Raw genomic sequence first — 56,748 nt, forward strand, 5'->3', positions numbered from 1 at the left:
CAGCGCAAACGCTGGATGTGGCCGTGTTCGGCGCGGGACGCATCGGCCGCATTCATGCGGCGAATCTCGCGCGCCAGCCGGGCGTGCGCCTCAAGTACGTGATCGACGTGAACCGCGAGGCCGCCGCCGCGCTCGCCGCGCAGCACGGCGCCCAGGTGGCCGATGGGGACGCCGCGTTCGGCGACGCATCGATCGGCGCGACGGTGATCTGTTCGAGCACCGATACGCACTCCGAACTGATCCTGAAGTCGGCCGCTGCGGGCAAGCATATCTTTTGCGAGAAGCCCGTCGATCTCACGATCGAGCGCGCACGCGCGTGCGCCGAGGCGGTCGAGCGCGCCGGCGTGGTGTGCATGATCGGCTTCCAGCGCCGCTACGATCCGACGTTTGCCGCGCTCAAGGCGCGCCTCGACGCGGGCGAGATCGGCACGCCGGAGATGCTGATCGTCACGAGCCGCGACCCTGGCGCACCGCCTGTGGAGTACCTCCTGCACTCGGGCGGCATCTTCAAGGACATGCTGATCCACGACTTCGACATCTTCCGCTGGATTCTCGACGACGAAGCGCTGAGCGTGCACGCCACGGGCAGCTGCCTTTCCGATCCGGCGATTGCCGACGCGGGCGACATCGACTCGACGGCGGTGACGATCCGCACGAAGCGCGGGCGCCTCTGCCAGATCAACACGGCGCGGCGCGCGGCCTATGGCTACGACCAGCGCTTCGAGGTGCTCGGTAGCGAGGGCATGCTCCAGGCGGGCAACATGAAGCCGACCGAAGTGGTGGCGTGGTCGAAGACGGCTGTGGCGCAGGACGTGCCCGAGGCGTTCTTCCTCGAACGCTATCGCGCGGCCTATGCGCGCGAGATGGCGCACTTCCACGAGGCCGTCACGCAGGGCGTGCCGGTGCGCACGTCGGTAGCCGACGGCCTGAAGGCGCTCGAACTGGCCGAAGCCGCTTCGCTGTCGTGGCGCGAAGGCCGGGTGGTGACGGTGGGTGGTTGATCCGCAGAGGGCGAGTGAGGATCAAGCGCAGTTCAAGCGTGGCTCAAGCGAGGAGAGCAAGGATGCAGGCGATCGATGTTGCCCGGCCGTTGCGCGTGGGCGTGGCGGGACTCGGGAGGTTGGGGCGGCGGCATGCGCTGAACCTGGCGCATCGCGTGCCGGCGGCGACGCTCGCGGCGGCGTGCAGTCCGCTCGAAGCGGATCTCGCGTGGGCGCGCGAGGCGTTGCCCGCCGCACGACTGTATGCCGACTACGCCGATCTGCTCGCCGATAGCTCGGTCGATGCGGTGTGGCTCGTCACCCCTTCGGCGCTGCACGCCGGGCAGATCGTGCAGGCGCTCGAAGCAGGCAAGCACGTGTTCTGCGAAAAGCCGCTTTCGCTCGACGTGGCCGAATGCGAACGCGTGGTGAGCGTGGCGCGCCGCCATGCCGACCGGCAGGTGACGATCGGCTTCATGCGCCGCTTCGACCCAAGTTATCAGGATGCCTACACAAAAGTGCAGACGGGCGCGATCGGCCGGCCGTTTCTCGTGCGCTCGCAGACCTGTGACCTCAACGATCCCGAAGGTTTCTTCGTGCGCTTCGCGCCGACTTCGGGCGGCATCTTCCTCGACTGCACGGTGCACGACATCGACGTCGCGCGCTGGCTGCTCGGCAAGCCGCGCGCCACGCGCGTCTACGCGGCGGGTGCCATCGCGCTGCACGAAGGCCTGCGCGAATCCGGCGACGTGGACAACGGCGTGGCCATCTGCGAATTCGAAGGCGGGCGTCTCGCGATGTTCTATGCCTCGCGCACGATGGCGCACGGCAACGACACATCGAGCGAGGTGATCGGCACGGCGGGGGCGCTCGCGATCGGGCGCCTGCCGCGTGCCAATCGCGTGGAGATCTATGACGCGAGCGGCGTGCGCAGCGCTTGCACGCCCACGTTCTTCGACCGGTTCGAAGAGGCGTTCCTGATCGAGGCGCAGGCGTTCGTTACGGACGTGGCGGCGCGAAAGCGCGGTGACGTGCAGAACGCGAGCCAGGGCGCGACGCTCGAAGACGCCCTGGAAGCGACGCGCATCGGCCAGGCGCTGCGCGAATCGCTGCACACGGGGGCGGCGGTGACGCTGTGAGCGGGGCGCGGCAATCGGGAGGCAAGCGGCGGTCCCCGTGGCTGCGGTAAAATCGACGCTATTGCCAGCGCCGTCTCACGCCGCGACGGTGCGCCACCGAAGGATCCAACCCCGATGCAGATTCAGGTTCACAAGGAAGTGGATGCGCGCGGGCTGAACTGCCCGCTGCCGATCCTGCGCGCCAAGAAGGCGCTCGCCGACATGGAAAGCGGTCAGATTCTCAAGGTCCTCGCGACCGATCCCGGCTCGCAGCGCGATTTCGCCGCGTTCGCGAAGCAAACGGGCAACGAGATCGTGGAAAGCTCGAAGCAGGAAGAGACGTTCGTGTTTCTGATGCGCCGTCGCTGATCACCTCGGCAGACGATAAAAAAACGGCCCGCGTGAGAACGCGGGCCATTTTCATTGATGCAGTCCGGCACGACTCAGCCGGGGGCGCCTGCCGGGGGCGCCTGCCGGGGGCGCCTGCCGGGGGCGCCTAGCCTTCGAGCACCGGCTTGCGCGTACGCAGATATTCCTCGAAATCGGCGCCGACTTCCGGGTGGCGCAGCGCGAACTCCACCGTCGCCTTCAGATAGCCGAGCTTGCTGCCGCAGTCGAAGCGCGTGCCGTGGTACTTGTACGCGAGCACCTGCTCGTCGGCGAGCAGCGACTGGATCGCGTCGGTGAGCTGCAGCTCGCCGCCCGCGCCCGGCTTGATCGACTTCAGATGCTCGAAAATGCGCGGCTTGAGCACATAGCGGCCGACCACGCCGAGATTCGACGGCGCCACTTCGGGCGCCGGCTTCTCGACGATACCGGAGAGCTTGACGATCGAGTCTTCCCATTCCTTGCCGTCGACGATGCCGTAGGAGCGCGTTTCCGAGGGCGGGATCTCTTCCACGCCGAGCACCGAGCTATGGTAGTGGTCGAACACCTCGACCATCTGCTGCATGACCGGCGGCGTGCCGTAGAGCAGGTCGTCCGCGAGAATCACGGCGAACGGGTTGTCGCCCACGAGCTTTTCCGCGCACAGCACGGCGTGGCCGAGACCGAGCGCTTCGGGCTGGCGAACGTAAAAGCAATCGACGTTGTTCGGCTTGATGTTGCGCACCAGCTCGAGCAGCTTGGCTTTCCCGCGCGCTTCGAGTTCGGCCTCGATCTCATACGACTTGTCGAAATGGTCCTCGATCGCGCGCTTGCTGCGCCCGGTCACGAAGATCATTTCGGTGATACCCGCAGCCACGGCTTCTTCGACCGCGTACTGAATGAGCGGCTTGTCGACCACGGGCAGCATTTCCTTCGGGCTCGCTTTCGTGGCCGGAAGGAAGCGCGTGCCGAGGCCCGCAACCGGGAATACCGCTTTTGTCACTTTCAGCATGTCTTTCGTCCCTGTCCTGGTGCTCGCAGGACGCCGCAGGAGCGGCGCCGTGCGTTACAGCCTTGCTTGCCGATATGGCTCTCAGGCCGGCAACCGCGTGAGTTGCGCGGTCAGCTTGTCCAGCGTTGCCTGGTATTCTGCCAGTCTTTTCTGCTCCTGCTCAACGACTGCTGCGGGTGCTTTTGCTACAAAACTGTCATTTCCTAGCTTTGCCTTGCACTTTGTCACCTCATTGCCGAGGCGGGCGATTTCCTTCGACAGGCGTTCGCGTTCCGCGGCGACGTCGATCTCCACTTTCAGCACCAGTTTGTTCGTACCCACGATAGCAACTGGCGCGCCTGCCGAAGCTGCATCGAGCGCCGCTTCGTCGGCGATGATCTGGACCTCCGAAAGCTTCGCGAGCGCCTGCGCATAGGGCGCGAACGTCGCGAGGCGCCCGGCATTGCCCGTGGCCAGCAGCGGCACCTTCGTGGCGGGCGAGAGGCCCATCTCGCCACGCAGGTTGCGGCATGCGTCGATCACGGCCTTCAGGTCGGCGGCCCATTGCTCCGCGTTTTCGTCGATCTTCTTCGCTTCCGCCACCGGGTAGCGCTGCACCATGATCGATGCTTCGCCTTCCAGCGCATTTTTGCCATTCGCTTGCGGGTACGCGTCGGTGAGCGGCGCCACCTTCTGCCAGAGCGCCTCGGTGATGAACGGAATCACCGGGTGCGCGAGGCGCAGCACCGTCTCCAGCACGCGCAGCAGCGTGCGGCGCGTGGCGCGCTGCTGCTCGGGCGTACCCGTCTGGATCTGCACCTTCGCCAGTTCCAGATACCAGTCACAGTATTCGTCCCAGACGAACTTGTATATGGCGTTGGCCACGTTGTCGAAGCGATAGTCCGCGAAGCCCTTCGCGACTTCGGCTTCCACGCGCTGCAGGAGCGAGACGATCCAGCGGTCGGCCTGCGAGAAGTCCGTGTAGCCGCCGGGGCCGCAATCGCCCGGCTGGCAAGCACCCGGCTTGCTGAACCCGCAGTCGTGGCCTTCGCAGTTCATCAGCACGAAGCGCGTGGCGTTCCAGAGCTTGTTGCAGAAGTTGCGATAGCCCTCGCAGCGCGCGAGGTCGAAGTTCACGTTGCGGCCGAGCGTGGCCATCGAGGCCATCGTGAAGCGCAGCGCGTCGGTGCCGAACGCGGGAATGCCTTGCGGGAATTCCTTGCGCGTCTTCTTTTCGATGGTCGCGGCCTGCCTGGGATTCATGAGGCCCGTGGTGCGCTTGGCGACGAGCGTCTCGAGATCGATGCCATCGACGATATCGATCGGGTCGAGCGTGTTGCCCTTGCTCTTCGACATCTTCTGGCCCTCGGCGTCGCGCACGAGGCCGTGCACATACACGGTGTCGAACGGCACCTTGCCGGTGAAGTGCGTGGTCATCATGACCATGCGCGCCACCCAGAAGAAGATGATGTCGAAGCCCGTGACCAGCACCGACGAGGGCAGGAAGGCCTTCAGTTCCGGCGTATCCGCAGGCCAGCCGAGCGAAGAGAACGGCACGAGCGCCGACGAGAACCATGTATCGAGCACGTCTTCGTCGCGCTTGAGTGCGCCCTTGTAGCCCCTGGCTTCGGCCTGCGCGCGCGCTTCTTCCTCGCTCTTCGCGACGAAGATCTCGCCGTTCTCGCCGTACCACGCCGGGATCTGGTGGCCCCACCAGAGCTGGCGCGAAATGCACCAGTCCTGGATGTTTTCGAGCCACTGGTAGTAGGTGGTCGTCCAGTTCTCCGGCACGAACTTGATCTGGCCGTTGCGCACGACGTCGAGCGCGGTCTCGGCGATCGACTTGCCGGGGTTGAACGTGCCTTCGGGCGCGGGCTTGCTCATCGCCACGAACCATTGGTCCGTGAGCATCGGCTCGATCACCACGCCCGTGCGGTCGCCGCGCGGCACCATCAGCTTGTGCGGCTGCACCGAGTCGAGCAGTCCCAGCGCCTCGAAATCGGCGACCACCTGCTTGCGCGCCTCGAAGCGGTCGAGGCCGCGGTATTTGGCCGGCGCGTTGTCGTTGATCTTCGCGTCGAGCGTGAGGATCTCGATCATCGGCAGGCCGTGGCGCAGGCCCACCTGGTAGTCGTTGAAATCGTGCGCGGGCGTGACCTTCACGACGCCCGTGCCGAACTCGCGGTCCACGTACTCGTCGGCGATCACCGGAATTTCGCGGTCGGTGAGCGGCAGCTTCACCATCTTGCCGATCAGGTGCGCATAGCGTTCGTCTTCCGGGTGCACCATCACGGCCGTGTCGCCGAGCATGGTCTCGGGACGCGTCGTGGCGACGGTCAGCGTGGCCGAGCCGTCCGCGAGCGGGTAGCGCAGGTGCCAGAGGTTGCCGTTTTCCTCCTCGCTCGCCACTTCGAGATCCGAGACGGCGGTGAGCAGCACCGGGTCCCAGTTCACGAGGCGCTTGCCGCGGTAGATCAGGCCCTGTTCATAGAGGCGCACGAACACGTCGCGCACGGCGGCCGACATCTTGTCGTCCATCGTGAAGTACTCGCGCGACCAGTCGATCGAGGCGCCCAGACGGCGCACCTGACCGGTGATGGTCGAGCCCGACTGCTGCTTCCATTCCCACACGCGCTCGACGAACTTCTCGCGGCCCAGGTCGTGGCGCGAAATCTTTTGCGCGTCGAGCTGGCGCTCGACGACGATCTGCGTGGCGATGCCCGCGTGGTCCGTGCCCGGCACCCACAGCGTGTTGTCGCCGAGCATGCGGTGGTAGCGCGCGAGCCCGTCCATGATCGTCTGGTTGAACGCGTGCCCCATGTGCAGCGTGCCGGTGACGTTGGGCGGCGGCAACTGGATCGAGAAGTTGTTGCGGCCGGGCTCGAAGGTCGCGGCGGCGTAGCCGCGACGCTCCCATTCGGGGCCCCAGTGGGCCTCGATCGTCTGGGGCTCGAAGCTTTTCGCTAGCGTGCTGTCGCTCATGGGTGGAATCTGCCGAAAAAAGGGATGCGGAAACGTTCGATTATAAGGGGAAGTCCTCTCGCAGCCGACGCGCCAGCCGGGGCGGCACGATGTGCGGCCCGTGCGCGGGTCCATGCGCAGGTCCATGCAGCGGGCAGGCCGCGCGCCCGGCGCGCCGTGTCCGGGACGCGCGAGCCGCCGTGCGTGTGCGCACTTATAATGGCGGTCTGCCATTCAACGGTGCGCCTGTGAAGTGCGCCACGCCCCTGGGTCATCCGGGGCACGTTTCTTTTCTGCCCATGCCCGATCTGCTCGCGAACCTGAACCCCGAACAACTCGCCGCCGTCACGTTGCCCAACGAGCCGGCGCTCATCCTGGCCGGGGCCGGCAGCGGCAAGACGCGCGTGCTCATCACGCGCATTGCGTGGCTGATCCAGCAGGGCATGGCCTCGCCGTCCACCATCCTCGCCGTGACCTTCACGAACAAGGCCGCGCGCGAAATGATGGGGCGCCTTCAGGCGCTCCTGCCCATCGACACGCGCGGCATGTGGATCGGCACCTTCCACGGCCTGTGCAACCGCATGCTGCGCGCGCATTATCGCGACGCCGGCCTGCCGCAGACCTTCCAGATCCTCGACACGGCGGACCAGCTCTCGGCCATCAAGCGTCTGATGAAGGGCCTGAACATCGACGACGAGAAGTACCCGCCCAAGAACCTGCAGTACTTCATCAACAACGCGAAGGAGCAGGGCCTGCGTCCGAAGGACGTGGACGTGAGCGACGACTTCAACCGGAAGTTCGTCGAGCTCTACGAAGCCTACGACCAGCAGTGCCAGCGCGAAGGCGTGGTCGATTTCGCCGAGCTGCTGCTGCGCTGCTACGAGCTGCTCGCGTACAACCCGCCGCTGCGCGCGCATTATCAGGCGCGCTTTCGCGACATCCTCGTCGACGAGTTCCAGGACACCAACAAGCTCCAGTACGCGTGGCTCAAGCTGCTCGCGGGCCCGGGCAACGCGATCTTCGCGGTGGGCGACGACGACCAGTCGATCTACGCGTTCCGCGGTGCGAACGTGGGCAACATGCGCGACTTCGAAAACGAGTTCCGCGTGAAGCACATGATCAAGCTGGAGCAGAACTACCGCTCGCACGGCCACATTCTCGATGCGGCGAACCACCTGATCGCGCACAACTCGCGGCGCCTGGGCAAGAATCTGCGCACGGATGCGGGCCACGGCGAGCCGGTGCGCGTGTACGAGGCGGCGACCGATTCGCAGGAGGCGGGCTGGATCGTCGAGGAGATTCGCGCGCTCATCAACCAGGGGCTCGCGCGCAACGAGATCGCCATTCTTTACCGCAGCAACGCGCAGTCGCGCACGATCGAGCACACGCTCGTGAACGCGGGCGTGCCGTACAAGGTGTATGGCGGGCTGCGCTTTTTCGAGCGCCAGGAAGTGAAGCATGCGCTCGCCTATCTGCGATTGATCGACAACCCGAACGACGATACGGCCTTTGCCCGCGTGGTGAACTTCCCCGCGCGCGGCATCGGCGCACGCTCGATCGAACAGCTCGCCGACGCGGCGCGCCTCTACAACTGCTCGATGGCCGCGGCCATTCCGTACGTCACGGGCAAGGCGGGCACGAGCCTTGGCGGCTTCGCGAACCTGATCGCGAAGATGCGCGCCGAGACGGCGCAGATGAGCCTGCCGGAAACCGTCGAATACACGGTGCGCCTGAGCGGCCTCGCCGAGTTCTATCAGACCGAGCGCGAAGGCCAGGACCGTCTGGAGAACTTGCAGGAACTCGTGAATGCGGCCACGGCGTTCGTGAGCGAGGCGGGCTACGGACTCGATACACCCGCGCGCTCGATTCCGCTGCGACCGGGCGCGAGCGCGGTGCCGGAGATCGTCTCGCAGGACGGCGAAATCGAAGTGCTCGACGCGCCCGCGATCACGGACCCCGCGCAGAACCCCGACCTCATGACGCCGCTCGCGGGCTTCCTCTCGCACGCGTCGCTCGAAGCCGGCGACAACCAGGCGCAGGCGGGCCAGGACGCCGTGCAGCTGATGACGGTTCATGCGGCGAAGGGCCTCGAATTCACGGCGGTGTTCATCACCGGTCTCGAAGAGGGGCTCTTCCCGCACGAGAACAGCGCGATGGAGGCCGACGGCCTCGAAGAAGAGCGCCGCCTCATGTACGTGGCGATCACGCGCGCGAAGGAGCGGCTCTATATCTCGTTCGCGCAGAGCCGTCTGCTGCATGGCCAGACGCGCTACAACGTGCGCTCGCGCTTTTTCGACGAACTGCCGGAGGCATCGCTCAAGTGGCTCACGCCCAAGGTCGAAGCGGGCGCGCGCTGGGGCGGCCGCTCCGACAACGCAGGCTGGGGGCGCGACTGGTTCGCGCGACCCGGTGGCGGCGATGGCAGCGGCGGCGGCCGTCGCGAGCGCGACGCCTATATCGCCGACAAGAGCCCGGCCCCCGCCTTCGCCAATGAGCAGCGCGCGGCCGAGACGGGCTTTCGCGTAGGCCAGGGCGTGTTCCACACGAAGTTCGGCGAAGGCACGATCACGGCGCTCGAAGGCAGCGGCACCGACGCGAAGGCGCAGGTGCGCTTCAAGCGCCACGGCGAGAAGTGGCTCGCGCTGGCGGTGGCCAAGCTGCAGGCAGTGGAGTAACGCCCAAGCCTTTTGACGAACCAGACGGAAATCTCTCGACAATGAATCTCTCGACCCAGGCGAGCGGCGCGACCGCCCGCCCGCTCGGCGTGCTCGCCGCGCTGCCCCAGGAACTCGGCGATCTGATCGCGGCGATGCAGGCCGAATCGGGCGTGCGCACGCACACGTTCGGCCGGCGCGACTATCACATCGGCACGGTGCACGGGGCGCCGTGTGTGGTGACGCTCGCGCGCGTCGGCAAGGTGGCGGCGGCGGCCACGGCGAGCGCGTTGATCCATGCGTTCGACGTGGAGGCGATCGTCTTCACGGGTGTCGCGGGCGGCGTGGGCGCGGGCGTCCACGTGGGCGACGTGGTGGTCGGCGAAACGCTGCTCCAGCACGACATGAACGCCGAGCCGCTGTTCCCGCGTCACGAGATTCCGCTGCTCGCGCGCTCGCGCTTCGACGCCGAACATGCGCTGGTCGAGGCGCTTGCCGTTGCGTGCGAGCGGTTCATCGCGGAAGAGGGCGCACAGTTGAAGGCGCGCTACAAGGCCGCGCTGCCGCGCTTCGAAACCGCGTTGCCGCAGGTGCATCGCGGGCTCGTGATCAGCGGCGACCAGTTCGTGGCGAGCGCCGCCGCCGTGGACGCCCTGCGCGCGCTGTTGCCCGATGCGCTCGCGGTCGAGATGGAAGGCGCGGCGCTCGCCCAGGTCTGCCACGAGTACGACGTGGCCTGCGCAGTGGTGCGCACGATCTCCGATACCGCCGACGAGCACGCGAGCACGTCGTTCTCGAGCTTCCTCACCGATATCGCGGGCACTTACTCGACGGGCATCCTGAAGCGCTTTCTTGCTTCATACCGGCCCCTCGCGCGCTGACTGCCCGATAGCACCAATCAGCGCCAATCAAAAACCGCGCGCGCCGCTCAGCCGTTGCCCGCGCTGTCATCCGAACTGACCGCCTCGCGTATCGACTGCAGCGCCGAGGCGTCCTCGATGGTCGGCAGATCGCCCGGATCGCGGCCTTCGGCAAGCGCCGCGATCGCGCGGCGCAGCAGCTTGCCGGAACGCGTCTTCGGCAGCGCCGGCACGAAGTGCACGCGCGCGGGCCGTCCGATCGCGCCGAGCTGCCGGTCCACCGTCGCGGCCAACGCCGCTGCGAGCTTCTGCGCAGCGGCCGGATCGGCTGCCGCATTCGCATCGCGCAGCACGACGAAAGCCAGCGCGGCCTGACCCTTCACCGTATCCTGCACGCCGACCACGGCCACTTCCGCGACGGCCGCATGCGAAGAGATCGCCTCTTCGATCTCGCGCGTACCCAGTCGATGGCCCGCCACGTTGATGACGTCGTCGGTGCGGCCGAGGATCGTCACGTAGCCGTCCGTGTCCTGCACGCCCCAGTCGAAGGTCGAGTACACCTGCTGGCCGGGCACGCTTTCCCAGTAGGTCGTAACGAAGCGCGCGTCGTCGCCCCACACGGTCTGCATGCAGCCGGGCGGCAGGGGGTAGCCGAGCGTGATCACGCCTTTCTCGCCATGCGCGCAGGGCTCGCCCGTATGCTCGTTGCGCAGCACGAGGTCGTAGCCGTAGCAGGGCACGCCGGGCGAGCCGAGCTTTTGCGGCAGCGCTTCCACGCTGCGCTGTATCGCGAGCATGGGCCAGCCGGTCTCCGTTTGCCAGTAGTTGTCGACGACGGGTTTGCCCAGTGCGTCAGAGATCCATTGGGCCGTGGGCTCGTCGAGCGGCTCGCCCGCGAGGAAGAGCGTGCGCAGGCTCGAAAGGTCGGCGGCGCGCAGGAGCGCCGGGTCCTGCTTCTTGAGCACGCGGATCGCCGTGGGCGCGGTGAACATCAGATTGATACGATGCTGCTCGACGAGACGCCACCAGATGCCGCCGTCGGGTCGCACCGGCGTGCCCTCGTACATCACGGTGGTCATGCCCGCGAGCAGGGGCGCGTAGATGATGTAGCTGTGGCCCACGACCCAGCCGATGTCCGACGCCGTGAACATGGTGTCGCCGGCGCGCCCCTCGAAGACGTATTCCATCGAAGCCGCGAGCGCCACCGCATAGCCGCCCACGTCGCGCTGCACGCCCTTGGGTTTGCCCGTCGTGCCCGAGGTGTAGAGGATGTACGAAGGCTCGTTCGATTCGAGCCATTCGCAGGGAATCTGTACGTCGTAATGCTGCTCGCGCAGCGGCTCGTAGTCGACGAGATAGGGCGCGTTCAAGCGCTCGGGCGCGAGCTGGCGGTCGATGAGGAGCACCTTGGGCGGCGCGTGTTCGGCGCGCGCCATCGCTTCGTCCACGAGCGGCGTGTAGTCGATCACCTTGCCGCCTCGTGCGCCGGCGTCGGCGGTCACGAGCAGCACGGGCTTCGCATCGTCGATGCGCGCGGCGAGGCTCGGCGCCGCAAAGCCGCCGAACACCACCGAATGGATCGCCCCCAGGCGCGCGCAGGCGAGCACGGCGAAAACGGCCTCGGGAATCATCGGCAGATAGATCAGCACGCGCTCGCCGCGGGCCACGCCCAGCGAGCGCATCACGGCGGCCATGCGGTTGACTTCGGCGTGCAGGTCGGCGTAGGTGTACTGCCGCTCGATGCCGGTCTCGGTCGACACGTAGATGAGCGCGTTCTGGTGCGCCCGCGCCGCGAGATGGCGGTCGACGGCGTTGAAGCACAGGTTCGTGCGGCCGCCGCAGAACCAGCGCGCGAACGGCGGGTTCGAGCGGTCCAGCACCTGGTCGAACAGCGTCTCCCAGTGAATGCGCCCGGCCTCGCGGCGCCAGAAGTCGTCGGGGTGCGCGATCGATTCGCGGTGAAAATCGCGGTAACGCATGACTGCCTCCCTCCCGTGCTGGTCGTGCTCACGCGTGCCGAGGTGCAGCCGACGTGGCAGCCGATGATTTGAGCGGCCGGATCTGGCGCTGGTTTCTCAGGATAGTGCAGTGCAACGTTCGAGGACAACGCGGGTTGTCCATGATTTGCCGCGCGTGCTACGCACGGTGCCGGTGGGGGGCGCCTCGCCAGGCGCTCGCTTGCGTGCGGCAAGAAAAAAGGGGAACACCGTGCTGGCGTTCCCCTGTTTGGGCGGATCGGCTGACGGTGCGCGCGCAGCCGGCGTGGGTCGCTCACGTGCCCGGCTTCACGACCACCGTGCAGGTCGTTCCGGCGGCGAGCACCATGTCGTCCGGAATCTTGTCGATGTGGATGCGCACCGGCACGCGCTGCGCGAGCCGCACCCAGTTGAAGGTCGGATTCACGTCGGCGAGCAGTTCGCGGCTTTGCGGATTGTCGCGATCGTAAATGCCGCGCGAGATGCTCTCCACGTGGCCTTCGAGCGTGCCGCCGCTCATGAGCTTGATATCGGCCTTGTTGCCCACCTTCACGTGCGGCAGCTTGGTTTCCTCGAAGTAGCCGTAGACCCAGAACGAATGGCTGTCCACCACGGCCAGTTTCGCCTGGCCCGCTGTCGCGTAGTCGCCCTGGAACACCTGCAGGTTCGTGATGTAGCCGTCCACGGGCGAGACCACGCGCGTGCGTTCGAGGTTCAGCTTCGCGGCGTCGAGCGCGGCGAGCGCCTGCTGGTACTGCGCCTGCGCCGAATTGGCCGTATGCGAGGCGTTTTCGCGGGCCTCCGCCGAGACGACCTGGCTGTCCATGTCCGCGCGGCGGCGCGCATCGTCCTGGCGCATCGTCAGCTCGGCCTTGCGCGCGGCCACGGCGGCCTGGGCCTGCTCGACGGCGATCTGATAGTGCGAGGGGTCGATCTGCATGAGCAGGTCGCCCTTGTGCACGAACTGGTTGTCGCGCACGGGCAGCTCGACCACGGCGCCCGAGACGTCGGGGGCGACGTTGACGACTTCGGCGCGCACGCGGCCGTCGCGGGTCCACGGCTCGTCCATGTAGTGCACCCAGAGGACGCGCCCGACCAGAATGGCGACGACGAAAATGATGGCCGTCGCGATAAAGCCAATGAGGTTGCGGATTGTCATGATTCGGTTGATTCGTTCAGCTATGCAATCAGCGACGCCTTGAGCGACGCATTCAGTGATAAACGGCGAGCCCGAGCACGCAGCACACGACCACGAGCAGGCTCACGCGAAAGAGGGACGGGTGCCACACGACCCGGTAGAGGCCGGTTCTGGCCAGCACGGAATCGAGCACCCAGGTGATCGCGGCGCCCAGAATGAAGAGCAGGACGATCGCCGGGATATAGGCGTCGAGAAACGCGACGTCACGAGGCATGGTTGGCTCCCTGGCTCGCGCTCTCATGGCCCGCGTACGCCGCGAGCGGCGATTGCGGGTCGATGAGCGCGGTGCGGATGAAATGCAGATGGCTCTGGATGCGCTGCAACTGGTGGCGCGCTTCGCGAGAGGTACTGTCGCTGCGGTCGGCCGTGCTCGTTGCCACTGGCTTCCAGAGGCCCTGCAGCACGGTATGGATGGCATCGATGGCGCGCTCGGTTTTCTCGAGCGCGTCGCGGTAACGCGCCTCGCTCGGGCGCTTGAACAGGGCGCTCACAGCTTCGAGCGTCGCGTCGGTCGCCACGCGCCATGCCGTTCCCTTCGCGTTGCGCGGCTGCGCGGGCAGCGTGGTCAGCTCGTGGCGCAGATCGAGCGCGGCGTTGCCCACTTCGAGCGTCGAGAAGAGCCAGCGCAGCGTGTCGCGGCGTTGCGTTTCGTCGTTGCCGGCGATCGCCGAGAGCTGGAACATCAGGTCGCGCGCGCCGCTTTCGAAGCGGTTGCGCAGTCCCGTGAGGCGAGCACGGCAAGCCTGCACGGCGCCGCCGCGCAGGTCGGCGAGCAGACGCTCGCGCAGCCACGGCGTGGAGGGCGGCAGCAGCACGGCGAATGCGAGAGCCGAGACCGCCATCGAGGCGACGAGCGCCATCGCGTCGTTCATGTAGCTGCCCGGGTTGTACTGCACGACATTGTCGGGGCCCGCGAGAAAGCACAGGAAGATGCAGTAGCCCACGCCGCAGCCGGCGTATTTCGGGCGCGTCGTGAGGAAGACGCCGAACGCGAGCGCGGGCGCGAGTGCGACGCACAGCATCGCAAAGCCGTCGATGTGCGGAAACACGCCGAACGTGAGGATCATCCCGACGAACGATGCGAGCACGGTGCCTAGCGCCATCTGCGTCGCCATGCGCGAGGGTTGCGGCGCGGACGAGGCGAGCGCGCAGGTCGCGGCCGCGTTGAGCACGAGGTTCGTCCCGCTCGGCCACGCGGTGGCGATCCAGAACGCGCCGAGCAGCGTCATCACGACCGCCGCCCGCACTCCCGCTACGCCTGCCGCGATCGAATTCGTCTTCGGCACGTAGCGCGCGATCCACTTTTCCCGCGAGTGCGTATCGACCGCGAGCGAAGCGTAGGTGGCCGTGTACTCGGTCATTTCATGGACGAAGCGGTAGAGGAGCTCGGTGGCCGTGTCGAAGTCGAGGAGGCTCGCAGCGCCTTGCGCTTCGAGCTCGGCGCGTGTGGTGCGTACGCGTTTGGGCAGCATCGAACGATAGTCGTCCAGCTGCTTCGAGACGTGCGACGCATCGGCGGCCGTGAGCACTGGTTCGCCCGCTTTCGCAAAGAGCGGCGCGATCTCGCGGAAGTACGGCTCCAGCGCTTCGACGGTCGCCGCCGAGCCGTCCGCGCGCAGCCGGTTCATCAGCTGATGCAGCGCGTGAAAGCGCGTCGAGGCGGTCATGAACTCGTTGTTCAGGCGCGCGAGACGCCCCGCGCGCATGCGCGCATCGGGCGACTCGAACACGGCCATGCTGCGGTTCGCCTCGAGGCCCACGACGTCGGCGACGAAGCGCGCATTGCTCGCCTCGATATGCGAGCGGTCGATGCGCCCGGCGAGCGCCGCGCAAACGTAGTCGACGAACGACGAGAAACGCCGCCGCACGCTCGAACGCAGCAGCTCGCCCGTATATTGGGGGAACAGCACGGCGCTCACGAAGCCCGAACAGAGAATGCCGATCGAGATCTCGGCCACGCGCGTCATGGCCGACATGAACGCGGTGTCGGGATGCTGCGAGGCGGGAATGCCGATCAGCGCCGCCGTGTAGCCCGCGAGCACGAAGCCGTACGAGCGGAAGTTGCGGTTGCGCGCGGCGCCCGCGGTGCACAGGCCCACCCACAGCGCCGTCGAAACGATGAAAAGCTCCGGCTGCTGGGCGAACAGGCCGATCAGCGCGAGCATGACGACGAGCCCGACCAGCGTGCCGCAGATCCGGTAGAAGCTCTTCGCGAACACAGGGCCGCTTTGCGGCTGCATCACGATGAACACCGTCGTCATGGCCGTGCGCGGCTGCGGCAGGTCGAGCTTCATGGCGATGCCGAGCGCGAGCAGCGCGGCGACGATCGCCTTGAAGACGTAGATCCAGACGAGGCCGTCGGTGCGGGCCCAGTCGGCGAGCGCGGCATAGAAGCGCTCGCTGACCGGCTGCGAGGGTGAGGGCGTGGATGCTTGCATGATCCGGCCGCCTTAGTGCGCCGCGCCGGCTGCGCCGGCATCGCCCGATGCGCCTGCATCGGCGGCGTCCGGTCCGCGCGAAGCCTGCGGCGAATGCGGCGCCAGCAGTGCGGCGGGCATCAGCGGCACGGCGCGCGTCTTCTTGCCGTGCGCGGGCAGTTGCTCGGCATCGGTCGGGCCTTTCATGGAGGCCTCGCTCGATGCGTCGATCATGCCGCCGCCCAGCGCCGCGACGAGCGTGGCATGCGCGGCGAGGCGCTCGGCCTGGACATGCGCGACGCCTTCCTGTGCGCGCAGCAACTGCGTTTGCGCGATCAGCACGTTCACGTAGTCGGTCAGGCCGCGGCGGAAGCCTTCCTGAGCGAGATCGTAGCTGCGCTGCGCGACGGCCACCGAGCGGTGCGCATCGTCTTCCTGGGTGGCGAGCGAGCGCATGCGCACGACCTGGTCGGCGATTTCCTTGAGCGCGGTGACGATCGTCTGGTTGTACTGGTCGACCGCGATGTCGTAAGCCGCGGACTGCGCACCGAGCTGGGCGCGCAGTCGGCCGCCGTCGAAGATCGGCAGCGAGAGCGCGGGGCCCGCCGAGTAACTGCCGCTCATCGACTTCAGGAACTGGAACAGCGGGCCGGCCGCCGCGTAGCCGCCCATCGAGGCGAGCAGGTTCACGTTCGGATAGAACTCGGCTTTGGCGACGTCGATGCCGCGGGCTTGCGCGGCAACGAGCCAGCGCGCCGCAACCACATCGGGGCGATAGCCGATCAGCTCGGCGGGCAGCGCCGAAGGCAGGCCCGCCGGCGCGGCGAGCGAGAGCGCCGGGCGCTGGATCGATTCGCCGGCGCCGGGGCCTTTGCCCGCGAGCGCCGCGAGCTGGTTCTTGCCGAGCGCGATGGATTCTTCGAGCGCGTCGATCTGGCGCTCGTACTCGGGCAGCGGCGTTTGCGCCTGGCTCACTTCGAGCTGCGTGCCGATGCCGCCCGCGAGGCGCTTTTGCGCGAGCGCGAGAATGCGCTGCTGCTGGGCGAGCGTTTGCTTCGCGATGTCGAGCAGCGCGTAGTTCATCGACATCTCGATGTAGGTGCGCGTGACGTTGACTTCGAGCTCGAGCTGGGCCGCGCGCGCGTCGGCGGCGCTGGCGTGGGCCACGTCCAGCGCGCGCTCGGCGTTGTTCTTGTCCTGGCCCCAGAGATCGAGGTGATACGACAGGCCAAGCGTGGCCGTGTTGTTCCACGTGTTCGCCCCGGCGAGCGGGCCCGGGCCGTAATAGACGTTGTCGGACCACTGCTGGCGCTGAATCGACATGCTGCCGTTGATTTGCGGCAGGAGGCCGGCCTGGGCCACGCCCACCATCGAGCGCGCTTCGCGCACGCGTGCCTGCGCGGCGGCAAGCGAGGGGTTGCCGGCCACGGAGGCCTCGATCCAGGCGTTCAGCTGAGGGTCGTTGTAGCCGCGCCACCAGTCGCTGGCGGGCCAGCCGGCATCGGTGCTGGCCGCGCGGATCGCCGAGCCGGCGTCGAGTTGCGCCGCTTCGGCCTGCTTCGCTTGCGGTGCGATGCCCCCGGTACTGGCGCAGCCCGCGATTATCAACGAGAACGTAAGAACCGTGAGTGCGGCGAGTCCTTTCGGTACCGGAGACTGCACGATTTACTCCTTTTCTTGACTATGAATCACTGTGCGTCATTATATTTTTCGAGCGATTGGTGAATAACCGGTAAGGATGCAAGGCATTTTTACGGAAAGCGAGATAATCGGTCTTGCGAAATGTGAAACAATTCGTGTGTCAGATAGAGGATTGGTATGGATACGCTTCAAAACATGCGTGTATTCGTCCGGGTGGTGGAGGCGGGCAGCTTCACGGGCGCGGCGCAATACCTGAACACGACCACGGCTTATGCGTCGCGCGCGGTCTCCGATCTGGAGGCGCACCTGCGCACGCGGCTCTTGAACCGTACGACGCGCCGCATCGCGCTCACCGAGGCGGGCGAGCGCTATCTGCAGCGCTGCGAGCAGATCCTCGCCTATGTCGATCAGGCCGAAGCGGAAGCCGGCGACGCCCATGCGCGCCCCTCGGGCAAGCTCAAGGTCCATGCAATGACGAGCTTCGGCCAGCACTATGTGGTGCCGGCGGTGGGGCAGTATCAGCAGCGCTACCCGGACGTGCACGTGGAGCTCACGCTTGCGCAGCGCATGCCGGACCTGCTCGACGAGGGCTATGACGTGGCGCTCGTCGTCGCGACCGATCTGCCGGACTCGGGCTTCGTGTCGCAGCGGCTCGCCAGCGCGTTCAGCATCGCGGTCGCTTCGCCGGCGTATCTGGAAAAGCGCGGCGTGCCGCAAAAGCCCGCCGACCTCGCGAACCATACTTGTTTGCAGATGGTGACGCCCGTGTTTCCGATGTCGCAGTGGCAGTTCACGGGTCCGGACGGCGAAGCGACGATCGACCTCGGCCCGGCGACCTTCCAGGTGAACGTGGCGGAGGCGATGGCCGTGGCCGTGCGCGAGGGCATGGGCGTGGGCCTCCTGCCGATCTACTCGGCGATCAGCGGCCTGCGCAGCGGCGAGTTGCAATGGATCTTGCCGGAGTACAAGTCGCAGGAGATGAACGTGTTCGCGGTGTATCCGTCGCGACAGTATCTCGACGCGAAGATCCGCACATGGGTGGAACTGCTGCGCGAGAGCACGCCTTCGACGCTGGCGCGCGACCAGACCGAGCTGCGCCGGTTCGCGCGCACCTGAACGCGCAGCGCCCTGGCTGCCCACATCGACGCCGATCACGACACGCGCTCGGGCTGTGACAGCTTGTTACAGCTTGCGCGGATGGCAACACTTCCTTACGCCCGGTCGCACGCCGGCTTGGTAAGGTAGCGCGACTGATTCACGCCACCCACTATTGCCATCACCGAGGACTTGAATGGATACGCATCTGATGATCGGCATCGCCGTGATGATGGGCCTGATCGGCATCGCGGCATCGCGCGACCTGCTGCGCATGCGGCGCGCGCAACTCGAGCCCGTGACACTGCGCGTGCGCCGCGACGACGCGCGCATGCGCTAACGCTGCGGGCCTCTTCCTTCGCTAGATTTCCACCACCTTGTCCCACGCGAAAGCGGGATTCTCCGGCAGCCCGGTGCGACGGTCGCGATAGCCGCGCGGATTGCACACCACGCGCGTGCCGTTGACCGTGTAGTCGAAGCACGTATGCGTGTGGCCGTGCACCCATAGCGCGACTGGCGTGCGCACCAGCGCATCGAGATCGCTCACGAACCCCGCCGAAACGGGATCTTGCGCATAGCGCGGCGCGAGGCTCTGCCTGTGCGGCGCGTGATGCGTGACGACGATCGTCTTGCCCGCGAAGGGCTTGGCCAGTTCCGCTTCGAGCCACGCGCGCGAGCGCGCAAACAGCGCGATCGAGTCCGCTGGCGTGAAGTCGCGCGCGCCCGCTTGCGGGCTCGCCGGCCACGACACCTGAATCAACCCGCGAAAGTCGAGCATCACGCGCATCGCGGCCGCGATGGCGGCATCGCGGGCGGCGTCGTCTGCGCCGAAGAGCGCGAAGTCGGCCCACAGCGTCGTGCCGAGCACGCGAAAACGGCCAGCCGGATCGACATAGACGCCGTCGTTGAGGAAATGCACGTTATCGAGCGTCGAGGCCGCGTCGACCATCGCGGTTTCCAGCGCGCCCAGGTCGCCGTCGTAGTACTCGTGGTTGCCGGGCACGTACACGACCGGCACCCGCGGATCGAACGTCTGCGCCGCCCAGCGCAGCCCCAGCCCGTGATTGTGGATGTCGCCCGCCAGCACCACGAGATCGGCTTGCGCGTGCGGGATCGTATCGGGCTCGTCGTTTTCCAGATGCAGGTCGGACAGCACGCGCACCTTCACGGGAGTTTTCACGGTCAGGGCTCCTTACGTTCCTGGCTTTTCAGCGCAGCACTTTCCCCGGATTCATCAGGTTCAGCGGATCGAGCGCGGTCTTGATCGCGCGCATCAGCGCGAGTTCGACCTCGCTCTTGTAGTGCATGTTCTCGTCGATCTTCAATTGCCCGAGTCCGTGTTCGGCGCTGATGGTGCCGCGATGGCGCTCCACGCTGTCGTAGACGATGCGGTTCAGCGTTTTCTCGTTTTCGGCGAGGAAACGCTTCGGGTCGCCGCCTTCGGGTGCCTGCACGTTGTAGTGCAGGTTGCCGTCGCCGAGATGGCCGAACGTGACCATGCGTGCGCCGGGCACGGTGCGCGCGATCCCGGCATCGGTTTCCTCGATGAAGTGGCCGATGCGCGAGATCGGCACGCCGATGTCGTGCTTGATGTTCAACCCTTCCTGCGCCTGCGCGAGCGGAATGTGCTCGCGGATGTTCCAGAAGGCCTGCGACTGCGCGAGACTTTCGGCGACCACGGCGTCTTCCACGAGACCTTGTTCCAGCGCGTCTTCCATGAGCCGCTCGAATAGCGCGCGCGCGTGCTCTTCGCTTTCGTTATCCGCGAGTTCCAGCAGCACGACCTGCGCGTGACGCTCCGCGAACGGATACCGCAGCTGCGGGAAATGGCGCCCGACGAGCTGCATGCAGAAGTCCGACATCAGCTCGAATCCCGTGAGGAGCGGCCCGGCATAGCGCTGCGCGAGCGCGAGGAAGTCGAGCGCCGCATGCGCCGAGCCGAGCGCGGCGAGTGCGGTGACGCGCGCGGCCGGCAGCGGATGCAGCTTCATGACCGCTGCGGTGATGACGCCGAGCGTGCCCTCGGCACCGATGAAGAGGTCGCGCAGATCGTAGCCGGTGTTGTCCTTGCGCAGCCCGCGCAGGCCGTCCCAGATCTCGCCCTGTGGCGTGACGACTTCGAGGCCGAGGCACAGCTCGCGCGCGTTGCCGTAGCGCAGCACGCCGGTGCCGCCTGCGTTGGTCGAGAGATTGCCGCCGATCGTGCAGCTGCCTTCGGCTGCGAGCGAAAGCGGGAAGAGGCGGTCGGCGTCCTTCGCGCGCGCCTGGACTTCGGCGAGAATCACGCCCGCTTCGACCGTGATCGTGTTGTTCTGCACATCGATTTCACGCACGCGGTTCAGGCGACGCAGACTCAGCACGGCTTGCCGGCCGCTGGCATCGGGCGTCGCGCCGCCCGCGAGACCCGTGTTGCCGCCTTGCGGCACGAGCGCGATGCGGTGTGCGTGCGCGAGCTTCACGACCGCGGCGACTTGCTGCGCATCGGCCGGGCAGAGCACGGCGAGGGCCTCGCCCTGATAGCGGCGGCGCCAGTCGGCGAGATAAGGGGCCGTGTCGTGCGTGTCGGTCAGGACGTTTTGCGCGCCAATGGCGGCGGCGCAGGCGTCGAGAAAGGCTGGTGGGGCGTTTCGGGTGGAGTCGGTCATGGTGTGTCGGTGTCTCACGCGCTTCGCACGCGGCGCGGGGCTCACGCGTGGCGCGATGGGCATTGGAGGCATTGCAGTGCGTGGGGCTCAGGCGTTCAGTGTGACACGCTGCGGGCCTTCGCGCAGTGCCAGCGGAGCCGGCGCGTGCAAGGCAAAGGCGCGCAGGATCGCCGCCGTGCGTTTGCCGCGCTGCTCAGGACGAGTCGCGCCTGGCGCGCCGCGCGGCACGCTTGTACGGCGCGACGTACGCGAGTGCGCAGACGAAGAAGCCGAGTGCAAGCGCGACCTCCACCCAGCCGAGCCGGTTGCCCGGGGCGGGATCGGTCATGCCGCGCACGATGCCCTCGGCAAAGTAGAGGAGTACGAGCATCGCCGCCCATTGCAGCGTATAGAGCCGCCTGCGCAGCACGCCCGGCAGCGCGATGGCGAGCGGCACGGCCTTGAGCATGAGCGCGCTGCCGCCGGGGCGCAACGGCGCGAGCCGCCATTCCCACGCGATGCACAGCAGCGTGAGCGCGGCGAGCATCGCCAGGGCGCCGAGCGCGGCCCCACGGCGCTGCACGACGGAATGCGCGGCGGGCGGTTCATCGGGCTGTGCTCCGGGCTCCGGTGCGCCACGCGCTCTCGTGTTCATGGCCGCTTGCCTTGTTCAGCGGTGGCCAGCGCAAGCGCAGCGCGTGCAAGCCGCACGCCTAGCGCGCTTGCCAGCGTCTTTTCTTCGGCGCTCAGGCCGTGGCCGCGCGCGTCATGGCGCGCGTGATGCGAGGCGCCGTAGGGCGTGCCGCCGCCTTGCGTGGTCGTGAGCGCGCTTTCGGTGTAGGGGATGCCCACGAGCAGCATGCCGTGATGGAGCAGCGGCAGCATCATCGTGAGCAGCGTGCTTTCCTGTCCGCCGTGCAGGCTGCCCGTCGACGTGAACACGCAGGCGGGCTTGCCGGCCAGCGCGCCCGAGAGCCACTGCGGCGTGGTGCCGTCGAGGAAATACTTGAGCGGCGCGGCCATGTTGCCGAAGCGCGTGGGCGAACCGAGCGCGAGACCCGCGCATTCTTCGAGATCGTGCAACTCGACATAGGGCGGGCCGTCAGAAGGGATATCGGGCTCGGTGGCCTCGCAAACCGTGGAGACGGGCGGCACGGTGCGCACGCGCGCTTCGGCGCCGGGCACGCTGTCGATCCCCTGGGCGATCGCGCGTGCAAGCTCGCGCGTTGCGCCGTGGCGGCTGTAGTAAAGAACAAGAATCGGTTTCATCGGGCCTCGTGGTGGACGGGCTATTATAGGGGTTGGGTTCGCCGCCGATGCGGCGCCTCGCCGTTCAGACGATACAAGGGCAATGCAAGGGCAAAGCAAGGAAGGCAGGCCAATGGATGTGCTGTCGAGGATCAAGATCGATCTGGACATCGTGAAGCGGCTGGCACGCTTCGCGGCGTGGCGCAGCCGCGAAGATCGCATTCCGCAGGTCGCGGGCAGCCTCACGTTCACCACGCTCCTCTCGCTCGTGCCGCTCGCGACGGTCGCGTTCGCGCTCTTTACGGCCTTTCCGATCTTCGCTTCGTTCCAGAGCTCGCTGCAGGCCTTTCTCGCCGACCACCTCATGCCGGCGCAGATCAACAGCCAGATCTTCAAATATCTGAACCAGTTTGCCTCGAAGGCCAAGGGCCTCACGACGATGGGCATGATCGTGCTCTTCGTCACATCGGTCATGACCATGATGACCGTGGAGTCTGCCTTCAACCTCATCTGGCGCGTGCGCAAGGCGCGACCCTTCGCGCAGCGCGTGCTCGTCTATTGGGCCATTCTCACGCTGGGGCCGATCCTGATCGGTGTGAGCCTGTCGATCTCCTCGTACGTGTTCACGCGCTCCGCTGTCATCGCGACCGAGCAGCACGTCTCAGGCCTCTTCGACTGGCTGCTCTTCGGCGCGTCGCTGCCGCTCACGGCGCTCGCGTTCACGATGATGTACGTTTATTTGCCGAACTGCCGCGTGCAGTGGCGCGACGCGCTGGTGGGCGGGCTCACCGCGGCGATCGCGTTCGAGGTGGCCAAGCGCGGTTTCGGCTTCTACGTGCGGCGCATTCCGACCTATACGGCTGTCTACGGCGCGTTCGCCGCCGCACCGATGTTCCTGCTGTGGATGTACCTCAGCTGGTTCATCACGCTCGTCGGCGCGATGATCACCTCGGCGCTGCCCGAGATCCGCACCGGTCGCTTCGACCGGCCGAGCTTTCCCGGCAGTGATCTGCTCGACGCGCTCGAACTGCTAGCCGGTCTTGCGCAAGCGCGCGAAGCGGGCGAGCCGGGCCGCACGTCCGGGCAGCTCGCACAGTTGCTGCGGCGCGACCTCGCCACGGTGACGCGCCTGATCGACGGCCTCGAAGAGGACAAGCTCGTGGGTCGCCTCGAAGAAGAGGACCGTGGGAAGACGCTGTTCCTGCTGATCGGCAATCCGGCGCGCATTCCGGCTGCGCGCATCTTCGATCGCTTCGTTATCGATCGCGAGGAACTCGCGTATCAGCTCAAATCGAGCAGCATCGACGCGCCCATGCTGCTCGGTGCGCTCGACAACGACAAGCTCTCGATTTCGCTCGCCTCGCTGCTCGCGGCACGGCGCCTGGATGTGCTGACCGAGGCGCATTCGCCGGTGATGCCGCATCCGGCGGCGTGAGCGGTGCGGCATGCGCGGCGCGCTGTCGAGGCAAATTCGAAGCAGACGGAAAACTCAGAGTGAGATCTTCCCGCGGCAGATGTCCGCGAACATGACCCAGTCGCCCATCAGGCTGTAGATGGGATGGCGGAAGGTGGCCGGGCGGTTCTTCTCGAATCTGTAATGCCCGACCCACGCGAAGCCGTAGCCGCACACGATCGCGGCCGGCAGCCAGAGCCAGTTGCCGGTGGCGATCGCCATGGCGACGCAGCCGATCACGCCGAGCGACCCGATGAAATGCAGCCGCCGCGACACGAGATTGCTGTGCTCGCTGAGGTAGAACGGATAGAACTCCGCGAAGCTCGAAAAGTGCTCGCCATGGGTGGTGGGATGCATCGTCTCCTCCTTTCTGCGCGGGCGCGCAGGGGACGGTTTAGCCTGTCATTTTCCGGCGTTCCGAACGGCCGTGCAACCGTAGCCGGTCTCAGCCATTCCCCACGCGGGGCGCTTGCTGCGTTGCAAAGGTATAGAGCGCATCGAGCGTCGCGTCGGGCTGCTCGGTCATCAGCGCGTGGCCCGCGTCCAGCGTCACTGTGTCCACTTGCGCGCCGGCTTTCGCGAGCGCCTCTCCAAGCGCGCGCGCCGCGCGTGGCGGCGTCATCGCGTCGCGGCGGCCGACGACCATACGCACCGGGCAGCGTACTTTTGTCGCGCTAGCGAGACCGTCGGCATAGGCGTTGCAAGCCGCGAAATCGGTGTGGAAAAGCTGGGCCTCGCCACGCGCTGACACTCGCTCCATGAGGCGCCGGTTCACGCCGCGCAGCCAGAAACCCGGGCCGGGGCTCGACGGCTTGGCGGCGAGCGTCGAGTGCGACCATGCGTTGACGAGCGCGACCGCTTCCGGCTCGCGCTCGCGCGCGGCCTCGAGCAGCGTGGGCGCGACCGTCATCGGGAAAGCGGTGGCGAGCAGGGCGATACGCGCCGCGCGCTCAGGATGCCGGGCGGCGAATTCGAGCGTGATGAGCGAGCCCATGCTGTGGCCCGCAACGAAGGCCTGCGGCGCGTTCACGGCATCCAGCAGCGCGGCGAGCCAGTCGGCGAGCGCGCCGATGCTCGTGAGTGCCGGCCCGGCGCTGCGCATATGGCCCGGCAGATCGACGGCCAGCACGTTGAAGCCGTGGTTCGCGAAATAGCGCGATTGCAGCGCCCAGACGCTATGGTCATGCTGCGCGCCGTGCACGAACACCGCGAACGGCAGTGCGCCGTCGATGGGACGCGAGGCCGTATAGGCGTAAACCGGCTTGCCGGCGACATCGACGATCATGGCGCCTCCTTGCCGGCGGCTTTTGCCTGTGCGCCGGCCTGGGCCTTCGACGCTTCGGTCTTTTGCGACGCCTTCAATGCGCGCTTGAGGTCGTCGACCAGATCGGCTGGGTCCTCGAGGCCGATCGAGAGCCGGATCGTGCCCTCTGCAATACCGGCGGCGGCGAGCGCGGCGGCGTCCATGCGGAAGTGCGTGGTCGAGGCCGGGTGGATCACGAGCGAGCGGGCATCGCCGACATTGGCCAGATGCGAGAACAGCGTGAGCGATTCGATGAAGCGCTTGCCCGCCGCGCGGCCGCCGCGCAGGTTGAAGCTGAACACGGCGCCGGCGCCGCGCGGCAGCAGGCGCTTCGCGAGCGCGTAATCGGGATGGTCCGGCAGCTCGGGCCACGCGACCGATTCCACCGCCTCGTGCGCGGCGAGGAATTCGACGATGCGCCGCGTGTTCGCGACGTGCCGCTCCATGCGCAGCGGCAGTGTTTCGATGCCTTGCAGCAACTGCCACGCGGCTTGCGGATGCAGGCAAGCGCCGAAGTCGCGCAAACCCTCGCGCCGCGCGCGCAGCAAGAAGGGCGCAACGGTGCTTTCCTCGCTGAACACCATGTCGTGAAAACCCGCATAGGGCTCGGTGAATTCGGGAAAGCGGCCCGAAGCGTCGAAGTCGAACGTGCCGCCGTCCACCAGCACGCCGCCGATCGTCGTGCCGTGGCCGCCCAGAAACTTGGTGGCCGAGTGATAGACGAAATCGGCGCCGTGCTCGAACGGCCGCAGCAACCACGGCGTGGTGAACGTCGAATCGACGAGGAGCGGCACGCCGTGTGCGTGCGCGATCTCTGCGACTGCTTCGATGTCGAGCACGTCGAGGCCCGGATTGCCGAGCGTCTCGCCGAACAGGAGGCGCGTGTTCGGGCGCAGCGCAGCGCGCCAGGCGTCGAGATCGCCTGGCTTCACAAAGGTCGTTTCGATGCCGAAGCGCCTGAGCGTGTAGTGCAGCAGGTTGTGCGAGCCGCCATAGAGCGCCGCCGAGGCGACGATGTGCGAGCCCGCGCCCATGAGCGTCGCGATCGCGAGATGCAGCGCCGCCTGGCCGCTGGCCGTGCCGATCGCGCCCGCGCCACCTTCGAGCGCGGCCACGCGCTCCTCGAACACGGCGACGGTCGGGTTCGAGATGCGCGAGTACACGTGGCCGGCGCGCTCCATGTTGAACAGCGCGGCGGCGTGATCGGTGTCGCGAAACGAGAACGAGGTGGTGAGGTAGATCGGCGTCGCGCGGGCGCCGGTGGCAGGGTCGGGCGCCGCGCCGGCGTGCAGCGCGAGCGTGTCGAAACGGGTATCGGGCGTCGATGACATCGTGGCGGCGCGGCCGGCGCGAACCGGCGCTGTGTCGGGAGTGAAGGGCATCGTAACACTGGCGGCGTGGTGCGGGGGCATGGGACCGGCCGATTTGCGGGCCGGATGAAAGGCCTCCGGGCGCGCCGGGTGTCAGGGCTGGAACGCCCGCCCCACGGCCCTTCGCGCACCGCCCGGAGACCGGCCTGCCCCATGCCGCGCGGCTTTCCTTTTAAGACTCTTTCCGCTAGGATCGAAAAGAGGTAGGTATCTTTTCATTGAGCTTTCCCCATTATTCGCTGTTTTTCCGGAGACACATCATGCGTGTCAGCGACATCCTCAAGGTGAAGGGCAACACGCTCTTCACCGTCACGCCCGACACTGCGCTGCACGAAGCAGTCAACACGATGGCCGAACACGACATCGGCTCGCTCGTCGTCATGGAGTACGGCGATCTGGTCGGCATGCTCACGTTCCGCGAGATCATCCTCACGCTGCGCGCCAACGGCGGCAGCGTCGGCACCACGACGATCCGCAAGGTCATGGACGATCATCCCATCACCTGCACGCCGGAAACCGAGGTCGACGAAGTGCGCCGCATGATGCTCGAACATCACGTGCGCTATCTGCCGGTCATGGAAAGCCGCTCGCTCATGGGCGTGATCTCGTTCTACGACGTCGCGAAGGCCGTGGTGGAGGCGCAAGGCTTCGAAAACAAGCTGCTCAAGGCCTATATCCGCGACTGGCCCGAGGAGGAGCGTCAGCCGGCGCGCTGAGCAAACCGGGCGACCTCATCGCCATCCACGCATGGAAAAGCGCGCATCAGGCGCGCTTTTTCGCGTCTGGAGCCTGCAAATTCCGTCAGTGCAATCCTACTCGATGAACGATAGACCGATACCCGCAACGCCGCGCGACGAAGAAGCCGCACGCGAATCGCGCCACGACGCCGGCCATGCTTCGCAGTTCGCGCTGCTGCGCCAGCGCCGCTTTGCCCCGTTTTTCTGGACGCAGTTCCTCGGGGCGATGAACGACAACGTCTTCAAGATCGGCTTCACGTCGCTCGTCACGTATCAGGCCGCGCGCTTTTCGGGCGTCGATCCGAAGACGGTCGCGTTCCTGATTTCGGCCATTTTCATCTTGCCGTTCGTGCTGTTTTCCGCGACCTCGGGCCAGGTCGCCGACAAGTACGACAAGGCGATGCTGATGCGCTGGGTCAAGACCTTCGAGATCGCGGTCATGCTGGTCGGCGCGGCGGGTTTCTGGATGCACAGCGCGCCGCTGCTCTATGCGTGCACCTTCCTCATGGGTGTGCACTCCACGGTGTTCGGGCCGGTCAAGTATGCGTATCTCCCGCAGCGGCTCGCCTCCGACGAACTGGTCGGCGGCAACGGGCTCGTCGAAATGGGCACCTTCGTCGCGATCCTGCTCGGCACGATCCTCGGCGGCGTGGCGGCGGGCCTCGGGGCGACGGATGAAGCGGCACCCGTCGGGCCACCGCTCGGCGCGTGGTGGCTCGGCGGCATGTGCATCGTCATCGCGCTGGTGGGGCGGGTCGCCTCCGCGTTCGTGCCGCCGTGCGAGCCGTCGCAGCCAGGCCTGCGCATCAACTGGAATCCGCTTTCCGAAACCTGGCGCAATCTGCGCCTCGCGCACGGCGACCGCACCGTGTTCCTGAGCCTGCTCGGCATCTCGTGGCTCTGGTTCGTCGGCGCGACGTTTCTCGCCTCGTTCTTCAATTTCGCCAAGGACGTGCTGTCGGCCGACGCCGACGTCGTGACCCTGCTGCTCGCGATGTTCTCGCTCGGCATCGGCTCGGGTTCGCTGCTTTGCGAGCGGCTCTCGCGGCGGCGCATCGAGATCGGCCTCGTGCCGCTCGGCTCGATCGGGATCAGCGTGTTCGGCATCGATCTGTTCTTCGCGAGCCACACGCTGCCTGCCGCGCCCCATCTGCTTTCGGTCGGCGAGTTCCTGCGCGGCGCCGCGCATTGGCGCGTGCTCGCCGACCTGTTCCTGCTGGCCATGTTCGGCGGCTTCTACAGCGTGCCGCTCTACGCGCTGATCCAGAGCCGCAGCGCGCCGAGCCACCGGGCGCGCATCATTGCCGCGAACAACATTCTCAATTCGCTCTTCATGATCGTCTCGTCGCTCATGGCGATGGCGCTCACGACCGCGGGCGTCGGCATTCCCGGTCTCTTTCTCACTACGGCGCTGCTCAATATCGTCGTGGCGGCCTACATCTATACGCTCGTCCCCGAGTTTCTGCTGCGCTTCATGGCGTGGGTGCTCGTGCATACGGTCTACCGCGTGCGGCTCGTAAATGCCGGGCGCATTCCGCCCAAGGGCGCGGCGGTACTGGTCTGCAATCACGTGAGCTATGTCGACGCGATCGTCATCATGGCCGAGAGCCCGCGGCCGATCCGCTTCGTGATGGATCAGCAGATCTTTCGCTCGCCTTTTTTCGGCTGGGTCTTCCGCCACGCGAAGGCCATTCCGGTTTCGCCCGCGCACGAGGATCCGGTGGCGCTCGCCAAGGCCTATGACGCGTGCGCGGCAGCGCTGGCGGATGGCGATCTCGTCTGCATCTTTCCCGAGGGCAAGCTCACGCGCACGGGCGAGATGAACCCCTATCGCCATGGCGTGAGCGAAATCCTGCGGCGCTCGCCGGTTCCCGTCGTGCCGATGGCGTTGCGCGGTCTTTGGGGCAGCACGTTCTCGCGCTTCGCGGCTTCCGGTCAGGAGCGGCGGCCGCTGCGGCGCGGCCTGACGCGCCGGCTGACGCTCGCGGTGGGGGAGCCCATCGCGGCGGCCGACGCCACGCTGGAACGCTTGCAGGACACGGTGGCTCAGTTGCGCGGCGCGCGGCGCTGATGCGAAGCCGCGTGCGATAGCTCGACGCGTCCGCAGACCAGTACGGCAAGGCACCGCCAGCATGGTGGTCAAAGCGGCGAGCCTGCGGCGACACCCGACCATGCGCTCGGGCGTCGCCGCGCGCGGGCTGGCATAATGGCAGATTCCCCGAATCACTTTGGACGACTGCCATGTCCGGCAACACGCTCGGTACGCTTTTCACCGTCACCACCTTCGGCGAATCCCACGGCCCGGCCATTGGCTGCGTCATCGACGGCTGCCCGCCCGGCATGGCCCTCACCGAAGCCGACATCCAGACCGACCTGGACCGCCGCCGTCCTGGCACGTCGCGCCATGTCACGCAGCGTCAGGAAGCGGATCAGGTCGAAATTCTCTCGGGCGTGTTCGAAGGACGCACCACGGGCACGCCCATCGCGCTCCTGATCCGCAACACCGACCAGCGCAGCAAGGACTACGGCAACATCGTCGAGACCTTCCGGCCCGGTCACGCCGACTACACCTACTGGCAGAAGTACGGCATTCGCGACTATCGCGGCGGCGGCCGCTCGTCGGCGCGCCTCACGGCGCCCACGGTGGCGGCGGGCGCGGTCGCGAAGAAGTGGCTGCGCGAGCGCTTCGGCGTGGAAGTGCGCGGTTACATGCGCTCGTTGGGCGAGATCGACGTGCCGTTCGTGAGCTGGGAGCACGTGCACCAGAATCCGTTCTTCGTGCCCAACGCTGATGTCGTGCCTCAACTCGAGGACTACATGGACGCATTGCGCAAGGACGGCGACTCGATCGGCGCGCGCGTGAACGTGGTGGCGAGTGGCGTGCCGGTGGGCTGGGGCGAGCCGCTCTTCGACCGGCTCGATGCCGATATCGCGCACGCCATGATGGGCATCAACGCGGTGAAGGGCGTGGAAATCGGCGCGGGCTTCGCGAGCGTGGCGCAGCGCGGCTCGGTGCACGGCGACGAGCTCACGCCCAACGGCTTTCACGGCAACCACGCCGGTGGCGTGCTCGGCGGCATCTCGACGGGGCAGGACATCACCGTTTCGATCGCCATCAAGCCGACTTCGAGCATCCGCACGCCGCGCCGCTCGATCGACAAGGCGGGCGCGCCCGCGACGGTCGAGACCTTCGGCCGCCACGATCCGTGCGTCGGCATTCGTGCGACGCCGATCGCCGAGGCCATGCTCGCGCTCGTGCTGATCGATCACGCGCTGCGCCATCGCGCGCAAAACGCCGATGTCGAGGTTTCGACACCGAAGATCGCGGCAAGCGACGAGTGATCTGAACTTGCACGACCGCACTGCGTGCCGGTCGACAACGTTGCGCGGACAACAAAAAAGCCGTTTCGGGCTCCCACCCGAAACGGCTTTTCTTTCGTCTTCCGGTCTTACATGTTCGGATAGTTGGGACCGCCGCCGCCTTCCGGCGTCACCCATACGATGTTCTGGGTCGGGTCCTTGATGTCACAGGTCTTGCAGTGCACGCAGTTCTGCGCGTTGATCTGCAGGCGGTCGCTGCCATCGTCGTTCTTCACGAACTCGTACACCGCGGCCGGGCAGAAGCGCGCTTCCGGTCCCGCGTAGGTGCGCAGGTTCACGTTCACGGGCACGCTCGCATCCTTGAGCGTGAGGTGCGCAGGCTGGTTCTCTTCGTGGTTCGTGTTCGAGATGAACACGGAAGAGAGCCGGTCGAACGTGAGCTTGCCGTCCGGTTTCGGATACTCGATCGGCTTGCACTGCGACGCCGGTTTCAGCATCTCGTGATCGCGATGCTGGTGATGCAGCGTCCACGGCACGTTGCCGCCCAGCAGCTTCTGCTCGATGCCCACCATCAGCGTGCCCAGGTACAGGCCCTTGCTCATCCACTGCTTGAAGTTGCGCGCCTTGTACAGCTCCGTGTAGAGCCACGACTGCCTGAACGCTTCCGGGTACGCCGCGAGCTCGTCGCTCTGGCGGCCGGCCTGCACGGCTTCGAATGCGGCGTCCGCTGCGAGCATGCCGGTCTTGATCGCCGCGTGGCTGCCCTTGATGCGCGAGGCGTTCAGAAAGCCCGCATCGTCGCCCACGAGCGCGCCGCCCGGGAACACGAGCTTGGGCAGCGACATGAGGCCGCCCGCCGTGATCGCACGCGCGCCATACGACACGCGCTTGCCGCCTTCCAGATACTTGCGGATTTCCGGGTGCGTCTTGTAGCGCTGGAATTCCTCGAACGGCGAGAGATACGGATTCTGGTACGCGAGACCGACGACAAAACCCACCATCACCTGGTTGTTGTCGGTGTGATACAGGAACGAGCCGCCGTAGGTGTCCGATTCGAGCGGCCAGCCGGCCGTGTGGATCACGAGGCCCGGCTGGTGCTTCGCGGGATCGATCTCCCACAGTTCCTTGATGCCGATGCCGTAGACCTGCGGATCGGCGTCCTTGCCGAGCTTGAACTTCTCGTTGAGCTGGCGGCCCAGGTGGCCGCGGCAACCTTCACAGAACAGCGTGTACTTCGCATGCAGCTCCATGCCGAGCTGGAAGTTCTCGGTGGGCTCCCCGTCCTTGCCCACGCCCATGTTGCCGGTGGCGACGCCCTTGACCGAGCCATCGTCGTTATAGAGCACTTCGGCGGCCGGGAAGCCCGGGAAGATCTCCACGCCCAGCGCCTCGGCCTGCTGGCCCAGCCAGCGCGTGACGTTCGCGAGGCTGATGACGTAGTTGCCGTGGTTCTTGAAGTTGTCGGGCAGTGCCCAGTTCGGCACCGACTTCGCGCCCGTTTCCGAGAGGAAGAGGAACTTGTCCTCGGTCACGGGCACGTTCAGCGGCGCGCCCTGTTCCTTCCAGTCGGGAATCAGCTCATTGAGGGCGCGCGGATCCATGACCGCGCCCGAGAGGATATGCGCCCCGATCTCCGAGCCTTTCTCCAGCACGCAGACGCCAATTTCAGCGCCTTTTTCGGCGGCCAGCTGCTTCAGGCGGATCGCCGCGGACAGCCCGGCGGGGCCGCCGCCGACGATCACCACGTCGTATTCCATCGACTCGCGTGGGCCGTACTGCTCCAAAAGACTTGCGGGGGTCATCAATGCTCCTCTTGCCATTAGAATACTTTTTTCGGGTTCGTATTGTCGGGTAACGTTTCCCGTGCCGCAACCCAGCAGGGTAACATTAGCACGACCGTTCTATTTGTGGGCGCTGGGTTCGGCGCGCTGATTACGCCGTGTTCTGGCGCTCATTCACCTCTGGACAGGAACCGGATATGGGCCGTTCGATCAATCTGGAAGGCAAGGTGGCGATGATCACGGGCGCCTCCAGCGGGCTCGGCAAGCGCTTCGCCCAGGTGCTATCGCAGGCGGGGGCGAAAGTCGTGCTGGCGAGCCGACGCGTGGAGCGGCTCAAGGAACTGCGCGCGGAAATCGAGGCCAGCGGGGGCGCCGCGCACGTCGTCTCGCTCGACGTGACCGACTACCAAAGCATCCGCTCGGCCGTGGCGCATGCGGAAACCGAGGCGGGGACCATCGACATCCTCGTCAACAATTCCGGCGTCTCGACGACGCAAAAGCTCGCCGACGTCACGCCCGCCGACTTCGAATACGTGTTCGACACCAACACGCGCGGCGCCTTTTTCGTGGCGCAGGAGGTGGCGAAGCGCATGATCATGCGCGGCAACGGCGGCGGCGCGACGCCGGCCTACCGCATCATCAACATTGCATCGATGGCGGGTTTGCGCGTGCTGCCGCAAATCGGCCTGTACGCGATCAGCAAGGCCGCGGTCGTGCATATGACGAAGGCGATGGCGCTGGAATGGGGCCGTCATGGGATCAATGTGAACGCGATCTGCCCCGGCTACATCGACACGGAAATCAACCATCACCACTGGTCGACCGAGCAGGGGCAAAAGCTCATTTCGATGCTGCCGCGCCATCGCGTCGGCAAGCCCGAAGACCTGGACGGCCTGCTGCTGCTGCTCGCCGCCGACGAGTCGTCGTTCATGAACGGCGCGATCATCACCGCCGACGACGGCTTTGGACTGACCTGAACGCAGGCGGACCCCGGCCGGCCGTCGGCATTCCGTTTTATCGAAACAACAAGAAGTCGAAGTGCAATGAGTGACTACCATCCCGTATTCGAAATGACCATGCCGATCCGCTGGGGCGACATGGACGCGTTCGGCCATGTGAACAACACGGTCTATTTCCGCTACATGGAGCAGGTGCGCATTTCCTGGTTCGAGCACCTGGGCGTGGCCGCCGAGAGCGGTGAGGGTCAGGGGCCCGTGATCGTCAATGCTTCGATGGAATTTCTCAAGCAGCTCCATTACCCGGGCGACATCGTCTGCACGATGACGGTGGGCCAGCCCGGCCGCAGCAGCTTCGACACGGGCTTCGAGCTGCGCCGCGCCGACGGGCCGGACACGCTCTACGCGCGCGGAAACGCGCGCTGCGTCTGGATCGACTACGCGGCGGGGAAATCGGTGCCGATCCCGGAAATGCTGCGTGCGACCATCGAGCATGCGGCGCTGGTGAAGTCGGACCGGGTGGGATGACCGCCCCACGGCACGCACCGCGGGGCGCTGTGCGCGACTGCTGGCACTACTGGCCCAGCAGCCGCTGCAGCAGCTCGGTGGCGTTGCCGGTGTCGTACTTGCGCATCAGCCGCGCGCGATAGACATCCACGGTGCGGGGGCTGATGTCCAGAACTCGCCCGATCTGCTTGCTAGTCTTGCCCGTCACGAGCTGCGCGGCGATTTCGCGCTCGCGCGGCGTGAGTTCGATGGCCACGCGGCGCGTCGCGCTCAGGTCTTCAAACGTCCAGACACCTGCCGCATGCGGCTCGGCGCGGTCGAGTGATCGCCCTGTGACGTGACACCAGAAAAGTTCGCCGTTGGCGCGCTTCATGATGCGGTCGTCGGCGTAGCTGCCTTGGGCCGTCATGATCGGCGGAATGCGTGCGCCGATGCGCTCGAATTCGTCGGCAGACGGGTAGAGCACCTGGAACGACTGCCCGATCAGCGTCTCTCGCGAGCAGCGGAAAATGGCGGCGACCTGGTCGTTGCAATCCATGATGGTGCGCTCGCGCGCCAGCACGAGGCCGATGGGCGCGAGATGGAACGCTGTCTGGTAGTCGAGGGCGGAGCGTTCGGCGGGTTGGGTGGTAGCGGCCATGGCGGACGGTGCGGGTATTGCTTTATGTAGTTTTGCGTATTGTGCCGCAACAGGGGGCCAGCGTACGCTTTGCACCCATCGGAGAGTCTGGTTTGCAAGCTCGCGCGGCTCGTTCGGGCACGTGCGCGGGCCTCGGTGGCGCAGCCGGCTTCACGGCAGCGCCACCGGCGCATGACTAGAATTGAAAATCCGGACGCGGTAGACGTCCGCGCGCCAGACCGGATTGGCGGATTTCCATACGAGGAAGGGACACACAGATGAACAAGGTCTATAAAAGCGCGGCAGCCGCGCTCGAGGGCATCGTCAAGGACGGCCAGACATTCGCGGTTGGCGGCTTCGGGCTGTGCGGCATTCCCGAGGCGCTGATCGGCGCACTGCGCGACACGGGTGTGAAGGGCATCACCTGCATCAGCAACAACGCGGGCGTGGACGGCTTCGGCCTCGGCCAGCTGCTGGAGACGCGCCAGATCAAGAAGATGATCTCGTCCTACGTGGGCGAGAACAAGGAATTCGAGCGCCAGTATCTGTCGGGCGAACTCGAACTCGAGTTCACGCCGCAGGGCACGCTGGCCGAAAAGCTGCGCGCGGGCGGCGCGGGCATTCCGGCGTTCTTCACGAACACGGGCTTCGGCACACTGATCGCCGAAGGCAAGGAAACGCGCCAGTTCGGCGACAAGCACTACGTGCTCGAGCATTCGCTCACGGCCGACGTGGCGCTCGTGAAGGCGTGGAAGGCGGATAAGTCGGGCAACCTGGTGTACCGCCGCACGGCGCGCAACTTCAACCCGATGTGCGCGATGGCGGGCAAGATCACCGTGGCGGAAGTGGAGGAGATCGTCGAGAACGGCGAACTCGATCCGGACGCCATCCATACGCCGGGCATCTTCGTGCAGCGCATCGTGCTCAACGCGCACCCGGAAAAGCGCATCGAACAACGCACCGTGCGCGCAGCATCGGGCAACTGAGGAAGGAGACCGACCATGGCATGGAATCGTGACCAAATGGCCGCGCGCGCGGCGAAAGAACTGCAGGACGGCTTCTACGTGAACCTCGGCATCGGCTTGCCGACGCTCGTGGCCAACCACGTGCCCGCGGGGATGGAGGTCTGGCTGCAGTCGGAAAACGGCCTGCTCGGCATCGGCCCGTTCCCGACCGAAGACCAGGTGGACGCCGACATGATCAACGCCGGCAAGCAGACCGTGACGACGCTGCCGGGTTCGTCGATCTTCTCTTCGGCGGACTCGTTCGCGATGATTCGCGGCGGCCACATCAACCTCGCTATCCTCGGCGCGATGCAGGTGAGCGAGAAGGGCGATCTGGCCAACTGGATGATCCCCGGCAAGATGATCAAGGGCATGGGCGGCGCGATGGACCTCGTGGCCGGTGTTGGCCGCGTGGTCGTGCTGATGGAACACGTGGCGAAGGGCGACCAGCACAAGATTCTCGACGCCTGCACGCTGCCGCTGACGGGTGTGGGCGTGGTCGACGTCATCATCACCGACCTTGGCGTAATGGAAGTGACCGACGCGGGCCTGAAAGTGACCGAACTCGCGCCGGGCGTGACGGTGGACGAGATCAAGGCGAAGACCGGAGCGCCGCTCGATGTGAGCGCCGTGAGCTGAACGTCGTAGTGCAGGCATGATTTACAGCGGGCGAGACTTTGGTCTCGCCCGTTTCGTTTTGCAGTGTCTGCATTGTTGCCCATGGGCGCCTCGTCGAAACGTCGGCCGAACGGCATACGCCGGATGGCAGGGCCAGGCTCCGCGCAAAAGGCGCTCGGGCGCGCCAGAGATCAGGCCGCAAGGCCCCGCGCGCGAGGTGTGCGTGCGGCATTGCCGTCCATGCAGCGCGTCAAAGCCGTCTACAATCGGCCCAAAGCCTTGAGCCGCTTTTCAGCGAGGATCCTGCGATGTCCGAATCGACCGCCGCGCCGCGTCAGCAGTACGTCCAGTGTCTGAGTCCCGCGGGCCTGCACCGCATCGCTTACACCGAATGGGGCGACGCCGCCAATCCGCGCGTGCTCGTCTGCGTGCACGGACTCACGCGCTCGGGGCGCGACTTCGACCGTTTCGCCGCCGCGATGGCCGGCGAATACCGTGTCGTGTGCCCCGACGTGGCCGGGCGCGGGCTGTCGTCGTGGCTGCCCGATCCGCGCTGCTATGGGGTCGCGCAGTACGTGGCTGACATGGTCACGTTGATCGCACGCACCGGCGCCGAGAAGGTGGACTGGTTCGGCACCTCGATGGGCGGCCTGATCGGCATGGCGCTCGCGGGGCTGCCCGGTACGCCCATTGGCCGCATGCTGCTCAACGACGTCGGGCCGCACATCGAGCCCGCGTCGCTCGCGCGCATCGGCGAGTACGTCGGGCGTGACGAGCGCTTCGCTACGCTTCAGGAAGGTATCGACAATGCCGCGCTGCTCGCGGCATCGTTCGGTCCGCTGAGCGCCGGGGAGTGGCGCGAGATCAATACGCCGTTGCTGCACGAAGTGGAGGGCCAGTGGCGCTATCGCTACGATCCGCGCATTGCGGCGCCGTTGAAGGCGGCCACCCCCGCGCAGAACGAGGAGGGCGAGAAGTATTTGTGGCGCTCGCTCGCGGCGTTCGGAGGACCCGTGCTGGTGGTGCGCGGAGCGCTGTCGGACCTGCTTTCGCGTGAGACGGTGGCGAAAATGGTTGAGACCGGCCGTAACGTGTCGAGCGTGGAAATCGATGGCGTCGGGCACGCGCCTGCATTCCTCTCGGCCGACCAGATCGCGATCGCGCGCCGTTTCTTCGACGGCGAGGCCCTTCGCGCGTCATAATATGAGATTCGCCGGCCTGTTCCCGTGCGCTGTTATGCGTGCTGGATCGCGCCGGCGCGGAAGTCGACCGTTTTTCACTTCTCAACAGGAATCTTCATGGCAGTCATTCGTCACCACGTTGGCCCGCGTCTTTCGGAAACCGCTATCTACAACGGCACCGTCTACCTTGCCGGCCAGATCGCCGAGGACACGAAGCAGGACATCGCAGGCCAGACGCGTGAAGTGCTCGGCCACATCGACCGCCTGCTGGGCGAAGCGAACAGCGACAAGTCGCTGCTGCTCTCGGTGCAGATCTACATTGCAGACATGAAGGATTTCCCTGGCATGAACGCCGAGTGGGACAAATGGGTCGCGCAAGGCGCGACGCCGCCGCGCGCGACTGTCGAAGCGAAGCTCGCAAATCCCGAGTGCCTCGTCGAGATCGTCGTGGTGGCCGCGCAGCGCGACTGAGCGCAATTCGTTGATTCTCCGCACGTGTTCGAGTGTGCTTGATCCATTCCGTTGTCGCCCGTCCGGTATGCCGACGGGCATCGTCTCATGAGTAGCGACACAGTCCCTCCCGCCCCCGCGGTTCCCGCCGATCCCGGCCCGCTGCCGTCGCTTGCCGACGCACTTGCATTCGTGCGCGAGCACGCGGGTGACGCGCGTCTTTCCACGGGCGAGCCGCTCGTCGAGCATGCGCAGGGCACGGCGTCGATCATGGGCCGGCTCAATGTCGATCCGCCTGCGGTGCTCGCCGCCGCGCTCTTCAATCTCGCGCCGCATCTCGACGATCCGGAGGCCACGATCGAAGCGCGTTTTGGCACGGAAGTGACGAAGCTCGTGTTCGACGTTCGCAAGCTGCTGCGCCTTGGCACCGTCAGCCTGCGTGCCGCGCAGCAGTCGGTGCCCGAATCGGGCCGTGAAGGGCGCGACGCCCAGGCGGCGCGGCGTGCGCAGGTCGAATCGCTGCGCAAGATGCTGCTCGCGTTTGCGCAGGACATCCGCGTCGTGCTGATCCGGCTCGCGTCGCGGGTGCAGTCGCTGCGGTTCTACGCGGCGGCGAAAGTCACGCCAGCGCCCGAAATCGCCCACGAGACCCTCGAGATCTATGCGCCGCTCGCCAACCGGCTGGGCATCTGGCAGCTGAAGTGGGAGCTCGAGGACCTCGCGTTCCGCTTCCAGGAACCGGACACCTACAAACGCATCGCGAAGCTGCTCGATGAAAAGCGTGTCGAGCGCGAGAGCTACGTGTCGGAGGCGATCGCACGGCTGCAGCGCGAGCTTGCCGCGGCACATATCCCGGCCGAGGTGAGCGGGCGCCCCAAGCACATCTACAGCATCTGGAAGAAGATGCGCGGCAAGGAGATCGACTTCGCCGAGCTCTATGACGTGCGCGCGTTCCGGGTGATCGTGCCCGATATCAAGGATTGCTACACGGTGCTCGGCATCGTGCACAACCTCTGGCAGCCGGTGCCGAAGGAGTTCGACGACTATATTTCGCGGCCCAAGCCCAATGGCTACCGGTCGCTGCATACGGTCGTGATCGGTGACGACGGCCGTGCATTCGAGGTGCAGATCCGTACGCAGGAAATGCACCAGTTCGCCGAGTACGGGGTGGCCGCGCATTGGCGCTACAAGGAAGCCGGCGCGAAGGGTTACGGCGGCCAGTTCAGCGCGAGCAGCAGTTACGACGAGAAGATCGCGTGGCTGCGCCAGCTGCTGGCGTGGAAGGACGATGTGTCGGACGGGCGCCAGCCGTGGGAGCAGCTGCGCCAGGCTACGCTCGACGACGACCACATCTACGTTCTCACGCCCCAGGCGCGCGTGATCGCACTGCCGCAGGGTGCAACGCCGCTCGACTTCGCCTATCACCTGCACAGCGAGCTCGGTCATCGCTGTCGCGGTGCGCGCGTGGACGGCGCGATGGTGCCGCTCAACACCCAGTTGCGCAACGGCCAGACGGTCGAGATCGTTTCGGTGAAGGAGGGCGGGCCGTCGCGCGACTGGCTCAATCCGCAGCTGGGCTACCTGCACAGCACCCGGGCGCGCCAGAAGGTGCGCGCGTGGTTCAACGCGATCGACGCGCAGGAAAACATCGCCAACGGCCGCGCGATGGTGGAAAAGACGCTGCAGCGCGAGGGCCGCACGTCGGTCAATCTCGATCAGCTTGCGGCCAAGCTCGGCTTCAAGTCGACGGACGAGCTTTTTAGCGTGGTAGGCAAGGAAGAGTTCAGCCTGCGCAACGTCGAGCATGCCTTGCACGACGCACCCACGGCCGAGTCGGAAGAGGAAACGCCCGAGCAGCTAACCAAGCGCGCGAGCGGCGCGAACGTCGCGCATGGCGGGTCGTCGGGCGTGCTGGTGGTGGGCGTGGACGCGCTGCTCACGCAGCTCGCGCGCTGCTGCCGGCCGGCACCGCCGGACGCGATCAGCGGTTTCGTCACGCGAGGCAAGGGCATGTCGATCCACCGCAGCGATTGCCCGACCTTTCTGCGCATGGCCGACAGGGCGCCCGAGCGCGTGCTGCACACCACGTGGTCCGCCGATGTGATGGGCGGGCGTGGCCAGTCCGTCTATCCGGTCGACATCTCGATCGAGGCGACCGACCGCCAGGGGCTGCTGCGCGACATCTCCGAGGTATTCGCGCGCGAAAAGATGAATGTGATCGGAGTGAAGACACAGTCCCGCCGCAATGCGGCGTACATGCAGTTCACGGTCGAAGTGTCGAACTCCGCGCAAATCCAGCGTGCCTGCGTGCTGCTCGGTGAGGTGGGCGGCGTGGTGCGGGCGTCGCGCAAAGGCTGAGACGGTGCGGCATTGCCGCGCCGCAAAAAAGCACTTGCCAAGTGTGCGGCTACTTCATATAATCTCTCTTCTTCAGGCTCGTAGCTCAGCTGGTTAGAGCACCACCTTGACATGGTGGGGGTCGTTGGTTCGAGTCCAATCGAGCCTACCAACGAAATCGAGCTTCTGGTTTTGCCAGGGGCTCAACCGCAGTAAGCGCTGCACCTTTAAAGGAAGCGCCATAAGGCGAATACGGTTATGACACCGCGAACGTTCACCGAAACTACTTCGGAGCGACGCTAGTCGAGGACCTCTTTCGCCTGTGCAGTCTGGTTTGAAAAGTGAATGCGGCCCCTCGAAAGCGGGGCCGCATTTTTTTTGTCGCGAAGTTTTCCGCGCTGCGTTCCCACGAACAACACGATGTGCCTTCGCGGCACTTCTGGAGAAAAACATGGTTGCGATACGTCTGCCCGACGGTTCGGTTCGACAGTACGATCATCCCGTCACGGTCGCCGAAGTGGCGGCTTCGATTGGCCCCGGTCTCGCCAAGGCGGCGCTCGGCGGCAAGCTCGACGGTGAGCTGGTCGATACGTCGACGCTGATCGATCGCGACGCATCGCTCGCCATCGTCACGGACAAGGATGCCGACGGCCTCGACATCATCCGTCACTCCACGGCGCACTTGCTCGCGTACGCAGTGAAGGAGCTGTACCCGGAGGCCCAGGTCACGATCGGACCGGTCATCGACAACGGCTTCTACTACGACTTCGCCTACAGCCGCCCCTTCACGCCCGAAGATCTCGAAAAGATCGAAAAGCGCATGCAGGAACTCGCGAAGAAGGATGAGCCGGTGTCACGCCGCGTCGTCACGCGTGGCGAGGCCGTGGACTACTTCAAGAGCATCGGCGAGAAGTACAAGGCCGAGATCATCGAGTCGATCCCGGGCGCCGAGCAAATCAAGCTGTACTCGCACGGCGGCTTCACGGACCTCTGCCGCGGCCCGCACGTGCCGTCCACGGGCAAGCTGAAAGTCTTCAAGCTCATGAAGGTCGCGGGCGCCTACTGGCGCGGCGACTCGAAGAACGAGCAGCTGCAGCGCATCTACGGCACGGCCTGGACGAAGAAGGAAGACCAGGACCAGTACCTCCACATGCTCGAGGAGGCCGAAAAGCGCGACCACCGCAAGCTCGGCAAGCAGCTCGACTTGTTCCACATGCAGGACGAGTCGCCGGGCATGGTGTTCTGGCACCCCAAGGGCTGGACGCTTTGGCAGCAGGTCGAGCAGTACATGCGCGGCCGCCTGCGTGTCGCGGGGTACGACGAAATCAAGACGCCGATGATCATGGACCGCTCGCTCTGGGAGGCGTCGGGTCACTGGCAGAACTATCGTGAAAACATGTTCACGACGGAGTCGGAAAAGCGCGACTACGCGATCAAGCCGATGAACTGCCCGGGCCACGTCCAGGTGTTCAACCACGGCCTGCGTTCGTACCGCGATCTGCCCCTGCGCTACGCGGAGTTCGGCTCGTGCCACCGCAACGAGGCGTCGGGCGCGCTGCACGGCCTGATGCGCGTGCGCGGCTTCGTCCAGGACGACGCGCACATCTTCTGTACGGAAGACCAGATCATCAGCGAGTCGATCGCCTTCAACACGCTGGCGATGAGCATCTACAAGGATTTCGGCTTCGATCATATCGACATCAAGCTCTCGCTGCGCCCGGATTCGCGCGCGGGGACGGATGAGACGTGGGATCGCGCCGAGCAGGGCCTGCGCGAGGCGCTGACGGCCTGCGGCCTGCAGTGGGAAGAGTTGCCGGGCGAGGGCGCGTTCTACGGTCCGAAGGTCGAGTACCACATCAAGGACGCCCTTGGCCGCTCGTGGCAATGCGGCACGCTGCAGCTCGACATGGTCCTGCCGGAGCGCCTCGGCGCCGAATATGTGGCCGAGGACAACGGCCGCCGCCGGCCGATCATGCTGCACCGCGCCATCCTCGGTTCGATGGAGCGTTTCCTCGGCATTCTGATCGAGCACCATGCCGGCGCGATGCCGCCGTGGCTCGCTCCGGTGCAGGCCGTTGTGATGAATATCGCGGAAAGTCAGGCCGAATATGCCGCGAATCTGGTTCAATCGTTGCAAAAACAAGGGCTTAGAGTGGTGGCCGATTTGCGCAACGAGAAAATTAGCTATAAAATACGCGAGCACACGCTTGAGAAGGTCCCGTATCTGCTCGTAGTCGGCGACAAGGAGCGTGAAGCACAAACGGTAGCCGTGCGTGCCCGTGGCGGCGTCGATCTGGGTGTCATGCCGGTCGATGCCTTTACAGCGCGTCTTGCGGAAGACGTCAAGACGTTCAGGTAAGCCACTGCGGCAGCGCGGCTCGTTTTTTTAATCTTTAGAGGAAACGTAACATCGCTACGGATAAGTCGCATCGCATCAACGGTGAAATCACTGCACCCGAGGTGCGTCTCGTCGGAATCGAGAACGAGCCGCTCGGCATCGTAAAGCTGGCAGATGCGTTCCGCATGTCGGAACAGCAGGACGTCGATCTGGTTGAAATTGCCCCGCAGGCGGTGCCTCCCGTGTGCCGCCTGATGGACTACGGCAAGTTCAAGTACCAGGAATCGAAGAAGCAGCACGAGGCCAAGCTCAAGCAGAAGGTCATCCAGGTCAAGGAAGTCAAATTCCGCCCGGGTACCGACGATGGCGATTACAACGTCAAGCTGCGTAATCTCATCCGCTTCCTTGACGATGGCGACAAGACGAAGATCACGTTGCGTTTCCGCGGCCGCGAAATGGCCCACCAGGAAATCGGCATGCGCATGCTCGAACGCCTGCGCACCGACCTCGAAGAAGTCGGTCAGGTCGAGCAGATGCCGAAGATGGAAGGGCGCCAGATGATCATGGTGCTCGCTCCGAAGAAGAAGAAGTAATCCGGCGCGTCGCGCGGTTCGCGCGATGCCCGAAAAATTTCGATTGACGTCTTCGGCGCCATGGCGCGCAGAAGGCGGGAAGCAGGTTCCGGAACGGCGCCCGCGCGCCGCACGTCAAGTGCGGCAAACGGGCGTTTTTCCTGAAAGCGGCGGTTAGCACTATCAGCCAGTCGCCAAAACAAGTGGAGTGGGTTTCGAAGGGCGGTCAGAGGGCAAGGTGTTCCGACACTGAGCCAGCCGCACACCCATGTCCATCAAATAATGGAGTTGTCTGTCATGCCGAAGATGAAGACCAAGAAGAGCGCTGCAAAGCGCTTCGTGGTTCGTCCGGGCGGTACCGTCAAGCGCGGTCAAGCCTTCAAGCGTCACATCCTGACGAAGAAGACCACCAAGAACAAGCGCCATCTGCGCGGTGCAACGGCAGTTCATGATTCCGATCTGAACTCCGTGCGCGCAATGCTGCCGTTCGCGTAATCCCTCAACCGATACTCACAGGAGCGAAACATGCCTCGAGTCAAACGTGGGGTTACCGCACGGGCCCGCCACAAGAAAATCATCAACCTGGCCAAGGGTTACCGCGGCCGTCGCAATAACGTCTATCGCATCGCCAAGCAGGCGGTCATGCGCGCGGGCCAGTACGCCTACCGCGATCGCCGCAACAAGAAGCGTGTGTTCCGCGCACTGTGGATCACGCGTATCAACGCGGCGGTGCGTCAGCACGACATGACCTACAGCGTGTTCATCAACGGCCTGAAGAAGGCTTCGATCGAACTCGACCGCAAGGTTCTGGCTGACATGGCTGTGTTCGACAAGGCTGCATTTGCTGCGATCGTCAAGCAGGTGAAGGCCGCCGTCGCTGCCTGATAGCAGGTATTGCGCAGGTTCGTTGCAGCAGACATTCCGGTAGTCGCGGTGATGCTGCAACAAAAACGGGGCTCCTCACCGAGCCCCGTTTTTGTTGGTAATTACGCTTCTTGCGCCGCTTCATGCAGTGTCTTCGCGCCGCCGTCGCCAGGTTTCATCATGGTGTGCCGCGGGCGCGCAGACGCTCCAAGTCTCAAACTCTGACGCTGAAAAGATGGGATCAATGGATCTGGACCAGATTGTCGACGACGCGCAACGCGCTTTCGCTGCCGCCCCGGACGTCAACACGCTCGAAAACGAAAAGGCCCGCTTTCTCGGCAAATCCGGCGCGCTGACCGAACTGCTCAAGGGCCTCGGCAAGCTCGACCCGGAAACGCGCAAGACCGAGGGCGCGCGCATCAACGCCGTCAAGCAGCAGGTGGAAGCCGCGCTCAACGCGCGCCGCCAGGCGCTCGCCGACGCACTGCTGAACCAGCGCCTCGCCTCCGAGGCGATCGACGTCACGCTGCCGGGCCGCGGCACCGGCACCGGTAGCCTGCACCCCGTGATGCAAACGTGGGAGCGCGTCGAGCGCATCTTCGGCTCGATTGGTTTCGACGTGGCCGACGGTCCCGAGATCGAAACCGACTGGTACAACTTCACCTCGCTCAACAGCCCGGAAAACCATCCGGCGCGCTCGATGCAGGACACGTTCTACGTGGACGGCAAGGACGCCGATGGCCGTCAGCTTTTGTTGCGCACGCACACGAGCCCGATGCAGGTGCGCTACGCGCGCACGCACACGCCGCCCATCAAGGTGATCGTGCCGGGCCGCACGTATCGGGTGGACAGCGACGCCACGCACTCGCCGATGTTCAACCAGGTCGAAGGCCTGTGGATCGAAGAGAACATCAGCTTCGCAGACCTCAAGGGTGTCTACACCGACTTCCTCAAGAAGTTCTTCGAGCGTGACGACATCCAGGTGCGCTTTCGTCCGTCGTACTTCCCGTTCACGGAGCCTTCGGCCGAAATCGACATGATGTTCGAGCAGGGCAAGAATGCCGGCAAGTGGCTCGAGATCTCGGGCTCGGGCCAGGTGCATCCGACCGTGATCCGCAACATGGGCCTCGACCCGGAGCGCTACATCGGCTTTGCGTTCGGCAGCGGCCTCGAACGCCTGACGATGCTGCGTTACGGTGTGCAGGACCTGCGCCTGTTCTTCGAAGGCGATCTGCGCTTCCTGCGCCAGTTCGCCTGATCGAAGCGACGCATTCGCTTGCAGAGCGCGAGGCGGACGCAGCATCTGAAGAAGGTGCGCGGGAACCCGCCCTCGCGACGGTCACAATCTGTCTGGAACGTAAAACCAAATGCTATTCCCCGAATCCTGGCTGAGAAGCTTTGTCGATCCGAAGCTCACGACCGATGAACTGGCCCATGCGCTCACCATGGCCGGCCTCGAAGTCGAAGGCCTGAGCCCGGCCGCGCCGCCCACCACGAAGATCGTCGTGGGCCGCGTGCTCGAAGTCGTGAAGCATCCCGATGCCGACAAGCTCAACGTCACGCAGGTCGACGCCGGCACCGGCGCCACGCTGCAGATCGTGTGCGGCGCGCCCAACGTCGCGCCCGGCATCAAGGTGCCCGTGGCGCTCGTGGGCGCCGAACTGCCGCCCGCCGAAGAAGGCGGCAAGCCTTTTGCGATCAAGCTCTCGAAGCTGCGCGGCGTGGAAAGCCAGGGCATGCTGTGCTCGGCGCGCGAGCTCAAGCTCTCGGAAGACCACAGCGGCCTGATGATCCTGCCCGAAGACACGCCCATCGGTCAGGATATCCGCGAAGCGCTCAATCTCGACGACACCATCTTCGAAATCAAGCTCACGCCGAACAAGGCCGATTGCCTTTCGGTGTACGGCGTCGCGCGCGAAACGGCGGCGATCACCGGCGCGCCGCTTGCGGCGCCCGTGTATCCGAAAGTCGAGGTGAAGCTCGACGAAAAGCTGCCCGTGAAGATTTCGGCGCCGGACCTGTGCGGCCGTTTCTCGGGCCGCGTGATCCGTGGCGTGAATGCGCGCGCGAAGACGCCTGCGTGGATGGTCGAGCGTCTCGAGCGCTCGGGCCAGCGCAGCATCTCGGCGCTCGTCGACATCTCGAACTACGTGATGCTCGAACTAGGCCGCCCGTCGCACGTGTTCGATCTCGACAAGATCCATGGCTCGATGGACGTGCGCTGGGGCCGCAAAGGCGAGACGCTCAAGCTGCTCAACGGCAACACCGTCGAAGTCGATGAGACCGTGGGCGTGATCGCCGACGACCGCGAGATCGAAAGCCTTGCGGGCATCATGGGCGGCGACAGCACGGCGGTCACCCTCGACACCACGAACATCTATCTCGAAGCCGCGTTCTGGTGGCCGGACAGCATTCGTGGCCGCTCGCGCCGCTACAACTTCTCGACCGATGCCGGCCATCGCTTCGAGCGCGGCGTGGACTGGTCGACGACCGTGGAGCACATCGAGCGCATCACGCAGCTGATCCTCGATATCTGCGGCGGCGCTGCCGGCCCGGTCGACGGTCATACGGTCAACGTGCCAAAGCGCGAGCCGGTGAAGATGCGCGTGGCGCGCGCGAACCGCATCATCGGCGTGAAGATCGGCGCCGACGAGATCGCGGAGATCTTCACGCGCCTCGGTCTTTCGTTCGAACGCGATGGCGATGAGTCGTTCAGCGTGACGCCGCCGCCGTATCGTTTCGACATCGAGATCGAGGAAGACCTGATCGAAGAGGTCGCGCGCATCTATGGTGTCGAGAAGATTCCGGCGCTGCCGCCGGTGGCGCGCTGCGAAATGCGCGCGACCCACGAAACGCGCCGCTCGATCCACGCGATCCGTCACGCGCTCGCCGCGCGCGACTACGCCGAGACGATCAACTTCAGCTTCGTCGATGCCGAGTGGGAGCAGGACTTCGCGGGCAATGCCAATCCCGTGAAGCTGCTGAACCCGATCGCGAGCCAGCTCTCGGTCATGCGCACGACGCTGTTCGGCAGCCTCGTCAACGTGCTGCGCCACAACCTCAATCGCCGCGCGGACCGCGTGCGCGTGTTCGAAGCAGGTCGCGTGTTCCTGCACGATCCGTCGATCAAGGCCGGTGAGATGACGGTCGAAGGTTTCGCACAACCGCAGATGATCGGCGCGCTTGCCTACGGTCCCGCGCTCGAAGAGCAGTGGGGCGCGCAAACGCGCGGCGTGGACTTCTTCGACGTCAAGGGTGACCTGGAAGCGCTGTTCGCACCGCTTGGCGCAGCCAAGGCGCCGCGTTTCGTGAAGGCCGAGCACCCTGCGCTGCACCCGGGACGTAGCGCGCGCATCGAAGTCGATGGCCGTGCCGTGGGCTGGATCGGCGAGCTGCATCCGCGCTGGATGCAGAAGTACGACCTGCCGCACGCGCCGATCCTCTTCGAAGTCGAGGCCGAGGCACTGATGGCGCGCGATCTGCCCACGCCTGGCGAAGTCTCGAAATTCCCGCCGGTCCGCCGTGACATCGCGCTTGTCGTCGATCAAAAGATCGAGGTGCAAGCGCTGCTCGACGAGTTCCAGAAGGGCATGCAAGACGAGCCTTGCCGGATTGTGCAGAGGGTTGCGCTCTTCGATGAATTTCGTGCAAAATCAAATACTTCCGGACTTGGCGCGGACGAGAAAAGCCTTGCCTTCCGGGTGACCCTGCAAGATACTGGCGGAACCCTTCAGGACGAAACGGTCGATGCGGCCATCAAGTCCCTGGTGGATCGCCTGGCTCGAGTGTATGGCGCCCGGTTGCGCGGATAAGCTCCTCGGCTATCACGTACCGACATCGGCTTCCGGTTTGTGTGGTTGCAAGTCTTGCCAGCAACCGGAAGCGCGCCATTTCAAAGATAGATGAACGAAATGAACTCGAGTGATTTCGAAGCCCTTCTTGCGGCACAGCGTAGCGCCATGATTCGCGACATTCCTGCCTCGTCGGCAAGCGCCACGAACGACACGCCCACGCTGACGAAAGCCGAACTCGCTGAGCTGCTGTTCGACAACGTCGGTCTCAACAAGCGCGAGGCGAAGGACATGGTCGAAGCCTTCTTCGAGGTGATTCGCGACGCGCTGGAAAGCGGCGATAGCGTGAAGCTGTCGGGCTTCGGCAACTTCCAGTTGCGCGACAAGCCGCAACGACCCGGCCGCAATCCGAAGACGGGCGAAGCGATTCCTATCGCGGCGCGCCGCGTCGTGACGTTCCATGCGAGCCAGAAGCTCAAGGCGCTCGTGGAGAGCGGCGCCGAAGCGAGTTTCCCGCGTTGATGCGCTGAGTTGGCAGCCTCGCGGCGGTGGCAACATGGCGGGCGAGAACCAGGCGGAAAGTAGCGGACTTCAAGGACCCAGGCGGCGACGCCTCATTGCGCAACCACCACGACGGCAATCCGGCGATGACATCGACAAGCGAAAAGGTCGTCTTGCCTCCCATCCCCGCCAAGCGCTACTTCACCATTGGCGAGGTGAGCGAACTGTGCGGCGTGAAGCCGCATGTGCTGCGGTATTGGGAGCAGGAGTTCACGCAGTTGAAGCCGGTGAAGCGGCGCGGCAATCGTCGCTATTACCAGCATCACGAAGTGTTGTTGATCCGGCGGATTCGCGAACTGCTCTATGAGCAGGGGTTCACGATCAACGGCGCGCGCAATCGTCTGGATTCGCATGGGGCGATGGTCGGCGAATCGGCCCAGGCCGAAGCATCAGGCGAGCCCGCTACCAAAGGCACGATGGCGCTCGTGGACGTCGACCAGTTGCGCAAGGACTTGCTCCATGTGCTCGATTCACTGGGCCGCTGAAACCTTGTTCGAAACGCTTGTGGGTGTGCCGTTCACGCGCAGTTCACGTGCAGTTCACGCGCAGTTCACGAATTGCGCTTGAAGCGGTTCTAATTAGAGAAACTGTCTGTTATACTCTCTAGCTCTCGGGGCGTAGCGCAGCCTGGTAGCGTACCTGCATGGGGTGCAGGTGGTCGGAGGTTCAAATCCTCTCGCCCCGACCAGGAAAATCAAGGACTTACGGTGAAAGCCGTAAGTCCTTTTTCGTTGCAGCGTCTGCCCGCGGGGATAAACCGCTGGCATTCAAGGTTGGCGCCTCGGTGAGGCGGTTTCCGGATGTTCGCGAAGGCGGCAGCGCGAGGCAGCGTCAGGCAGCGCCATTGCGGTTCGCGGGGACCAATCATATGGTGGCTCTGTCGCCTCGAGCCGCTTTCCGATCACGCTACCGCTTGCAGCCACTCAATCCTCGGCTTCACCACCCCACGGTTCATCGTTGTCCCGATATCGAACTGCTCGAGCAGCGCATGCCCTGGTTACGCAAGACGTCGATCAGGAATCCTGCCAAACGGCTTCGCAAGAACGCGAGCCGGATATCCAGAAAGCCGCTTCCTCTTCATATCAAGCTGCCTGAAAGTGCCATCGCGATCCTCGCCGATCGAGTCGAGTGCCGTAAGCAATGCCGCGAAATACGAACGACACCGCAAGATCCGGCTGTTAATTTTTCTCACATATCGGTGAGAATCCTTCGTTATACGGCGCGTGCCATTCGCCTTACGATACGCGTACCTCCGCGCCCGTGATTCGAACGATCGCGCCCCTCCGCGCGCACCCCGTGCCCTTGACAGCGATACCTCAAATGAACCCGATCGAACTCGCGCAACTGGTTTTTCTCGCCGCCCTATGGGGCGGATCGTTTCTGTTCATACGCGTCGGTGTGACCGATTTCGGCGTAGCGCCGCTGATGGCGCTGCGGGTCGGCATCGGGGCGCTGTTCCTGCTGCTAGTGCTGTTCTCCCGGCGTCCCGCGCGCGAGGCGCTGGGCGCGTTGCGCGAGCGTGCGTGGCCCCTCTTCGTCGTCGGCATCCTCAATTCGGCTGCGCCGTTCTGCCTGTTCGCGTGGGCCGAACTCACGCTCTCAGCGGGTGTCACGTCCGTCATCAACGCGACCACGCCGCTGTGGGGCGCAGTGGTCGCATACGTCTGGCTCAAGGATCGTTTGAGCGGGCTGCGCGTGGTCGGGCTTGCCATCGGCTTTGCGGGCGTGCTTGCGCTCGTCTGGGACCAGATCGCGACGCACGCCGGCGATGGGGTATCGTCCACGAGCGCCGCGCTGGCAGCTCTCGCGGCACTGGTTGCTGCAGCGCTCTACGGCGTTGCCGCAAGCTACACGAAGCGCCATCTCACCGGCGTGGACCCCCTCACGGTGGCCGCCGGCACGATGACGAGCGCGAGCGTCGTGCTCGCGCCGTTCGCCGTGGCGACCTGGCCCGCTGCGACTGTTTCGCTCAATGCCTGGGGCGCGGTTCTCGGTCTCGGCGTGGCGTGCACCGGCGTTGCCTATCTGCTGTTCTTCCGGCTGATTGCATCGGTCGGGCCGGCGCGCGCAATCACGGTGACGTTCGTGATCCCGATGTTCGGCATTCTGTGGGGCGCGCTCTTTCTCGGCGAGCGGGTTTCGATGGGCATGGTCGAGGCGTGCGCCGCGATCCTCCTCGGCACCGCGCTCGCGACCGGTTTCGTGAAGCGGCTACCGGGAATCGCCGCGCGGCGCAGCGGGGCGGGCGCGGAGCGCTAGCAAGTGTGTCCTCACATGCCCTGGCGACGGTGCGTGCGCCGCGCGCGGTGAGCGCGGCCAAACGCGCCGCACAGTTCGTCTGGACACACACGCGGGTGGCATGCGCTGCCGCCGAATCGGGCGCAATGCATGCTCATGCGGCCGCGCGCGGCGCACGCTGTGCTCGTTCGTCGCGATCGCCTCGGCCGCTTCTATCGTTTTTCCCAACGGGCAGTGTCGCGACGATCATCGTCCCCACCACGAGCAGTGCCGCGGAATAGATGAGTCCCGCGGCATAGCTGTGTGTCGCATCCTTGAGCCATCCCACGACGAGCGGATTTGCCGCCGAGCTGATATTGCCGATCGCGTTGATCACGGCGATGCCCACCGCGCGCGCTTGCGGCGTGAACGCCTGGTCCGGCGTGGTCCAGAAGATCGACATCGCCGTGTACGAGCCCGCCGATGCGAGGCATACGCCGAGCAGTTGAACGAGCGGCGCGCCGCTTTGCGCGGTCAGTACGCAACCGAGCCCGGAGAGCAGCATCGGTGCCGCGAGGTGCCATTTGCGTTCCTGATGCCGGTCCGAGCGGCGGCCCCACGCGATCATCGCGGCGATGGTCACGATCTGCGGAATCGTCGCGATAAGGCCCACGGTGACATTGCTCGCGCCCGCACTGAAGCCCTTCACGATCAGCGGGGCCCATACGGCGACCATCGCCAGCGTGTTGACGAGGCAGAAGTACGCCGCCGCGAAGCGCAGGACCACCGGCGAGCGCAACTGCTGCCAGAGGCCGGGCTTGCCCGCGGCGTGCGCCGTGGGCGAGGCTTGCGCGTTCGCAGGCTCGGCGAGGGCAGCTTCGAGCGTGCGTTTTTCTTCCGTGCTGAGCCAGCGCGCGGCACGCGGCGTGTCGTCCAGATAGCAATACGCCACGCAGCCGAGCAGCGCGGCAGGCATGCCTTCCAGCACGAAGAGCCACTGCCAGCCCGCAAGCCCGGCGTGGCCGTCGAGCTTGAGGATATAGCCCGAGACTGCGGAGCCGAGCGCAGCCGTCACGGGCATGGCGATCATAAAGAGGGCATTCGCCCGCGCGCGCCACGCGCTCGGGAACCAGCAGGTGAGGTAAAGCAGCATGCCGGGCAGAAAACCCGCCTCGGTCACGCCAACCAGCATGCGCAGCCAGTAGAGCGTGGTGGCGTTGGTGGCGAACATCGTCGCGGTGGAGGCGAGGCCCCACGCGATCATGATGAAGCTGATCCAGCGGCGCGCGCCTACGCGTGCGAGCATCAAATTGCCAGGAATTCCGCACGCGATATACGCGATATAGAAGAGCGTGGTGGCGAAGCCGAACTGCGTGCTCGACAGGCCGAGATCCTTCATCATCGTCAGCCCTGCGAAGCCGATGTTGATCCGGTCGAGGAACGAGACGACGAACTGCAGGAACAGGAAGCCGAGCAAATGACGCGACACTTTGCGTGTCACCCGTTCAGTGGCGGCTGCGTGGCTCGACTGCACCCGCGCGGATGATTGCGCGGACGGATGCGGCGCATGCGAAGCATGCGCTTGCGGGATAGGGCTCATGTGTCTCCTCCAAAGCACCGGGGCGTGATCGTGGCAAGGGTTATTGCGTTGTTGTTTGCCGTGTATCAGGGTTTCGCGCCGATTATCGGAGCGCCTCGCGTATAGGCTGTCCTCAATTTGGGTACAACGGCCGTGTTCCTTCGTCTGGATTCGGGAATACCCGCATCGAGGGCGCTGTTTTATTCACACGAATGCTAGCGTTCAGCGAATATCTGTTAATCGCATTGCGTGAATCCAATTTTCTTCATAAATAGCCGGTAATTTCGAGAGGCGGGTAAAGTCGGCGGGTGACGGCAGGAAAATTCTTCTGCTGAAGGATCGACGCATTTGATTGGCTGCATTCACGATATTGAAAGTCGGTAGTCAGGAATCACGACGTGGAGGGCGTTTCCCGGACGTGCGGTAATGCCGTGCACGAGCGCTGTCGCCTTCTCGCGGCTAGATTTCTTTCTCATATCTGCTTGAATGAATTGAACGTTGCAGGGCGACGGAATCAGATTTCATTAAATGATGCGTGTGCCCGGAATGAATTGATCGACCCGGGAAATACATGAAATCAAGAAAATTGACCTGGCAGGCACGTTCCGCCCCCGGAGCCGTCATCGTGCTCTGCGCGTTCTGCACGGCCGGCGCGCGTGCGGAGAACAGCTTCGGCATCCAGATCGGTCCGGGCGTCGCGGCGCACGACGTCAAGAAGCTCGACCTGGGCCTCGTCTGGGATCCGGGCCTGCAGTGGTGGCACATTGGCGGTTATCACTTCACGGTGGTCGGCGAGGGGCACGTCGCCTACTGGAAGCTGGACGCCGCCGATGCCGTCTACTCCCATATCTGGGAATTCGGCGTGACGCCGGTTTTTCGCTTCATCAAGGACACCGGCTGGTTCAAGCCGTTCATCGAGGCGGGCGTGGGCATACGTTTTCTGTCGCATTTGCGGCAGACACCGGACCGCGCCACCTCGACGTCGTTTCAGTTCGCGAACATGGTCGGCGTGGGCGCGCAGTTTGGCGAGCACGGTAACTATCAGGTCGGATTCCGCTTCCAGCATTTGTCGAACGCGGACATCAAGCAGCCGAATCCCGGCATGAACTTCAGTCAGATCTATTTCCAGTACAACTTCTAGCAGATGCTTGACCGCTGGGACGAAGCGAGCCGCGTGCTAGAATTTTTTTGCATCCCGCCCGTCGAGCGGCACCGATTTTTCGCACCGCCGAATTCATCGAGGTTTCCATGGCCGCAGGCAGTCAACTCACGATTTATACGAGCCGCAAGGACAAGAAAGGGCATAAGTCGGCGGTCTCGTGGATCATGGAAGCCGCGCGCGCACAAGGCGCCTTCGGGATTACCGTGCTCGAAGGCTACGAGGGCCTCGATGCTCATGGAAAGCTGCACGCCGCCCACTTCTTCGATCTCGCCGACGAGCCCGCCGTGGTGCTGATCGTCGCCGACGATCCGTCCATCGATGCGCTGCTCGTCACGCTCGGGCAGGGCGGCGTCGAACTCTTCTATACACGCAGCTCGATCGACTACGGCCGCCTCGGCGGCGTCTGAGCGGTTTCCTGTCTGCCCGCCCCGGGTGCGCTATGCCGCAGTCGCTGCCGTCGCGCAAATTATGATGGTCTCCCGCAACCCGTTAAACTGTCGTTTTTGGTGCGGTGCACCACGGGTTGCGCCGCATGACCGGCATATTTCACAGGCGACACGCCGGCGTCGCAGATAAGGAGTGAGGAGCAGGCATGGCAATCGAAACTGTAGGGATCGTGGGCGCGGGCACGATGGGCAATGGCATCGCGCAAGCGGTAGCGGTGGCGGGGCTCAAGGCGGTGATGATCGACGTCACCGACGCGGCGCTCGCCAAGGGTGTCGCCACGCTCACGCACAGCCTCGAGCGGCTCGTCTCGAAGGGCAAGCTCGAAGCCGGCGCGCGCGATGCCGCGCTCGCGCGCATCGAAACGACCACCGACTACCAGCGTCTCGCGAGCGCCGATCTCGTGATCGAGGCGGCGACCGAGAACGTCGACCTCAAGATGCGCATCCTCAAGCAGATCGAGGCCGCGGCTCGCCCCGACGCGATCGTTGCAACGAACACGTCGTCGATCTCGATCACGGCGCTCGCGACCACGCTCGCCGATCCGTCACGCTTCATCGGCATGCACTTCTTCAACCCGGTGCCGATGATGCCGCTCGTCGAGGTGATCCGCGGGCTGCAGACGCGGCCGGAAGTTGCCGAGGCGGTGCGCGAGATGGCGCTGCGTCTCGAGAAGACGCCGATCGCCGTCAAGAATGCACCGGGCTTCGTGGTGAACCGCATTCTGGTGCCGATGATCAATGAGGCGTTTTTCGTGCTCGCGGACGGCATTGCGAGCGCCGAGGAAATCGACGCGGGCATGAAGCTCGGCGCGAATCACCCGATCGGACCGCTTGCCCTGGCGGACCTGGTCGGCCTCGACGTGTGTCTTTCGGTGATGGACGTTTTTCTGAAGGACTTCGGTGACTCGAAGTATCGTGCCTGCCCGCTGCTGCGCGAGATGGTCGCGGCAGGCCATCTGGGCCGCAAGACCGGCCGTGGCGTGTATCAGTACGACAAGGTGTCCTGACGCACCGGAATGCAGGCGCAGACGCCTGCATTCGGCTTCATGTGAGCACGCTGACCCGGTACTGCGTGACCTGCTGGTACGTCTTGCCGGGCCGCAGCACCACTTCATCGCATGCGGGCGCTTCCATGTTGATCTGGTTCGGGAAGCCGCCCGCTTCGAGGCACAGCCCCGCGTAGCGAGCGCACGTCGCGCCCCTGCGCCCCGGCTGTCCCTCCAGATAATTCCCCGTATAGAGCTGCAAGCCGCGCTGGTCGGTCGCGACGGCAAGCTCGCGCCCGCTGCCCGGATCATAGACCCGCGCCACGGGGCGCACCGGCCAACGGCCCGGCGCGGCGTGCAGCGTGCCTGCCGTGCTCTCGGGCGCGCGCAGCACGTAGCAGTGGTCGAAGCCGCGCGCGCGTTCGAGCTGGGCGTTCGGCCAGTCGAGCCGCGCGCCGAGCGGCGCGCCATGGCGGAAATCGAACGCGCTGCCCGAGACGTCGGCGATGCGACACGGAATCAACTGGGGATCGACCTCGAGGAACGCGTCGGCGTCGATCGTCAGTACATGGCCGCGAATGTCCGGGCTCGCTTCGCCGGAGAGATTGAAGTAGCCGTGGCTCGTGAGGTTGAGCGGGGTGGGAGCGTCAGCCACGCCCTCGTAGTCGATCGTCAGCGTGCCGTCGTCGGCTAGCGTATAGCGCACCTTCACGCTGACGTTCCCGGGAAAGCCGCAATCCCCTTCGGGCGAATCGAGCCGTAGCACCAGCGAACCCCGGTCCTCATCCGCCAGCCACATCTGCCGGTGAAAACCGTTGGCGCCCCCATGCAGCAGATTGCCGTTCTCGTTGCGATCGAGTGCGTAGTCGATGCCGTCGAGCATGAAACGCGCACCCGCGATGCGGTTGGCCCAGCGCCCGATCAGGCCGCCCATGTACGTCGAAGCCGCGAGATAGTCGGCGGGCGTGTCGTGGCCGAGGAGGATGTCCGCGAGGCGGCCGGCGCGATCGGGCGCGAGCCACGAGACGAGCGTCGCGCCGAGGTCGCTCACCATCACCTTCATTCCCTGCGCGTTGCGCAGCGTGTAGAGCCGGACGGCGTCGCCGCCGGGCAGCGCGCCCCACGGTTCCGAACTCAGATGGGCAGCAAGAGTGTTCATGAGGTGAAATGAAAAGTGTTGCTGAATCCCTGGGCGGCCGAAGCCGGCTTCATGGGGTGGACAGCCGCGGGGCGGAAGCGTTCGCCACGCTGTCCTGGTATTCGCGCGGCGTGCAATCGAGTTCGCGCCGGAATACGGCATACATGTACTGCAGCGACGTGAATCCGCAGCGGATCGCCACCTCGGCACTCGATGCGTCGCGACTGGCGAGCATCGCCTTGGCGGCATCGAGCTTGTGGCGCAGGATCTCCTGATGGACCGTGCACTGGAGTTCACGCCGGAAATATTCTTCCAGAGACGAGCGCGACACGCCCACGTAGTCGGCCACCTGCTCGGTCTTGATGCCCTGGCAGGCGTATTGGCGGATGAAGTGCCGTGCACGCATGACATGGGGGCTCGAGAGCGGTTCATGCCGGGTCGATTCGAGCACATTGATGCCGACGGGTGGAACCAGAATGCGTTGTCCCGGAAAACGTGCACCGCGCAGCATCTGGTGCAGCAAGTGTGCCGCCGTCTTGCCCATTTCCTCCGTTCCCTGGATGACCGACGAAAGCGGGATGCGCGTTAGCGTGCGGGTGAGGGGATCGTTGTCGATGCCGATGATCGCCACCTGCTCGGGCACCGCAATGCCGTGAATCAAACATGCCTGCAGCAAATGCCGCGCCCGGGCGTCGGTCACGGCGATCACGCCCACGGGTTTGGGCAGGCTGTGCAGCCAGACGCTCAGCTGCTCGATGGCCTGGTTCCAGGCGCTGGCGCTGGTGGCCTGGCCGCGGTAGATCGGCGCGGGCACGCCTTCCTTGCGGCCGAGCGCCTGGAACGCCAGCTCGCGCTCCTGCGCCCAGCGGTTTTCCTGCGCCACGGGCAGGCTGTACATGGCGAGATTCGGCAGGCCTGCGCCGATCAGATGCGTCCACGCGAGCGAGACCAGTTTGCGGTTGTCGGTCGCGATGTACGGCAGCTCGGGCGGGTACTGCGTCGCATCCTCGAACGACGAACCCACGGCCACGACCGGCAGCGGGCAGCCGCGCAACGCCTCGGCCACGGCAGGGTCGTCGAAGTCGGCGATGATGCCATCGCCGTCGAAGCGCTCGATGCCCGCGAGGCGGCAGCGAAAATCCTCTTCGAGAAACAGGTCCCACGCCACGCGCGTGGAACGTAGATAGTCGCCGATTCCGGCAATGATTTCGCGGTCGTACACCTTGTTCGCGTTGAATAGCAACGCAATGCGGTGGGGTGACTGGGAAGCGGGGGCGCGGGTCATGTCAGCTCGGCGGTGTTTCGCGCGGCGTGCCCGCGCAAAGCCG

At 65.4% G+C, this 56,748-nt stretch carries 49 protein-coding genes and 2 tRNA genes; 32 read left to right on the forward strand and 19 right to left on the reverse strand.

What is annotated here, in order from left to right; translation table 11 throughout:
- The 3 genes from iolG to BMI01S_RS11730 form a co-directional block, all read left to right on the forward strand.
- The coding region (gene iolG, locus BMI01S_RS11720; RefSeq protein ID WP_063769762.1) for an inositol 2-dehydrogenase at nucleotides 1-1,001 on the forward strand (1,001 nt) is incomplete at its 5' end.
- A gap of 62 nt (nucleotides 1,002-1,063) precedes the next feature.
- Nucleotides 1,064-2,119, forward strand: a complete 1,056-nt coding sequence (locus BMI01S_RS11725) for a Gfo/Idh/MocA family oxidoreductase (RefSeq protein ID WP_028214639.1) — start codon at nucleotides 1,064-1,066, stop codon at nucleotides 2,117-2,119.
- Between the two features lie 120 nt (nucleotides 2,120-2,239).
- Entirely contained in the window at nucleotides 2,240-2,467 is a 228-nt protein-coding gene (locus BMI01S_RS11730) for a sulfurtransferase TusA family protein (RefSeq protein ID WP_028214640.1), read from the forward strand.
- Nucleotides 2,468-2,594: 127 nt separating this feature from the next.
- On the opposite strand, the gene galU is transcribed toward BMI01S_RS11730, so the two are convergent.
- Nucleotides 2,595-3,476 (reverse strand): UTP--glucose-1-phosphate uridylyltransferase GalU, encoded by an 882-nt coding sequence (galU, locus tag BMI01S_RS11735; RefSeq protein ID WP_028214641.1) that lies wholly within the window; start codon nucleotides 3,474-3,476, stop codon nucleotides 2,595-2,597.
- Between the two features lie 81 nt (nucleotides 3,477-3,557).
- Nucleotides 3,558-6,437: a valine--tRNA ligase gene (locus BMI01S_RS11740; RefSeq protein ID WP_028214642.1), complete on the reverse strand. Its 2,880-nt coding sequence runs from the start codon at nucleotides 6,435-6,437 to the stop codon at nucleotides 3,558-3,560.
- A 278-nt stretch (nucleotides 6,438-6,715) separates the two neighbouring features.
- Here BMI01S_RS11740 and BMI01S_RS11745 point away from each other — a divergent pair, with 278 nt between their 5' ends.
- Entirely contained in the window at nucleotides 6,716-9,091 is a 2,376-nt protein-coding gene (locus tag BMI01S_RS11745) for a UvrD-helicase domain-containing protein (protein ID WP_028214643.1), read from the forward strand.
- Nucleotides 9,092-9,132: 41 nt separating this feature from the next.
- The gene (locus tag BMI01S_RS11750) at nucleotides 9,133-9,951 is read left to right on the forward strand and encodes a 5'-methylthioadenosine/adenosylhomocysteine nucleosidase (RefSeq protein WP_028231703.1); all 819 of its coding nucleotides are present in this window, start codon (nucleotides 9,133-9,135) and stop codon (nucleotides 9,949-9,951) included.
- A gap of 47 nt (nucleotides 9,952-9,998) precedes the next feature.
- On the opposite strand, the gene BMI01S_RS11755 is transcribed toward BMI01S_RS11750, so the two are convergent.
- The 5 genes from BMI01S_RS11755 to BMI01S_RS11775 all read right to left on the reverse strand — a co-directional run bounded on the left by BMI01S_RS11755 (nucleotide 9,999) and on the right by BMI01S_RS11775 (nucleotide 17,183).
- Nucleotides 9,999-11,909, reverse strand: coding sequence for a propionate--CoA ligase (locus tag BMI01S_RS11755; protein WP_028214645.1), 1,911 nt, complete (start codon nucleotides 11,907-11,909; stop codon nucleotides 9,999-10,001).
- 292 nt (nucleotides 11,910-12,201) lie between these two features.
- Entirely contained in the window at nucleotides 12,202-13,065 is an 864-nt protein-coding gene (locus tag BMI01S_RS11760) for an efflux RND transporter periplasmic adaptor subunit (RefSeq protein ID WP_028214646.1), read from the reverse strand.
- A gap of 52 nt (nucleotides 13,066-13,117) precedes the next feature.
- Nucleotides 13,118-13,318: a DUF1656 domain-containing protein gene (locus BMI01S_RS11765; protein ID WP_028208049.1), complete on the reverse strand. Its 201-nt coding sequence runs from the start codon at nucleotides 13,316-13,318 to the stop codon at nucleotides 13,118-13,120.
- A complete protein-coding gene (locus BMI01S_RS11770) occupies nucleotides 13,308-15,542 on the reverse strand; it encodes an FUSC family protein (RefSeq protein WP_028214647.1) in 2,235 nt (744 codons plus the stop codon). Before BMI01S_RS11770 ends, BMI01S_RS11765 begins: the two co-directional genes overlap by 11 nt.
- 12 nt (nucleotides 15,543-15,554) lie before the next feature.
- Nucleotides 15,555-17,183 (reverse strand): efflux transporter outer membrane subunit, encoded by a 1,629-nt coding sequence (locus BMI01S_RS11775; RefSeq protein WP_028214648.1) that lies wholly within the window; start codon nucleotides 17,181-17,183, stop codon nucleotides 15,555-15,557.
- A gap of 156 nt (nucleotides 17,184-17,339) precedes the next feature.
- Between BMI01S_RS11775 and BMI01S_RS11780 the strand changes: the two genes are divergently transcribed.
- Together BMI01S_RS11780 and BMI01S_RS41905 are read left to right on the forward strand one after the other, a co-directional pair.
- Entirely contained in the window at nucleotides 17,340-18,278 is a 939-nt protein-coding gene (locus BMI01S_RS11780; RefSeq protein WP_028214649.1) for a LysR family transcriptional regulator, read from the forward strand.
- 175 nt (nucleotides 18,279-18,453) lie between these two features.
- Nucleotides 18,454-18,597 carry a hypothetical protein gene (locus BMI01S_RS41905; RefSeq protein WP_167334429.1) on the forward strand — a complete coding sequence of 48 codons (144 nt, stop codon included), beginning with the start codon at nucleotides 18,454-18,456 and terminating at the stop codon, nucleotides 18,595-18,597.
- Between the two features lie 21 nt (nucleotides 18,598-18,618).
- Here BMI01S_RS41905 and BMI01S_RS11785 read toward each other — a convergent pair whose 3' ends face one another.
- The 4 genes from BMI01S_RS11785 to wrbA form a co-directional block, all read right to left on the reverse strand.
- Nucleotides 18,619-19,425: a metallophosphoesterase gene (locus BMI01S_RS11785; RefSeq protein WP_028214650.1), complete on the reverse strand. Its 807-nt coding sequence runs from the start codon at nucleotides 19,423-19,425 to the stop codon at nucleotides 18,619-18,621.
- Between the two features lie 40 nt (nucleotides 19,426-19,465).
- On the reverse strand, nucleotides 19,466-20,902 hold the full coding sequence (locus tag BMI01S_RS11790; RefSeq protein WP_028214651.1) for an FAD-binding oxidoreductase: 1,437 nt from the start codon (nucleotides 20,900-20,902) through the stop codon (nucleotides 19,466-19,468).
- Nucleotides 20,903-21,095: 193 nt separating this feature from the next.
- The gene (locus BMI01S_RS11795; RefSeq protein ID WP_036021002.1) at nucleotides 21,096-21,536 is read right to left on the reverse strand and encodes a DUF2069 domain-containing protein; all 441 of its coding nucleotides are present in this window, start codon (nucleotides 21,534-21,536) and stop codon (nucleotides 21,096-21,098) included.
- Entirely contained in the window at nucleotides 21,533-22,150 is a 618-nt protein-coding gene (gene wrbA / locus BMI01S_RS11800; RefSeq protein WP_028214653.1) for an NAD(P)H:quinone oxidoreductase, read from the reverse strand. The genes BMI01S_RS11795 and wrbA overlap by 4 nt, the downstream gene beginning before the upstream one ends.
- Nucleotides 22,151-22,232: 82 nt before the next feature.
- Between wrbA and BMI01S_RS11805 the strand changes: the two genes are divergently transcribed.
- Nucleotides 22,233-23,564: a YihY family inner membrane protein gene (locus tag BMI01S_RS11805; RefSeq protein WP_244145234.1), complete on the forward strand. Its 1,332-nt coding sequence runs from the start codon at nucleotides 22,233-22,235 to the stop codon at nucleotides 23,562-23,564.
- Nucleotides 23,565-23,618: 54 nt separating this feature from the next.
- Here BMI01S_RS11805 and BMI01S_RS11810 read toward each other — a convergent pair whose 3' ends face one another.
- From BMI01S_RS11810 to BMI01S_RS11820, 3 genes are all read right to left on the reverse strand, one after another.
- Nucleotides 23,619-23,939, reverse strand: a complete 321-nt coding sequence (locus tag BMI01S_RS11810; RefSeq protein ID WP_028214655.1) for an Mpo1-like protein — start codon at nucleotides 23,937-23,939, stop codon at nucleotides 23,619-23,621.
- Between the two features lie 88 nt (nucleotides 23,940-24,027).
- A complete protein-coding gene (locus tag BMI01S_RS11815) occupies nucleotides 24,028-24,867 on the reverse strand; it encodes an alpha/beta fold hydrolase (protein ID WP_028214656.1) in 840 nt (279 codons plus the stop codon).
- Complete coding sequence (locus BMI01S_RS11820; RefSeq protein ID WP_028231704.1) at nucleotides 24,864-26,216, reverse strand: O-acetylhomoserine aminocarboxypropyltransferase; 1,353 nt, start codon at nucleotides 26,214-26,216, stop codon at nucleotides 24,864-24,866. Before BMI01S_RS11820 ends, BMI01S_RS11815 begins: the two co-directional genes overlap by 4 nt.
- 299 nt (nucleotides 26,217-26,515) lie before the next feature.
- Between BMI01S_RS11820 and BMI01S_RS11825 the strand changes: the two genes are divergently transcribed.
- From BMI01S_RS11825 to aroC, 3 genes are all read left to right on the forward strand, one after another.
- Complete coding sequence (locus BMI01S_RS11825; protein ID WP_028214657.1) at nucleotides 26,516-26,971, forward strand: CBS domain-containing protein; 456 nt, start codon at nucleotides 26,516-26,518, stop codon at nucleotides 26,969-26,971.
- 103 nt (nucleotides 26,972-27,074) lie between these two features.
- Nucleotides 27,075-29,063, forward strand: coding sequence for an MFS transporter (locus tag BMI01S_RS11830; protein ID WP_028214658.1), 1,989 nt, complete (start codon nucleotides 27,075-27,077; stop codon nucleotides 29,061-29,063).
- Between the two features lie 170 nt (nucleotides 29,064-29,233).
- On the forward strand, nucleotides 29,234-30,334 hold the full coding sequence (aroC, locus tag BMI01S_RS11835; RefSeq protein ID WP_028214659.1) for a chorismate synthase: 1,101 nt from the start codon (nucleotides 29,234-29,236) through the stop codon (nucleotides 30,332-30,334).
- Between the two features lie 107 nt (nucleotides 30,335-30,441).
- Here aroC and BMI01S_RS11840 read toward each other — a convergent pair whose 3' ends face one another.
- A complete protein-coding gene (locus BMI01S_RS11840; protein WP_042289283.1) occupies nucleotides 30,442-32,115 on the reverse strand; it encodes an electron transfer flavoprotein-ubiquinone oxidoreductase in 1,674 nt (557 codons plus the stop codon).
- A 176-nt stretch (nucleotides 32,116-32,291) separates the two neighbouring features.
- On the opposite strand from BMI01S_RS11840, the gene BMI01S_RS11845 reads away from it, so the two are divergent.
- Entirely contained in the window at nucleotides 32,292-33,071 is a 780-nt protein-coding gene (locus BMI01S_RS11845; RefSeq protein ID WP_028210153.1) for an SDR family oxidoreductase, read from the forward strand.
- A 66-nt stretch (nucleotides 33,072-33,137) separates the two neighbouring features.
- Nucleotides 33,138-33,578 (forward strand): acyl-CoA thioesterase, encoded by a 441-nt coding sequence (locus tag BMI01S_RS11850; RefSeq protein WP_028210152.1) that lies wholly within the window; start codon nucleotides 33,138-33,140, stop codon nucleotides 33,576-33,578.
- A gap of 46 nt (nucleotides 33,579-33,624) precedes the next feature.
- Here BMI01S_RS11850 and BMI01S_RS11855 read toward each other — a convergent pair whose 3' ends face one another.
- The gene (locus BMI01S_RS11855; protein ID WP_028210151.1) at nucleotides 33,625-34,197 is read right to left on the reverse strand and encodes a LuxR C-terminal-related transcriptional regulator; all 573 of its coding nucleotides are present in this window, start codon (nucleotides 34,195-34,197) and stop codon (nucleotides 33,625-33,627) included.
- Nucleotides 34,198-34,454: 257 nt separating this feature from the next.
- Between BMI01S_RS11855 and BMI01S_RS11860 the strand changes: the two genes are divergently transcribed.
- From BMI01S_RS11860 to BMI01S_RS11935, 16 genes are all read left to right on the forward strand, one after another.
- Entirely contained in the window at nucleotides 34,455-35,162 is a 708-nt protein-coding gene (locus tag BMI01S_RS11860; protein WP_028210150.1) for a CoA transferase subunit A, read from the forward strand.
- 15 nt (nucleotides 35,163-35,177) lie between these two features.
- Complete coding sequence (locus tag BMI01S_RS11865; protein ID WP_028210149.1) at nucleotides 35,178-35,819, forward strand: CoA transferase subunit B; 642 nt, start codon at nucleotides 35,178-35,180, stop codon at nucleotides 35,817-35,819.
- Between the two features lie 287 nt (nucleotides 35,820-36,106).
- Nucleotides 36,107-37,000: an alpha/beta fold hydrolase gene (locus BMI01S_RS11870; protein ID WP_028210148.1), complete on the forward strand. Its 894-nt coding sequence runs from the start codon at nucleotides 36,107-36,109 to the stop codon at nucleotides 36,998-37,000.
- A 96-nt stretch (nucleotides 37,001-37,096) separates the two neighbouring features.
- Complete coding sequence (locus BMI01S_RS11875) at nucleotides 37,097-37,450, forward strand: RidA family protein (protein ID WP_028210147.1); 354 nt, start codon at nucleotides 37,097-37,099, stop codon at nucleotides 37,448-37,450.
- Between the two features lie 87 nt (nucleotides 37,451-37,537).
- A complete protein-coding gene (locus BMI01S_RS11880) occupies nucleotides 37,538-39,787 on the forward strand; it encodes a RelA/SpoT family protein (RefSeq protein WP_028210146.1) in 2,250 nt (749 codons plus the stop codon).
- 74 nt (nucleotides 39,788-39,861) lie between these two features.
- A tRNA-Val gene (locus BMI01S_RS11885) sits at nucleotides 39,862-39,938 on the forward strand.
- Between the two features lie 279 nt (nucleotides 39,939-40,217).
- Nucleotides 40,218-42,125: a threonine--tRNA ligase gene (gene thrS, locus BMI01S_RS11890; RefSeq protein ID WP_028210145.1), complete on the forward strand. Its 1,908-nt coding sequence runs from the start codon at nucleotides 40,218-40,220 to the stop codon at nucleotides 42,123-42,125.
- A gap of 50 nt (nucleotides 42,126-42,175) precedes the next feature.
- A complete protein-coding gene (gene infC / locus BMI01S_RS11895; protein ID WP_081715833.1) occupies nucleotides 42,176-42,697 on the forward strand; it encodes a translation initiation factor IF-3 in 522 nt (173 codons plus the stop codon).
- 276 nt (nucleotides 42,698-42,973) lie between these two features.
- Complete coding sequence (gene rpmI / locus BMI01S_RS11900) at nucleotides 42,974-43,171, forward strand: 50S ribosomal protein L35 (protein ID WP_004191477.1); 198 nt, start codon at nucleotides 42,974-42,976, stop codon at nucleotides 43,169-43,171.
- 30 nt (nucleotides 43,172-43,201) lie between these two features.
- Entirely contained in the window at nucleotides 43,202-43,561 is a 360-nt protein-coding gene (rplT, locus tag BMI01S_RS11905) for a 50S ribosomal protein L20 (RefSeq protein WP_004192938.1), read from the forward strand.
- Between the two features lie 223 nt (nucleotides 43,562-43,784).
- The gene (pheS, locus tag BMI01S_RS11910; protein WP_028210143.1) at nucleotides 43,785-44,798 is read left to right on the forward strand and encodes a phenylalanine--tRNA ligase subunit alpha; all 1,014 of its coding nucleotides are present in this window, start codon (nucleotides 43,785-43,787) and stop codon (nucleotides 44,796-44,798) included.
- Nucleotides 44,799-44,907: 109 nt separating this feature from the next.
- Complete coding sequence (gene pheT / locus BMI01S_RS11915; protein ID WP_028230470.1) at nucleotides 44,908-47,352, forward strand: phenylalanine--tRNA ligase subunit beta; 2,445 nt, start codon at nucleotides 44,908-44,910, stop codon at nucleotides 47,350-47,352.
- A gap of 90 nt (nucleotides 47,353-47,442) precedes the next feature.
- Nucleotides 47,443-47,853, forward strand: a complete 411-nt coding sequence (locus BMI01S_RS11920) for an integration host factor subunit alpha (RefSeq protein ID WP_028204248.1) — start codon at nucleotides 47,443-47,445, stop codon at nucleotides 47,851-47,853.
- Nucleotides 47,854-47,978: 125 nt separating this feature from the next.
- Entirely contained in the window at nucleotides 47,979-48,377 is a 399-nt protein-coding gene (locus BMI01S_RS11925; RefSeq protein WP_028210141.1) for a MerR family transcriptional regulator, read from the forward strand.
- 126 nt (nucleotides 48,378-48,503) lie between these two features.
- A tRNA-Pro gene (locus BMI01S_RS11930) sits at nucleotides 48,504-48,580 on the forward strand.
- A 632-nt stretch (nucleotides 48,581-49,212) separates the two neighbouring features.
- Nucleotides 49,213-50,151, forward strand: coding sequence for a DMT family transporter (locus tag BMI01S_RS11935; protein ID WP_042289290.1), 939 nt, complete (start codon nucleotides 49,213-49,215; stop codon nucleotides 50,149-50,151).
- A 133-nt stretch (nucleotides 50,152-50,284) separates the two neighbouring features.
- Here BMI01S_RS11935 and BMI01S_RS11940 read toward each other — a convergent pair whose 3' ends face one another.
- On the reverse strand, nucleotides 50,285-51,709 hold the full coding sequence (locus BMI01S_RS11940) for an MFS transporter (RefSeq protein ID WP_081715832.1): 1,425 nt from the start codon (nucleotides 51,707-51,709) through the stop codon (nucleotides 50,285-50,287).
- Between the two features lie 550 nt (nucleotides 51,710-52,259).
- On the opposite strand from BMI01S_RS11940, the gene BMI01S_RS11945 reads away from it, so the two are divergent.
- The 3 genes from BMI01S_RS11945 (at nucleotide 52,260) to BMI01S_RS11955 (ending at nucleotide 54,303) form a co-directional block, all read left to right on the forward strand.
- A complete protein-coding gene (locus tag BMI01S_RS11945; RefSeq protein ID WP_081715831.1) occupies nucleotides 52,260-52,829 on the forward strand; it encodes an acyloxyacyl hydrolase in 570 nt (189 codons plus the stop codon).
- 107 nt (nucleotides 52,830-52,936) lie between these two features.
- On the forward strand, nucleotides 52,937-53,257 hold the full coding sequence (locus BMI01S_RS11950) for a DUF190 domain-containing protein (RefSeq protein ID WP_036017891.1): 321 nt from the start codon (nucleotides 52,937-52,939) through the stop codon (nucleotides 53,255-53,257).
- Nucleotides 53,258-53,442: 185 nt separating this feature from the next.
- Complete coding sequence (locus BMI01S_RS11955) at nucleotides 53,443-54,303, forward strand: 3-hydroxybutyryl-CoA dehydrogenase (RefSeq protein WP_028210137.1); 861 nt, start codon at nucleotides 53,443-53,445, stop codon at nucleotides 54,301-54,303.
- Between the two features lie 37 nt (nucleotides 54,304-54,340).
- Here the strand turns inward: BMI01S_RS11955 and BMI01S_RS11960 are convergent, their stop codons facing one another.
- Together BMI01S_RS11960 and BMI01S_RS11965 are read right to left on the reverse strand one after the other, a co-directional pair.
- Entirely contained in the window at nucleotides 54,341-55,441 is a 1,101-nt protein-coding gene (locus tag BMI01S_RS11960) for an aldose epimerase family protein (protein ID WP_028210136.1), read from the reverse strand.
- A gap of 49 nt (nucleotides 55,442-55,490) precedes the next feature.
- Nucleotides 55,491-56,705 (reverse strand): XylR family transcriptional regulator, encoded by a 1,215-nt coding sequence (locus BMI01S_RS11965; protein WP_028210135.1) that lies wholly within the window; start codon nucleotides 56,703-56,705, stop codon nucleotides 55,491-55,493.
- Nucleotides 56,706-56,748: the final 43 nt, after the last annotated feature.

The organism is Paraburkholderia mimosarum LMG 23256 = NBRC 106338 (assembly GCF_000739815.1).
In the GTDB taxonomy this organism is placed as follows: Bacteria; Pseudomonadota; Gammaproteobacteria; order Burkholderiales; family Burkholderiaceae; genus Paraburkholderia; species Paraburkholderia mimosarum.

Excerpts from the sequence above, each read along its gene's own strand:
- BMI01S_RS11750 (WP_028231703.1), top strand. The coding sequence starts at position 9,133 with ATGAATCTCTCGACCCAGGCGAGCGGCGCGACCGCCCGCCCGCTCGGC.
- BMI01S_RS11870 (WP_028210148.1), top strand. The coding sequence starts at position 36,107 with ATGTCCGAATCGACCGCCGCGCCGCGTCAGCAGTACGTCCAGTGTCTG.
- BMI01S_RS11875 (WP_028210147.1), top strand. The coding sequence starts at position 37,097 with ATGGCAGTCATTCGTCACCACGTTGGCCCGCGTCTTTCGGAAACCGCT.
- BMI01S_RS11965 (WP_028210135.1), bottom strand. The coding sequence starts at position 56,705 with ATGACCCGCGCCCCCGCTTCCCAGTCACCCCACCGCATTGCGTTGCTA.
- BMI01S_RS11820 (WP_028231704.1), bottom strand. The coding sequence starts at position 26,216 with ATGTCATCGACGCCCGATACCCGTTTCGACACGCTCGCGCTGCACGCC.
- BMI01S_RS11740 (WP_028214642.1), bottom strand. The coding sequence starts at position 6,437 with ATGAGCGACAGCACGCTAGCGAAAAGCTTCGAGCCCCAGACGATCGAG.
- BMI01S_RS11825 (WP_028214657.1), top strand. The coding sequence starts at position 26,516 with ATGCGTGTCAGCGACATCCTCAAGGTGAAGGGCAACACGCTCTTCACC.
- BMI01S_RS11840 (WP_042289283.1), bottom strand. The coding sequence starts at position 32,115 with ATGACCCCCGCAAGTCTTTTGGAGCAGTACGGCCCACGCGAGTCGATG.
- BMI01S_RS11950 (WP_036017891.1), top strand. The coding sequence starts at position 52,937 with ATGGCCGCAGGCAGTCAACTCACGATTTATACGAGCCGCAAGGACAAG.
- BMI01S_RS11830 (WP_028214658.1), top strand. The coding sequence starts at position 27,075 with ATGAACGATAGACCGATACCCGCAACGCCGCGCGACGAAGAAGCCGCA.
- BMI01S_RS11755 (WP_028214645.1), bottom strand. The coding sequence starts at position 11,909 with ATGCGTTACCGCGATTTTCACCGCGAATCGATCGCGCACCCCGACGAC.
- BMI01S_RS11945 (WP_081715831.1), top strand. The coding sequence starts at position 52,260 with ATGAAATCAAGAAAATTGACCTGGCAGGCACGTTCCGCCCCCGGAGCC.
- BMI01S_RS11790 (WP_028214651.1), bottom strand. The coding sequence starts at position 20,902 with ATGACCGACTCCACCCGAAACGCCCCACCAGCCTTTCTCGACGCCTGC.
- BMI01S_RS11810 (WP_028214655.1), bottom strand. The coding sequence starts at position 23,939 with ATGCATCCCACCACCCATGGCGAGCACTTTTCGAGCTTCGCGGAGTTC.
- wrbA (WP_028214653.1), bottom strand. The coding sequence starts at position 22,150 with ATGAAACCGATTCTTGTTCTTTACTACAGCCGCCACGGCGCAACGCGC.
- BMI01S_RS11845 (WP_028210153.1), top strand. The coding sequence starts at position 32,292 with ATGGGCCGTTCGATCAATCTGGAAGGCAAGGTGGCGATGATCACGGGC.
- pheT (WP_028230470.1), top strand. The coding sequence starts at position 44,908 with ATGCTATTCCCCGAATCCTGGCTGAGAAGCTTTGTCGATCCGAAGCTC.
- BMI01S_RS11865 (WP_028210149.1), top strand. The coding sequence starts at position 35,178 with ATGGCATGGAATCGTGACCAAATGGCCGCGCGCGCGGCGAAAGAACTG.
- BMI01S_RS11920 (WP_028204248.1), top strand. The coding sequence starts at position 47,443 with ATGAACGAAATGAACTCGAGTGATTTCGAAGCCCTTCTTGCGGCACAG.
- rplT (WP_004192938.1), top strand. The coding sequence starts at position 43,202 with ATGCCTCGAGTCAAACGTGGGGTTACCGCACGGGCCCGCCACAAGAAA.
- BMI01S_RS11765 (WP_028208049.1), bottom strand. The coding sequence starts at position 13,318 with ATGCCTCGTGACGTCGCGTTTCTCGACGCCTATATCCCGGCGATCGTC.
- BMI01S_RS11760 (WP_028214646.1), bottom strand. The coding sequence starts at position 13,065 with ATGACAATCCGCAACCTCATTGGCTTTATCGCGACGGCCATCATTTTC.
- aroC (WP_028214659.1), top strand. The coding sequence starts at position 29,234 with ATGTCCGGCAACACGCTCGGTACGCTTTTCACCGTCACCACCTTCGGC.
- BMI01S_RS11850 (WP_028210152.1), top strand. The coding sequence starts at position 33,138 with ATGAGTGACTACCATCCCGTATTCGAAATGACCATGCCGATCCGCTGG.
- BMI01S_RS41905 (WP_167334429.1), top strand. The coding sequence starts at position 18,454 with ATGGATACGCATCTGATGATCGGCATCGCCGTGATGATGGGCCTGATC.
- BMI01S_RS11960 (WP_028210136.1), bottom strand. The coding sequence starts at position 55,441 with ATGAACACTCTTGCTGCCCATCTGAGTTCGGAACCGTGGGGCGCGCTG.
- BMI01S_RS11955 (WP_028210137.1), top strand. The coding sequence starts at position 53,443 with ATGGCAATCGAAACTGTAGGGATCGTGGGCGCGGGCACGATGGGCAAT.
- BMI01S_RS11745 (WP_028214643.1), top strand. The coding sequence starts at position 6,716 with ATGCCCGATCTGCTCGCGAACCTGAACCCCGAACAACTCGCCGCCGTC.
- rpmI (WP_004191477.1), top strand. The coding sequence starts at position 42,974 with ATGCCGAAGATGAAGACCAAGAAGAGCGCTGCAAAGCGCTTCGTGGTT.
- BMI01S_RS11795 (WP_036021002.1), bottom strand. The coding sequence starts at position 21,536 with ATGAACACGAGAGCGCGTGGCGCACCGGAGCCCGGAGCACAGCCCGAT.
- galU (WP_028214641.1), bottom strand. The coding sequence starts at position 3,476 with ATGCTGAAAGTGACAAAAGCGGTATTCCCGGTTGCGGGCCTCGGCACG.
- BMI01S_RS11860 (WP_028210150.1), top strand. The coding sequence starts at position 34,455 with ATGAACAAGGTCTATAAAAGCGCGGCAGCCGCGCTCGAGGGCATCGTC.
- BMI01S_RS11935 (WP_042289290.1), top strand. The coding sequence starts at position 49,213 with ATGAACCCGATCGAACTCGCGCAACTGGTTTTTCTCGCCGCCCTATGG.
- BMI01S_RS11815 (WP_028214656.1), bottom strand. The coding sequence starts at position 24,867 with ATGATCGTCGATGTCGCCGGCAAGCCGGTTTACGCCTATACGGCCTCG.
- BMI01S_RS11780 (WP_028214649.1), top strand. The coding sequence starts at position 17,340 with ATGGATACGCTTCAAAACATGCGTGTATTCGTCCGGGTGGTGGAGGCG.
- BMI01S_RS11880 (WP_028210146.1), top strand. The coding sequence starts at position 37,538 with ATGAGTAGCGACACAGTCCCTCCCGCCCCCGCGGTTCCCGCCGATCCC.
- thrS (WP_028210145.1), top strand. The coding sequence starts at position 40,218 with ATGGTTGCGATACGTCTGCCCGACGGTTCGGTTCGACAGTACGATCAT.
- BMI01S_RS11940 (WP_081715832.1), bottom strand. The coding sequence starts at position 51,709 with ATGAGCCCTATCCCGCAAGCGCATGCTTCGCATGCGCCGCATCCGTCC.
- BMI01S_RS11725 (WP_028214639.1), top strand. The coding sequence starts at position 1,064 with ATGCAGGCGATCGATGTTGCCCGGCCGTTGCGCGTGGGCGTGGCGGGA.
- BMI01S_RS11855 (WP_028210151.1), bottom strand. The coding sequence starts at position 34,197 with ATGGCCGCTACCACCCAACCCGCCGAACGCTCCGCCCTCGACTACCAG.
- BMI01S_RS11925 (WP_028210141.1), top strand. The coding sequence starts at position 47,979 with ATGACATCGACAAGCGAAAAGGTCGTCTTGCCTCCCATCCCCGCCAAG.
- pheS (WP_028210143.1), top strand. The coding sequence starts at position 43,785 with ATGGATCTGGACCAGATTGTCGACGACGCGCAACGCGCTTTCGCTGCC.
- BMI01S_RS11805 (WP_244145234.1), top strand. The coding sequence starts at position 22,233 with ATGCAAGGGCAAAGCAAGGAAGGCAGGCCAATGGATGTGCTGTCGAGG.
- BMI01S_RS11770 (WP_028214647.1), bottom strand. The coding sequence starts at position 15,542 with ATGCAAGCATCCACGCCCTCACCCTCGCAGCCGGTCAGCGAGCGCTTC.